The 57671-nt window shown below is 64.8% G+C and carries 50 protein-coding genes (2 of these 50 only partly in view); 40 read left to right on the top strand and 10 right to left on the bottom strand.

The window, feature by feature from the left end:
- The 5 genes from V6W80_RS22445 to V6W80_RS22465 all read right to left on the bottom strand — a co-directional run.
- On the bottom strand, positions 1 to 1145 hold the 5' portion of the coding sequence (locus V6W80_RS22445; protein ID WP_338545411.1) for a uroporphyrinogen-III C-methyltransferase. It extends 19 nt beyond the left edge of the window; only the first 1145 of its 1164 coding nucleotides appear in the window; the start codon lies at positions 1143 to 1145; its stop codon lies off the left edge, out of view.
- A 17-nt stretch (positions 1146 to 1162) separates the two neighbouring features.
- A complete protein-coding gene (locus V6W80_RS22450) occupies positions 1163 to 1921 on the bottom strand; it encodes a uroporphyrinogen-III synthase (RefSeq protein ID WP_338545412.1) in 759 nt (252 codons plus the stop codon).
- On the bottom strand, positions 1918 to 2856 hold the full coding sequence (gene hemC, locus V6W80_RS22455) for a hydroxymethylbilane synthase (RefSeq protein ID WP_017639395.1): 939 nt from the start codon (positions 2854 to 2856) through the stop codon (positions 1918 to 1920). The genes V6W80_RS22450 and hemC overlap by 4 nt, the downstream gene beginning before the upstream one ends.
- A 93-nt stretch (positions 2857 to 2949) precedes the next feature.
- Positions 2950 to 3696: a LytR/AlgR family response regulator transcription factor gene (locus tag V6W80_RS22460; protein WP_017639394.1), complete on the bottom strand. Its 747-nt coding sequence runs from the start codon at positions 3694 to 3696 to the stop codon at positions 2950 to 2952.
- A 4-nt stretch (positions 3697 to 3700) separates the two neighbouring features.
- Positions 3701 to 4777: a sensor histidine kinase gene (locus V6W80_RS22465; RefSeq protein WP_017639393.1), complete on the bottom strand. Its 1077-nt coding sequence runs from the start codon at positions 4775 to 4777 to the stop codon at positions 3701 to 3703.
- A 128-nt stretch (positions 4778 to 4905) separates the two neighbouring features.
- Between V6W80_RS22465 and argH the strand changes: the two genes are divergently transcribed.
- Together argH and V6W80_RS22475 are read left to right on the top strand one after the other, a co-directional pair.
- Positions 4906 to 6300 (top strand): argininosuccinate lyase, encoded by a 1395-nt coding sequence (argH, locus tag V6W80_RS22470; protein ID WP_017639392.1) that lies wholly within the window; start codon positions 4906 to 4908, stop codon positions 6298 to 6300.
- Between the two features lie 277 nt (positions 6301 to 6577).
- Positions 6578 to 7342 carry an endo alpha-1,4 polygalactosaminidase gene (locus V6W80_RS22475; RefSeq protein ID WP_338545413.1) on the top strand — a complete coding sequence of 255 codons (765 nt, stop codon included), beginning with the start codon at positions 6578 to 6580 and terminating at the stop codon, positions 7340 to 7342.
- Positions 7343 to 7565: 223 nt separating this feature from the next.
- On the opposite strand, the gene V6W80_RS22480 is transcribed toward V6W80_RS22475, so the two are convergent.
- The gene (locus V6W80_RS22480; protein WP_068384664.1) at positions 7566 to 8441 is read right to left on the bottom strand and encodes an NAD(P)-dependent oxidoreductase; all 876 of its coding nucleotides are present in this window, start codon (positions 8439 to 8441) and stop codon (positions 7566 to 7568) included.
- 36 nt (positions 8442 to 8477) lie between these two features.
- Positions 8478 to 9461 carry a magnesium transporter CorA family protein gene (locus V6W80_RS22485; RefSeq protein WP_160922046.1) on the bottom strand — a complete coding sequence of 328 codons (984 nt, stop codon included), beginning with the start codon at positions 9459 to 9461 and terminating at the stop codon, positions 8478 to 8480.
- A gap of 55 nt (positions 9462 to 9516) precedes the next feature.
- Between V6W80_RS22485 and V6W80_RS22490 the strand changes: the two genes are divergently transcribed.
- The gene (locus V6W80_RS22490; RefSeq protein ID WP_231355644.1) at positions 9517 to 9795 is read left to right on the top strand and encodes a hypothetical protein; all 279 of its coding nucleotides are present in this window, start codon (positions 9517 to 9519) and stop codon (positions 9793 to 9795) included.
- Here the strand turns inward: V6W80_RS22490 and rnk are convergent.
- The gene (gene rnk / locus V6W80_RS22495; RefSeq protein WP_338545414.1) at positions 9792 to 10175 is read right to left on the bottom strand and encodes a nucleoside diphosphate kinase regulator; all 384 of its coding nucleotides are present in this window, start codon (positions 10173 to 10175) and stop codon (positions 9792 to 9794) included. The two genes, V6W80_RS22490 and rnk, sit on opposite strands and share 4 nt — an antisense overlap.
- Before the next feature lie 190 nt (positions 10176 to 10365).
- Positions 10366 to 10695 (bottom strand): iron donor protein CyaY, encoded by a 330-nt coding sequence (gene cyaY, locus V6W80_RS22500; RefSeq protein WP_017639386.1) that lies wholly within the window; start codon positions 10693 to 10695, stop codon positions 10366 to 10368.
- A 169-nt stretch (positions 10696 to 10864) separates the two neighbouring features.
- Here cyaY and lptM point away from each other — a divergent pair, with 169 nt between their 5' ends.
- From lptM to V6W80_RS22585, 17 genes are all read left to right on the top strand, one after another.
- Complete coding sequence (lptM, locus tag V6W80_RS22505; protein ID WP_007161378.1) at positions 10865 to 10990, top strand: LPS translocon maturation chaperone LptM; 126 nt, start codon at positions 10865 to 10867, stop codon at positions 10988 to 10990.
- A gap of 9 nt (positions 10991 to 10999) precedes the next feature.
- Entirely contained in the window at positions 11000 to 12247 is a 1248-nt protein-coding gene (gene lysA, locus V6W80_RS22510) for a diaminopimelate decarboxylase (protein ID WP_338545415.1), read from the top strand.
- Positions 12248 to 12257: 10 nt separating this feature from the next.
- Positions 12258 to 13088 (top strand): diaminopimelate epimerase, encoded by an 831-nt coding sequence (gene dapF / locus V6W80_RS22515; protein WP_338545416.1) that lies wholly within the window; start codon positions 12258 to 12260, stop codon positions 13086 to 13088.
- Entirely contained in the window at positions 13085 to 13771 is a 687-nt protein-coding gene (locus V6W80_RS22520; protein WP_059316580.1) for a DUF484 family protein, read from the top strand. Before dapF ends, V6W80_RS22520 begins: the two co-directional genes overlap by 4 nt.
- Positions 13772 to 13786: 15 nt before the next feature.
- The gene (xerC, locus tag V6W80_RS22525; RefSeq protein ID WP_338545417.1) at positions 13787 to 14680 is read left to right on the top strand and encodes a tyrosine recombinase XerC; all 894 of its coding nucleotides are present in this window, start codon (positions 13787 to 13789) and stop codon (positions 14678 to 14680) included.
- Complete coding sequence (locus tag V6W80_RS22530; RefSeq protein ID WP_338545418.1) at positions 14677 to 15399, top strand: HAD family hydrolase; 723 nt, start codon at positions 14677 to 14679, stop codon at positions 15397 to 15399. Before xerC ends, V6W80_RS22530 begins: the two co-directional genes overlap by 4 nt.
- A gap of 959 nt (positions 15400 to 16358) precedes the next feature.
- Entirely contained in the window at positions 16359 to 17738 is a 1380-nt protein-coding gene (locus V6W80_RS22535; RefSeq protein WP_338545419.1) for a pyridine nucleotide-disulfide oxidoreductase, read from the top strand.
- A 44-nt stretch (positions 17739 to 17782) separates the two neighbouring features.
- Positions 17783 to 18955: a DegT/DnrJ/EryC1/StrS family aminotransferase gene (locus tag V6W80_RS22540; protein WP_017639379.1), complete on the top strand. Its 1173-nt coding sequence runs from the start codon at positions 17783 to 17785 to the stop codon at positions 18953 to 18955.
- 19 nt (positions 18956 to 18974) lie between these two features.
- A complete protein-coding gene (locus V6W80_RS22545) occupies positions 18975 to 20510 on the top strand; it encodes a lipopolysaccharide biosynthesis protein (protein WP_338545420.1) in 1536 nt (511 codons plus the stop codon).
- A gap of 1 nt (position 20511) precedes the next feature.
- Positions 20512 to 21447, top strand: coding sequence for a glycosyltransferase family 2 protein (locus tag V6W80_RS22550; RefSeq protein ID WP_017639377.1), 936 nt, complete (start codon positions 20512 to 20514; stop codon positions 21445 to 21447).
- A 57-nt stretch (positions 21448 to 21504) separates the two neighbouring features.
- Positions 21505 to 23718 carry a polysaccharide biosynthesis tyrosine autokinase gene (locus tag V6W80_RS22555; RefSeq protein ID WP_338545421.1) on the top strand — a complete coding sequence of 738 codons (2214 nt, stop codon included), beginning with the start codon at positions 21505 to 21507 and terminating at the stop codon, positions 23716 to 23718.
- A 39-nt stretch (positions 23719 to 23757) separates the two neighbouring features.
- Positions 23758 to 24288, top strand: a complete 531-nt coding sequence (gene rfaH, locus V6W80_RS22560) for a transcription/translation regulatory transformer protein RfaH (RefSeq protein WP_338545422.1) — start codon at positions 23758 to 23760, stop codon at positions 24286 to 24288.
- Positions 24289 to 24323: 35 nt separating this feature from the next.
- Positions 24324 to 25322 carry a glycosyltransferase gene (locus V6W80_RS22565; protein ID WP_017639374.1) on the top strand — a complete coding sequence of 333 codons (999 nt, stop codon included), beginning with the start codon at positions 24324 to 24326 and terminating at the stop codon, positions 25320 to 25322.
- Positions 25319 to 26566 carry a glycosyltransferase family 4 protein gene (locus tag V6W80_RS22570; protein WP_160922055.1) on the top strand — a complete coding sequence of 416 codons (1248 nt, stop codon included), beginning with the start codon at positions 25319 to 25321 and terminating at the stop codon, positions 26564 to 26566. The genes V6W80_RS22565 and V6W80_RS22570 overlap by 4 nt, the downstream gene beginning before the upstream one ends.
- A 30-nt stretch (positions 26567 to 26596) precedes the next feature.
- Positions 26597 to 27685, top strand: coding sequence for a glycosyltransferase family 4 protein (locus V6W80_RS22575; protein ID WP_064307772.1), 1089 nt, complete (start codon positions 26597 to 26599; stop codon positions 27683 to 27685).
- A gap of 37 nt (positions 27686 to 27722) precedes the next feature.
- Positions 27723 to 28037, top strand: a complete 315-nt coding sequence (locus tag V6W80_RS22580; RefSeq protein WP_017639371.1) for a hypothetical protein — start codon at positions 27723 to 27725, stop codon at positions 28035 to 28037.
- A gap of 45 nt (positions 28038 to 28082) precedes the next feature.
- Positions 28083 to 29282, top strand: a complete 1200-nt coding sequence (locus V6W80_RS22585) for a glycosyltransferase family 4 protein (RefSeq protein ID WP_017639370.1) — start codon at positions 28083 to 28085, stop codon at positions 29280 to 29282.
- A 3-nt stretch (positions 29283 to 29285) separates the two neighbouring features.
- On the opposite strand, the gene V6W80_RS22590 is transcribed toward V6W80_RS22585, so the two are convergent.
- A complete protein-coding gene (locus V6W80_RS22590; RefSeq protein ID WP_068384639.1) occupies positions 29286 to 30149 on the bottom strand; it encodes an isocitrate lyase/PEP mutase family protein in 864 nt (287 codons plus the stop codon).
- Positions 30150 to 30447: 298 nt separating this feature from the next.
- On the opposite strand from V6W80_RS22590, the gene V6W80_RS22595 reads away from it, so the two are divergent.
- The 20 genes from V6W80_RS22595 to V6W80_RS22690 all read left to right on the top strand — a co-directional run.
- Positions 30448 to 31656 carry a methyltransferase gene (locus V6W80_RS22595; protein WP_338545423.1) on the top strand — a complete coding sequence of 403 codons (1209 nt, stop codon included), beginning with the start codon at positions 30448 to 30450 and terminating at the stop codon, positions 31654 to 31656.
- A gap of 138 nt (positions 31657 to 31794) precedes the next feature.
- A complete protein-coding gene (locus V6W80_RS22600) occupies positions 31795 to 32007 on the top strand; it encodes a hypothetical protein (RefSeq protein ID WP_017639367.1) in 213 nt (70 codons plus the stop codon).
- Positions 32008 to 32477: 470 nt separating this feature from the next.
- Positions 32478 to 33887: an undecaprenyl-phosphate glucose phosphotransferase gene (locus V6W80_RS22605; protein ID WP_017639366.1), complete on the top strand. Its 1410-nt coding sequence runs from the start codon at positions 32478 to 32480 to the stop codon at positions 33885 to 33887.
- 156 nt (positions 33888 to 34043) lie between these two features.
- Complete coding sequence (locus tag V6W80_RS22610; RefSeq protein ID WP_017639365.1) at positions 34044 to 34481, top strand: low molecular weight protein-tyrosine-phosphatase; 438 nt, start codon at positions 34044 to 34046, stop codon at positions 34479 to 34481.
- A 15-nt stretch (positions 34482 to 34496) separates the two neighbouring features.
- Positions 34497 to 36713, top strand: a complete 2217-nt coding sequence (locus V6W80_RS22615; RefSeq protein ID WP_017639364.1) for a polysaccharide biosynthesis tyrosine autokinase — start codon at positions 34497 to 34499, stop codon at positions 36711 to 36713.
- A 201-nt stretch (positions 36714 to 36914) separates the two neighbouring features.
- Positions 36915 to 37790, top strand: coding sequence for a glycosyltransferase family 2 protein (locus V6W80_RS22620; protein WP_338545424.1), 876 nt, complete (start codon positions 36915 to 36917; stop codon positions 37788 to 37790).
- Positions 37783 to 38523 carry a WecB/TagA/CpsF family glycosyltransferase gene (locus tag V6W80_RS22625; protein ID WP_017639362.1) on the top strand — a complete coding sequence of 247 codons (741 nt, stop codon included), beginning with the start codon at positions 37783 to 37785 and terminating at the stop codon, positions 38521 to 38523. Before V6W80_RS22620 ends, V6W80_RS22625 begins: the two co-directional genes overlap by 8 nt.
- Before the next feature lie 85 nt (positions 38524 to 38608).
- Entirely contained in the window at positions 38609 to 39886 is a 1278-nt protein-coding gene (locus tag V6W80_RS22630; protein ID WP_017639361.1) for a hypothetical protein, read from the top strand.
- 55 nt (positions 39887 to 39941) lie between these two features.
- Positions 39942 to 41213 carry a flippase gene (locus tag V6W80_RS22635; RefSeq protein ID WP_064307770.1) on the top strand — a complete coding sequence of 424 codons (1272 nt, stop codon included), beginning with the start codon at positions 39942 to 39944 and terminating at the stop codon, positions 41211 to 41213.
- 57 nt (positions 41214 to 41270) lie between these two features.
- Entirely contained in the window at positions 41271 to 42305 is a 1035-nt protein-coding gene (locus tag V6W80_RS22640) for a glycoside hydrolase family 5 protein (protein ID WP_017639359.1), read from the top strand.
- A gap of 285 nt (positions 42306 to 42590) precedes the next feature.
- Positions 42591 to 43703 (top strand): polysaccharide biosynthesis/export family protein, encoded by a 1113-nt coding sequence (locus V6W80_RS22645; protein WP_017639358.1) that lies wholly within the window; start codon positions 42591 to 42593, stop codon positions 43701 to 43703.
- Between the two features lie 364 nt (positions 43704 to 44067).
- Entirely contained in the window at positions 44068 to 46791 is a 2724-nt protein-coding gene (locus V6W80_RS22650; protein WP_338547495.1) for a bifunctional glycoside hydrolase 114/ polysaccharide deacetylase family protein, read from the top strand.
- Positions 46772 to 50368: a tetratricopeptide repeat protein gene (locus V6W80_RS22655; RefSeq protein ID WP_338545425.1), complete on the top strand. Its 3597-nt coding sequence runs from the start codon at positions 46772 to 46774 to the stop codon at positions 50366 to 50368. Before V6W80_RS22650 ends, V6W80_RS22655 begins: the two co-directional genes overlap by 20 nt.
- Before the next feature lie 22 nt (positions 50369 to 50390).
- The gene (locus V6W80_RS22660; protein WP_280309873.1) at positions 50391 to 50906 is read left to right on the top strand and encodes a penicillin-binding protein activator LpoB; all 516 of its coding nucleotides are present in this window, start codon (positions 50391 to 50393) and stop codon (positions 50904 to 50906) included.
- Positions 50906 to 52279: a PelD GGDEF domain-containing protein gene (locus tag V6W80_RS22665; protein WP_280309875.1), complete on the top strand. Its 1374-nt coding sequence runs from the start codon at positions 50906 to 50908 to the stop codon at positions 52277 to 52279. The genes V6W80_RS22660 and V6W80_RS22665 overlap by 1 nt, the downstream gene beginning before the upstream one ends.
- Positions 52257 to 53246, top strand: coding sequence for a HEAT repeat domain-containing protein (locus tag V6W80_RS22670; protein ID WP_160922061.1), 990 nt, complete (start codon positions 52257 to 52259; stop codon positions 53244 to 53246). The genes V6W80_RS22665 and V6W80_RS22670 overlap by 23 nt, the downstream gene beginning before the upstream one ends.
- A complete protein-coding gene (gene pelF, locus V6W80_RS22675; RefSeq protein ID WP_257705016.1) occupies positions 53243 to 54766 on the top strand; it encodes a GT4 family glycosyltransferase PelF in 1524 nt (507 codons plus the stop codon). Before V6W80_RS22670 ends, pelF begins: the two co-directional genes overlap by 4 nt.
- Position 54767: 1 nt before the next feature.
- Positions 54768 to 56138, top strand: coding sequence for an exopolysaccharide Pel transporter PelG (pelG, locus tag V6W80_RS22680; RefSeq protein ID WP_338545427.1), 1371 nt, complete (start codon positions 54768 to 54770; stop codon positions 56136 to 56138).
- 80 nt (positions 56139 to 56218) lie between these two features.
- Positions 56219 to 56830 (top strand): hypothetical protein, encoded by a 612-nt coding sequence (locus V6W80_RS22685; RefSeq protein ID WP_312379971.1) that lies wholly within the window; start codon positions 56219 to 56221, stop codon positions 56828 to 56830.
- 103 nt (positions 56831 to 56933) lie between these two features.
- Positions 56934 to 57671, top strand: partial view of an aldehyde dehydrogenase gene (locus V6W80_RS22690; RefSeq protein ID WP_338545428.1) — the start only. Its footprint extends 756 nt past the window's final position; only the first 738 of its 1494 coding nucleotides appear in the window; its start codon is at positions 56934 to 56936; its stop codon lies beyond the right edge, outside the window.

Raw genomic sequence — 57671 nt, forward strand, 5'->3', positions numbered from 1 at the left:
GCCGCGCCGGCGGCGGCATTGTTCGGCTGGATTTGCTGACGTTGCGCGATATAGGCCTGCAGCGCGGTCAGGGCCGGCGTCAGGTCAGGCGCTTCGAAGGTGACCGGCCGCTCGGCCAGCTCCTGCAGGCGCAGCTTGACCGCACGGCTGTCGGGATTCTGGTTGTTGAAGTGGGCGGCGAGGACGTCTTCGGCCTGTTCGATGGCGAGTCGATAGACCTCCTGATTGCCGTTGAGCACGGCCCACTGCGCCTGCTCCAGTGCCAGGCTCATGGCCAGGCGCACCTGGGCCAGGGACTCCTCGGCCAGCAGCGGACGGATCGGCTGGTCGGCGGAAAAGTCGATGCGGAAATAGCTGGAGATGCGCTGGCGGAAATCCTGCCACCATTGCTGCAGGGCGTTGCTTGGCGGAACCGCGGCCTTTTCCACGCCGGGCTGGTCGGCCACCGTGGTGGAAAAGCGCGGCGGCAGGGGCTCCAGGCTCTGCACCTGGTTGCGCAGCGAGGCCAACTGGACGAACTGCCCGGTACGATCCAGATCAGGCAACTGACGCAGGGTCTGCTGGGCATTGGCCACCTGCTGGCGCGCGTTGAAGGCGGCCGGATCGTTTTGCGCCTTGAGGATGTCATCGACGCCCTGCAGCAGATTCTGGGCGCTGGGCACATCCTGCAGCGCGACCATGCGCAGGGTCGCCATGCGCAGCAGGTGCTCGGCTTCGGTCAGGCGCCAGGCCTGGCGACTCTGACCGACCACCTCCTTGAACTGCTCGGCGAGGTGCTGCTGATCGCCCTGCAGCGCGCCCAACTGACGGCGACGCTCTTCCAGCTCGTTGGCCGAAGGCAGACGCCCCAGATCGGCACTCAAGGCCTGGTTGCGCATTTCCAGCTGGCGCAGCTGGCTGCGCAGATCCTCGGCCTGGGCGGCCTGGCCCTGCTCGGCCTGCCGCACCTGCTGCAGTTGCCAGGCGCTCCAGCCACCGACACCCAGGCCACCGGCGGCTACCAGCAGGGCCAGCAGCGCCAGACCGGACGCCTTGCCCGACCCCTTGCGGCGCGCACCCGTCGGAGGGGGGGGTGGCGGCGAGGCGGGAGTCACGACTGGATCGGGAGAGACGTCGTCGGCGCGGGGGGCTTGAGTTTCGCTCACGGGAATTCCTTGTAGGGTCAATCCGGATGGTGATGGGCAAGCGCGGCGATCAAGGCGCTGGCGCTGGCGCCCTGGCACTCGATGATGCGTTCGCAGCCGCTGGCGCGAGCCAGTTCGGCCACACGGGCGCTGGGTACCAGCAGGGGATAACGGCGCACCGCGGGCCAGTCCGCACCCGCACAGGCCTGCAGATGCGCGAAACCCTGCCCACTGCTGACCATGATGGCATTCAGGCGTTCCGCTGCCAGGGTCTCTAGGACCTGCCCTGCCGGGTACTGCGGGCACTGGCGGCGATAGAGTTCGAGCACCTCGACGCGGGCGCCGCGGGCGGCGAGGGTTTCGACCAGCAGATCACGGCCGCCCTCCCCGCGCAGGAGCAGCACCTCGGGTTCCGGGCGCTGCAGGGCTTCCTGCAAGGCCGGCAGCGCCAGCAGGCCTTCGCTGTCTTCGCGCTGGGGATGATGCACCTGCAGTCCATAGTCTTCGAGCACGGCGGCAGTGGCCGCGCCCACGGCGAACCAGGCCTGCAACGGCGGTTGCGGCCAGTAGCGGTCCAGGGCGGCGAGCCCCAGGCGAGCGGCCGGCTTGCTCACCACCAGCACGGCGGCATAGCGGTCCAGATCGAGCCAGAGGGTGCGCTGCTCGGGGGTTTCCGCCAGCGGCTGGAGTTCCAGCAGCGGCAGACTGGCACTGGCGATGTCCGCCGCGGCCAGGGCGGTGGCCAGGGGTGGATTCTCCTCCGCCGGCCGGGTCAGCAGCAGTCGCCAGGCGCTCATGATGCGCCGGAGGCCCCGTAAACGGCGTCGAGAATACCCTGGGCGCCCTGGGCCAGCAGGTCCTCGGCCACGGCTACACCGAGACCAGCCGGATCGTTGACGGGACCACGGGCTTCGGCGCGTAGCAGCAGGCCGCCATCGGGCTGGCCGACCAGCCCACGCAACCAGAGCAGCTCGCCTTCCTGCACGGCATAGCAGGCGATGGGCACCTGGCAACCGCCGTTGAGGCGACGATTCAGGGCGCGTTCCGCAGCGACTCGGCGCTCGGTATCGAAATGGTGCAGGGGTTCGAGCAAGGCATGGACCTCGGCATCGTCGGTCCGGCATTCGATGCCCACGGCACCCTGGCCACCTGCGGGCAGGCTGTCTTCGACGGTCAGGGATTCACGGATGCGCTCGGCGAAGCCCAGGCGGATCAGGCCGGCGGCGGCCAGGATGATGGCGTCATAGTCGCCGGCGTCGAGCTTGGCCAGGCGGGTATTGACGTTACCGCGCAGGAAGCGGATCTCCAGGTCCGGCCGCAGGGCCAGCAACTGGGCCTGGCGTCTCAGGCTGGAGGTACCGACCACACTGCCCTGGGGCAGATCGGCGAGTCGCGCATAGCGATTGGAGACGAACGCGTCGCGCGGGTCTTCCCGCTCGCAGATGGCGTATAGCCCAAGGCCCGCGGGAAATTCCATGGGCACGTCCTTCATGGAGTGCACGGCGATGTCGGCGCTGCCGTCGAGCAGGGCGTTTTCCAGCTCCTTGACGAACAGACCCTTGCCGCCGATCTTGGCCAGCGGCGCGTCGAGCAGCTTGTCGCCGCGACTGGTCATGGGCAGCAGGCTCACCCGCAATCCCGGATGCGCCGCTTCGAGGCGGGCTTTCACATAGTCGGCTTGCCACAGTGCCAGGGCACTCTGGCGCGTGGCGATACGGATTTCGCGGAGCATGGGCATTACCGGCACGTCAGATTGCCGGCCATGATAGCAGGTCGACCGGCGCCCCTCCCCCGCTACGCGCCAGTCATCGACCCGGAAGCGACGTCAGATGCTGTGCATCAGGCGGCGCACACCGGCCACATGGCGGCGGCTGACGGTCAGGGCATCGCCGTTCATGCCCTTGAGGAACAGCTGGAAGTGGCCCAGAGGGGTGCGCTGCAGACGCTCGATGCGCTCGCGGGAGACCAGCGCATTGCGGTGGATACGTACGAAGCGCTCGCCGAATTCGTCTTCCAGAGCCTTGAGTGGTTCGTCCAGCAGGACCTCGCCACCCGAGTGTCTCAGGGTCACATATTTGTGGTCGGCGATGAAGTAAACCACGTCGTCCAGCGGAATCAGCTCGATACCCTTGCGGGTCCGGGCGCTGATATGGCTGCGCGGCCCCGGACCACCGCTGGCCGGCGGCTTGGTCAGGGCGGCGAGCTGCATCCGGTTCGGACGCTGGGCCTTGCCCAAGGCGGCAGCCAGGTCTTCCTGGCGCACCGGCTTGACCAGATAGCCAACGGCACTCACCTGGAAGGCGTCGAGCGCGTATTCATCGTGAGCGGTCACGAAGATCACCGCGGGCGGCGATTCGCGCTCGCAGAGTCGCGCGGCCACCTGCAAACCGTCCAGACCCGGCATGCGGATGTCGAGCAGGACGATGTCAGGCTTGAGGTTTTCGACCAAAGCGAGGGCTTCCTCACCGTTGGTGGCTGTTGGCTCCAGGGCGGTATAACCGTCCAGTTGCCCCACCAGACGGGCCAGACGCTCGCGCGCCAAGGGTTCGTCATCGACGATCAGGACATTCATAAGCTCAGGCTTCCCGCATGAGTCGCTCGCATGGATAGCGAAGAGACGTTGTATGCCGCTGGTCGCGGCGTTCGATTTTGAGACTCGCAGCTGGTCCGAAAAGTGCCGTTAATCGCGCCTCGATATTGCTCAAAGCTTGACGAGTACCCTTTGGCGGGCGGGGCTGCTGCTCCACCTCGGGATCGTAGGGGTTACTGATCACCAGTTCGAACACCCCTTCTCGGTAGGTGGCGAAGATGGTTACCAAACCGCCTTCGATACGCGGCGCGACGCCGTAGATCAGGGCGTTTTCCAGCAGCGGCTGCAGAGTCAATTGGGGAATCGGCAGATCCGCCGGCACTCCGTCCACGTCCCACTGCAGTTGCAGGCGATCACCCAGGCGCAGGCGTTCGATCTCCAGGTAGCGGCGCGACAGCTCCAGTTCCTGGGACCAGCGCACCTTGGTGCCGGGCTGGGCCAGGCTGGCACGGAACAGGGCCGAGAGGTCCAGCACCGCGCGCTCGGCCTTGTCCGCATCCAGGGCGATGAGACTGGCGATGCTGTTCAGGCTGTTGAACAGGAAGTGCGGACGGATGCGCGCCTGCAGGGACTCGATACGCGCGTGCAGTTCGGCCTGCTGCTGGCGGCGCCACTGGCTCTGCAGCCAGAAGTAGCGCAGCAGCAGCATGGACATGATCAGGGCGATCAGTGCATGGCGCATGTACAGCCGCACCTCGCCGGTCCGCTGCAGCGGACCGGCCAGTTGCAGCCAGTCGGCCACCAGGGTGCAGAGCAGGGTCAGGGCCACCACGATGGCGCAGCAGAAGCCGCCAGCCACCACCGGGCGATGCCGCGCGAGCCAGGGCCGCAGGCGACAGAGCAGCGCCGCCGACAGCAGCACGATCCATTGCACGAACAGCGACACCAGCGCCAGCCGGATCCAGTTGAACTGCAGGGTGAAGGGCTCCGCCAGGACCAGGACCAGGACCAGCAGCTCGGCCAGCACCACCAGCACGAGCAGGGCTTCCGGTTCGCAGAGCGCCGGGACGAAGAAGTCGTCGACCTTGACCGGCCGAGGGGTTTTGCGGCGTTCGAGTATCATGGAGCCAGTGTGGGTCAGATACCACTCGTCGGCAAGTCAGCTCCGTTGAATCGGGCCGGAACCCGCTCAGGACTGCTATCATCGGCCCCCTCTCACTTCCACCGACAAGCCCAGCAGCAGGCCGATCCATGAGCAGCGAAAAAACCAACCAGTCCTGGGGCGGACGCTTCAGCGAACCCGTCGACGCCTTCGTCGCCCGCTTCACCGCTTCGGTGGACTTCGACAAGCGCCTCTACCGCCACGACATCCTCGGCAGCCAGGCCCATGCGCGCATGCTGACCCAGGCCGGCGTGCTCAGCGAAGCCGAGCGCGACGCCATCGTCGCGGGGCTGGACGAGATCCGCCGCGAGATCGAGGCTGGCACCTTCGAGTGGCGCGTCGATCTGGAAGACGTGCACATGAACATCGAGGCGCGCCTGACCGAGCGCCTGGGCGTGGTCGGCAAGAAGCTGCACACCGGCCGCAGCCGTAATGACCAGGTGGCCACCGACATCCGCCTCTGGCTGCGCGACGAGATCGACGCCATCCTCGTCGAGCTGAATCGCCTGCAGGCCGGCCTGCTGCAACTGGCCGAGACCGAAGCCGACACCATCATGCCCGGTTTCACCCATCTGCAGACCGCCCAGCCGGTGACCTTCGGCCACCACCTGCTGGCCTGGTTCGAGATGCTTTCCCGCGACCACGAGCGCCTGGTCGACTGCCGCAAGCGCGTCAATCGCATGCCCCTGGGCAGCGCTGCCCTGGCCGGCACCACCTACCCCATCCAGCGCCAGGTCACCTGCGAGCTGCTGGGCTTCGAGGCCATCGGTGGCAACTCCCTGGATGGCGTCTCGGATCGCGACTTCGCCATCGAATTCTGCGCCGCCGCCTCCCTGGCGATGATGCACCTGTCGCGCTTTTCCGAGGAGCTGGTGCTCTGGACCAGCGCCCAGTTCCAGTTCATCGACCTGCCCGATCGCTTCTGCACCGGCTCCTCGATCATGCCGCAGAAGAAGAATCCCGACGTCCCCGAGCTGGTCCGCGGCAAGACTGGCCGGGTGTTTGGCGCCCTTACCGGCCTGCTGACCCTGATGAAGGGGCAGCCGCTGGCCTACAACAAGGACAACCAGGAAGACAAGGAACCCCTGTTCGACGCCGCCGATACCCTACGAGACTCCCTGCGTGCCTTCGCCGACATGGTCCCGGCCATCAAGCCCAAGCGCGAGATCATGCGCGAGGCAGCGCGTCGCGGCTTCTCCACCGCCACCGACCTTGCCGACTACCTAGTGCGCAAGGGCCTGCCGTTCCGCGATTGTCACGAGATCGTCGGCCATGCGGTGAAGTACGGTGTGGATAGCGGCAAGGACCTGGCCGAGATGAGCCTGGACGAACTGCGTCGCTTCAGCGATCAGATCGAGCAGGACGTCTTCGCCGTCCTGACCCTGGAAGGCTCGGTCAATGCCCGCGACCACATCGGTGGCACCGCACCGGCCCAGGTCCGCGCCGCCGTGAAGCGCGGCCGCGAGCTGCTGGCCAAGCGCTGAAAGCTGTCTTGCGCTCCCCACCGCCTCTCAGCGGTGGTTGCCCGGGAGCAGGCAAGCCGTCCATCGGACGGCTCTGCCTGACGGAGAGCCAGGCCGTATGGCCTTGGTAGCACTGTGCCCGCCTGCAATCCGTCTACGACAGGGCTCTCTGGCTGAAGGCCTTGGCAGGCCGCTAAGCGGCCGCCGACCAGCCGTCGATAGGCACGACCACCGGCACTCAGGACAGTGACCAGGCCGCCGATACTGGAGACTTGACCAGCCGTTCGAGTCAAGTCTCATGCGCCTTTCAGCCTGCTCCATCCTGCTTTGCGGAATGTTCGCCGCGGCTTCCAGCCAGGCCGCCCTGCCGCCGCCGCTGCCACAGACGCTCACCTGGCATATCCAGCTGAACGGCGTGCTGCAGAAGCCCAATCGTACCCTCTACGACATCGATCTCTATGACACCAGCAAGGCGGTGATCGCCAATCTGAAGGGCAATGGGAAGACGGTGATCTGCTATTTCAGCGCCGGCACCTGGGAAGACTGGCGGCCCGATGCCGCGCTCTATCCCAAGGCGGCCCTGGGCAAGGCATTGGACGCCTGGCCGGGCGAGCGCTGGCTGGACATCCGTCGCGCCGACGTCCGCGTGCTGCTGGCCAAGCGCCTGGACCTGGCGGTACAGAAGGGCTGCCAAGGGGTGGACCCGGACAACGTCGACGGCTACTCCAACCCCAACGGCCTCAAGCTGACCAAGGCCCAGCAGCTGGACTTCCTCAACTGGCTGGCCGACGAGGCGCACAGGCGCGGTCTGCTGGTGGGTCTGAAGAATGCCGTGGATTTGGTGCCGAGCCTCTACACCAAGTTCGACTTCGCCCTCAACGAGAGCTGCTACGACTACGCCGAGTGCAACGCCTACAGCTACTTCCGCACCCAGAAGAAGCCGGTGATGATCATCGACTACGGTCTCTACAGCACCAAGCGCTGCAGCCAGGCCAAGACCTCGGGCTACAACCTGCAGTTCTACCCGCTGTCGCTGGCGGCGCTGGGCACCGCCTGCAAGTAGCCATGGCGCGGGATCTGGGTCAGGTCGCGCGAGCCACGCCCAACGCGGCTTGGCCGACGCGCAGCGGATTTTGAGCAGGCGCTCAGAACTTGTTTACGATCTTTTGGACTAGAGCCAGACAAGGCAAAAACAGCTGAGGAAGCGCAGTTTACAAGTTGTAAATGAGCATTCCGAAGCTGTTTTAACGCCTATGGCCGACGGCCAGGAGATCGTAAACAGGTTCTCAGTCGAGGCCGGCCTTCTTGTGCGACCTCTGCCCCAGCGCGATCCAGTCCAGATCGCCCTCGCCCTGGGCGACGGCCTCCAGCAGGTTGTCCCTCAGGACGCTGGCGAAGGGTAGCGGCACCGCCTTTTCCTGCCCGGCCGCCAGGGCCAGGCCGACGTCCTTGAGCCCCAGGCTGAGTTTGAAGGCCGCGGGCGAGAACTTTCGCTCGGTCAGCAGGCGTCCGTAGTTCTGGTACACCGGGGCGGCGAACAGGGTGCTGGTGAGGATTTCCAGCAGCGCTGCCGGCTCCACGCCATAGCTGCGGGCCAGGGCGGTGCTCTCGCCCATGGTCTCGATGGCGCTGGCGATCATGAAGTTGCCAGCGATCTTCACCACGTTGGCCTGCCGCGGCTCCGCGCCCACCGGCCAGGTCTTGCGCCCCAGCACGTCGAGCAGCGGCTGGACGCGCTGGATCGCCTCGGGCTCGCCGGCCACCACGATGTTGAGCTGGCCACTGGCAGCTACGTCGGTGCGGCCGAAGACGGGTGCCGCCACATAGCCCAGGCCGGCCTCGGCATGGCGCGCGACCAGTTCGTCCACCAGGGCCACCGACAGGGTGGCCATGCTGACGTGGATCAGCCCGACCCGTGCCTGCTCAAGGGCGCCGCTGTCGAGGATCACCTCGCGGGTGGCGGCGTCATTGGCCAGGATGCTGAAGACCACCTCCACGTCGAAGGCCTCCGCCGGCGTCGCCGCCGCGCGGGCGCCCTGCTCGACCAGCACCTGGACCGGCGCCTGGGAGCGATTCCAGACCACGACCTCATGACCGGCCTTGAGCAGATTGGCGGCCATGCCCTGGCCCATGCCACCCAGGCCAATGAATCCGATACGCATAGTGTTGCCTCCTTGAAGTGCGATGGATGCCGCCGGCTATAGCCAGCGGCGAAACTTGAACCAGGCATAGGGAATCAACGCCGAGACCACCATGGCGCCCAGCGCCAGCGGATAGCCGAAGTGCCAGTCCAGCTCCGGCATGACCTTGAAGTTCATGCCGTAGACGGTGCCCACCAGGGTCGGCGGCAGGAACAGCACCGAGGCGATGGTGAACACCTTGACGATGTTGTTCTGCTCCACGCTGATCAACCCCAGGGTGGCGTCGAGCAGAAAGCCGATCTCGCCGTTCATCTTGGCCTGGTAATCGCTCAGCGAGCGGACGTCGCGCTCCAAGGTCTTGAACCAGGTCTTGGCCGTGCCGGAGATCCAGGTGGCGCCCGCCCGGCGCAGGTAGGAGACGATGCGATTGATGCCCAGCAGACTCTCGCTGAGCTGGGCCAGCAGCTGGTTGCTGCGCCCCAGCTGCTTGACGATGGATTGCAGGTCGGTCTTCGGCTGCTTGGCCTGATGGGGATCCAGGGGTTCGCGAAACACCGCCTTGGCCAGGCGATTGAGATGCGCCTGTACCGATTCGAGAATGTCGGCCACCCGGTCCACCAGGCTATCCAGCAGCGAGGCGAAGATGACATCGCTGCGACAATGCTGGCTCGCCTGCTGCTGGGCCTTGCCGAGAAAGGTCTTGAAGGCCGCCAGTTCGGCGTAGCGCACCGTCACCAGCCACTCGGGCGTCAGCACGAAATTGACCACCGAGGCCTGCGGCTGATGCTCGCTGAAGCCACTGACGACGGTGGTGGTCAGGTGCAGAGCCTGGTCGGTCTGGTAGAGTCGCGAGGATTCCTCGATCTCGGCGATCTCTTCCCGGGTGGGGATGTCCATCGCCAGTGCCTGCTCCAGATAGCGCTCCTCCGCCTCGCTGGGGTCGAGCAGATCGACCCAGAGCAAATCGTCCGGCAGCGCGTCTCCCGGCGACAGCGGCTGGGCCACCAGCTCGTTGGCGGACAGGCGATAGCAGGTGATCATCGAGAAGACTCCAGGCCAGCATCAGGGGTCGCACTGTAACAAAAGGTATCCAAACATGATTGACCACACCGATGACGAAGAATCCTTTGTCTCCTCCCATCTGATCGAAGCGGTGGAGAACCAGCTTGCCGCTGCCGAGCCGGCCTATGTCCAGGCCGTGCTCAACAAGCTGACCCTGGTCGGCTACGAACGCGAGGAAGCGGTGCTGCTGATGGCTCAGGCACTGTCCTTCGAGATCGAAGCCATGCTCGCCGCCGATCGCCCCTTCGACGGCGCCCACTACGAGCGCCTGCTACGGGCCCTGCCGGAACTGCCCGAGGTCGCGGACGACTAGGCCTCGACCGGCTCCAACGCCAGCAGCTCCACCTGCTGCTCCTTGCCGCCGGGCACCGGCCAGCTGAGGCGCTCGCCGAGGGTCGCCCCGAGCAGCGCGCTGCCGGCCGGCGCCAGCACCGAAATCCGGCCCTCCGCGTCGGCGTCCTCCGGATAGACCAGCACCACCTGATACTCCTTGCCGGTGTCGGTCTCGCGGCAGCGCACCCGCGAATTCATGGTGACCACCGCGCCGATCTCCTCGGGCGCCACCACTCGCGCCTGAGCCAGTTCCTCGTCCAGGGCCTCGGCCACGGGCCCGAACTCGGGCAGGGCGTCGAGCAGCCGTTCGAGACGGGGCAGATCGACGGCGGAAACGGTGATGGGCGATGCATGACGCATGGCGGACTCCTGGAAGACGAGACGATGCGGCCCAACCGCGCGGTGCGGCGGACCACTGGGATGACGGGCGACCGGCGCCCAGCGAGAGGCCGCACAAGGGCGACAAAAGAAAACGGCGCTCGAAAGGCGCCGTCAGGTCACGCTAGCACAGGGCTCAAGGCTCGGGTCAAGCTGCACCGACCGCAGGTCATTACAGCCCGGGCAAGGCGACGCTCTCGCCGGTCTGCTCCAGGGTCACCCGTACCAGCAGCGCGCCGAGGGTCTCGGACGAGCTGTCGCAGATCCAGTTCTGGCCGTCCCAGTCGAAGTGATAGCCACCCGAACGCGCGGCGACCCAGAGCTGCACCAGCGGGGGCTGGCGGCTGAGAATCACCTGGCTGCCGTTGTCGAACTTGATCGTCAGCACGCCGCCGGCATTTTCCAGATCGAGGTCCAGACCGCTGTCGTCATAGGCGTCTTCGACCTGACGCTGGGTCTGGTCGACGAGGTGATGGAATTGCGCTTCGCTGAGCCGGCTCATGACGATCCTCGAAAGAAGAGAAAGAATCGCCGCACGGTAGCGGGCTGCCCAGATGACGTCCAGTCGCGGCGGCTGTCGGCAGCTGCGCTTCAGCCATCCGGGCGTGTCAAAGAGTCGCTCAACCCCGTTATACTCCGGGCAATATTCGCCTGAATAAAGGTTTAGCGTCATGAAGCGCCTGTCTCTCCTCTTCATCGCCTGCGCCTGCCTGCTGGCCGGCTGCGGTCAGAAAGGCCCGCTGTACCTGCCCGACGACCAGAAAGCCGCCAAAGAACACCGCCACGACGTGTTCTAAGGAGCCACCATGGAAGTCTTCGCTGTCCGTGCAGGTGAACTGCATGCGGAAGGGGTAGCCCTGAGCGCCGTGGCGCAGGAATTCGGCACCCCCGCCTACGTCTATTCGCGAGCGCACATCGAGGGCCAGTACCGCGCCTATACCGATGCGCTGGCCGGTCTGCCGCACCTGGTCTGTTTCGCCGTCAAGGCCAACTCCAACCTCGGCGTGCTCAATGTCCTGGCCCGCCTCGGCGCCGGCTTCGACATCGTTTCCCGCGGCGAACTGGAGCGCGTCCTGGCCGCCGGTGGCGATCCGCACCGGGTGGTGTTCTCCGGGGTCGGCAAGACCCGTGACGACATGCGCCGCGCCCTGGAAGTGGGCGTGCACTGCTTCAACGTCGAATCCACCGACGAGCTGGAACGGCTGCAGCAGGTGGCCGCCGAACTGAACGTGGTCGCGCCGATCTCGCTGCGGGTCAATCCCGACGTCGACGCTGGCACCCACCCCTACATTTCCACCGGTCTCAAGGAAAACAAGTTCGGCATCGACATCGCCGACGCCGAGGCGGTCTACGCCCGCGCCGCCGAGCTGCCGAATCTGCAGATTCTCGGCGTGGACTGCCATATCGGTTCCCAGCTCACCACCCTGCCGCCCTTCCTCGACGCCCTCGACCGCCTCCTGGCGCTGATCGATCGCCTCGCCGAGCGCGGCATCGTCCTGCGCCACCTGGATCTCGGCGGCGGCCTGGGCGTGCGCTATCGCGACGAACAACCGCCCCTGGCCGGCGACTACATCCAGGCCATCCGCGAGCGCATCGCCGGGCGCAGCCTGACCCTGGTGTTCGAGCCGGGCCGCTTCATCGTCGCCAACGCCGGCGTCCTGCTGACTCGCGTGGAGTACCTCAAGCACACCACCCACAAGGATTTCGCCATCGTCGACGCGGCGATGAACGATCTCATCCGTCCGGCGCTGTACCAGGCCTGGATGGCGGTGGAGCCGGTGGTCGCGCGCCAGGGCGAAGCCCGCCGCTACGACCTGGTCGGTCCCATCTGCGAGACCGGCGACTTCCTCGCCAAGGACCGCGAGCTGGTGCTGGCCGAGGGCGATCTGCTGGCCATCCGCTCCGCTGGGGCCTATGGCTTCACCATGAGTTCCAACTACAACACCCGCGGCCGTGCGGCCGAGGTGATGGTGGATGGCGACCAGGCGCACCTGGTCCGTCGGCGCGAGACGCTGGAAGAACTCTTCGCAGGCGAGAGCCGGCTGCCGGCCTGAGGGGAGTTCCATGCAACTGCGCTTCACCAAGATGCACGGTCTGGGCAACGACTTCATGGTCCTCGACCTGATCAGCCAGCACGCCCACATCCAGCCCAAACACGTCCGTCTGTGGGGAGATAGAAATACCGGGGTTGGCTTCGACCAGTTGCTGATCGTCGAGACCCCGACCACGCCTGACGTGGACTTTCGCTATCGCATCTTCAACGCCGATGGCTCCGAGGTCGAACAGTGCGGCAATGGCGCCCGCTGCTTCGCCCGCTTCGTCTTCGACAAGCGCCTCACGGTCAAGAAGCAGATCCGCGTCGAAACCAAGAGCGGCATCATCGAATTGCACCTCAAGGGTGATGGCCAGGTGCGCGTCGACATGGGCGCACCGCGTCTGCAGGCCGCCGAGATCCCCTTCATCGCCGAGGCGGAGACCCTGAGCCATGCCGTCCAGGTCGACGGCGAGACGGTCGAGCTGGCGGTGGTCTCCATGGGCAACCCCCACGGCGTGCTGCGGGTCGCCGACGTCGACCAGGCGCCGGTGCTCACCCTCGGACCCAAGCTGGAGTGCCATCCGCGCTTTCCGCAAAAGGCCAACATCGGCTTCCTGCAGATCATCGACGCCCAGCGCGCCCGCCTGCGGGTCTGGGAGCGCGGTGTCGGCGAAACCCGCGCCTGCGGTACCGGCGCCTGCGCCGCCGCCGTGGCCGGGATTCGCCAGGGCTGGCTGACCTCTCCGGTCAGCATCGAATTGCCGGGCGGCCTGCTCAACATCGAGTGGGACGGCGTCGGCCAACCGGTGCTCATGACCGGTCCGGCCACCCGTGTCTATGAAGGCCAGGTAAGAGTATGAGCGAGACCCCCGAACTGAACCCGGACCTGGTCGCCGACTGGCTGCTGGATCACCCACACTTCTTCGCCGACCGCGAAGAGCTGCTGGCGGAAATGCGCGTCCCCCACCAGCGGGGTACCGCCATCTCTCTGGTCGAGCGTCAGCTCGGCCTGCTGCGCGATCGCAACGGCGAGATGCGTCAGCGCCTGGCCCACCTCATGGATGTGGCACGGGACAACGACCGGCTGTTCGACAAGACCCGCCGGTTGATCATCGGCCTGCTCGATGCCAACAGCCTCGAAGAGGTGATCAGCACGGTCGAAGACAGCCTGCGCCATGAATTCAAGGTGCCCTACGTCGGCCTCATCCTGTTCCACGAGCATCCCCTGCCGGTCGGCCGCAGCGTCACGCCCGGCGAGGCGCAAAAGGTCATCGGCGGCCTGCTGGGTGGCGAGAAAACCACCAGCGGCGTGTTGCGCGCCCATGAGCTGGCCTTTCTCTTCGGCGACTCCGCCAAGGAAGAGGTCGGCTCCGCCGCCGTTGCCGCGCTGTCCCACCAGGGCCTGCATGGCGTCCTGGCGATCGGCAGCCCGGACCCCCAGCACTATCGCAGCAGCCTGGGCACGCTGTTCCTGAGCCACGTGGCGGAAGTCCTGGCGCGGGTACTCCCACGCTTTCCCGTCCCCTTGCGTACGGTGCGCTGAGCCGGGGAGCGGAGCATGCAGGTCCAGCTCGACGCCTATCTCGACCATCTGCGCCTGGAACGCCAGGTTTCGCCCCACACCCTCGACGGCTACCGCCGCGATCTGCGCAAGCTGCTGACCTTCGTCGAAGCCGAGGGGCTGAGCGACTGGGGCGGCCTGGACAGTCGCCGCCTGCGCGCCCTGATCGCCCAGCTGCACCGGGCTGGCGCCTCCAGCCGCAGCCTGGCGCGATTGCTTTCAGCCTGTCGCGGCTTCTATCTCTACCTGATTCGCGAAGGTCACTGCAGCCAGGACCCGGCCCATGGGCTTTCGCCGCCCAAGGCCCAGAAGGCCCTGCCCAAGGTGCTCGACGTCGACCGCTCCATGCAGCTGCTCGACGGCGCCGTGGAAGACGACTTTCTCGCCCTGCGCGACCAGGCCCTGCTGGAACTCTTCTACAGCTCCGGGCTGCGGCTGTCCGAACTGGTGGGTCTGGACCTGGCGGATGTGGACCTGGCCCAGGGCCTGGTTCAGGTGCGCGGCAAGGGCAACAAGGAACGGGTGCTGCCCATCGGCAGCAAGGCTCGCGACGCCCTGGAGACCTGGCTCAAGGTCAGACCCCAGGCCGCCCCGCGTGACGATGCCCTGTTCATCGGCCAGCGCGGTCTGCGGCTGACGCCCCGCGCGGTGCAGCTGCGGGTGCGCGAGGCCGGCGTCCGCGAACTGGGCCAGCACCTGCATCCGCACATGCTCAGGCACAGCTTCGCCAGCCACATGCTCAGCGCCTCCGGTGATCTGCGCGCGGTGCAGGAGCTACTCGGCCACGCCGACATCGCCACCACCCAGATCTACACCCACCTGGACTTCGGCCAGCTCGCCGAGGTCTATGACAAGGCGCACCCCCGCGCCAAGCGCAAGGCCAGCCGATGACGATTCGCCTCGTGACCTTCGACCTCGACGACACCCTCTGGGAAATCGCTCCCGTCATTCATTCCGCGGAGGCCCTGCTGCGCGACTGGTTCGCCGATGCCGCTCCGCGGCTGGGCAGCGTTCCGGTGGAGCACCTCTGGGCGATCCGTGATCGCCTGCTGCAGCAGGACGCCGGGCTCAAGCACCGGGTCAGCGAGATGCGCCGCCGGGTCATCCACCAGGCACTGCTCGATGCCGGCTATGGCGAACCCGAGGCCGCCCAGCTGGCCGAAGCGGGCTTCGCGGTCTACCTGGCCGCCCGCCAGCAGGTCACCCTGTTCGACGACGTCCACCCCACCCTGGAGCAACTGGCCGATCGCTACACCCTGGGCGTGCTGACCAATGGCAATGCGGACGTCCAGACCATCGGCCTGGCCGACTACTTCCGCTTCGCCCTGAATGCCGAGCAACTGGGTGTCGGCAAGCCCGACCCCACGCCCTTTCGCGAAGCCCTGCGCCTCACCGGCATTCCCGCCGGGGCCACCGTGCACGTCGGGGACAACCCCGTGGATGATGTCGAGGGCGCCCAGCGCGCCGGTATCCGCGCGGTCTGGTTCAACCCCTTGCAGCATTCCTGGCAGGGCCCCGGCAAACCGGATGCGGAGGTCCGCAGCCTGAGCGAGCTTCCCGCCGTGCTGGAGGGATGGTCAGGCAGACCGAAAAATAGTAATACTAAATAATGAAAAGCTGAGTTTTTCGCGCTTGCCAGCCGTCTGCTTGCTCCTTCGATTCTGTTAACCAATCGTCAAAATATTCGTCACACTTGCAGCCCGCATTAGCAGTTGCTTTGCGACTCTCTTCACCAAAAACTTCGGGAGCCGACGGTTTTTTGCCAAGCACACCTCATTTGGCCGTCTATTCCCTAAGAACAACAGCAGTAATGGCCGTCTCGCTGACCAACTTCCCCTGCCGGACCTCGCGTTGACAGTCCAAACCCTTTTGACAATCATTGCCGCAGATTCGAAGTAGCGCTGGGATTGCGCGCTGAATCTGCTGCCGTACAGGTCAGGGAAGACAGCATTACCTCCCCCTCCTCTGCGTCTCGCCGATGGTTTCTCAGGTTTCTGGACGTTGCGTTGTCAGGCCTTGATATCGGTAACTAAACCCTCTGTTCATTCCGTCCAGGTGCAAACCCGTGCGGTAGCCATGTCCGAACCGGACCGGTTACCAGCCAAGACGCGGTAAACCTGTGCGGTAGCCATGCCCAGGCGCTGGACAGAGCGGGACGATCACCGTGCCAGCGAGCACCTGCAGGACTACATGGATGTCATCTGAACTGGACTTAATTCTCTTTGCTCACGCAACTTCGGTCTTGCCTGAAACGGGCAAGCGAATGGCGGTGCGGGCAAACAAGCTACCGCGGGCTTCAGGGCCCTGCGTGCTGGTTCGGATCAGTTCGAAAAGAGTGGAAAGCGCTCGCTAGACAGTCTCGAGCAAGTTGGCGAAGTCCTGGCACTGACAACCAAGCATTAGTTATCCGCACTGGCTGTCGCGGGTCCTGACCGACGTTCATCAGACGGTCATTTACTCAATAAAGATTAAAAAGCTCTGCTGCATTTTTTGCTGACTGCCGGGCACGGCGAAAGCCAGTTTCAACCACGTTAATTGCGCCCTGATGGCGCGCGGAGAGGATGCCCCGATGGCAAGGAATGATCTATCGGAAGCGACATTAGGATGTCTAATTGGCGGCGCTGGTCCGGCGGGCCTGGGATTCCTGTTCAATGCCATCAAGCGTGGCGCCCTGGAGCAGTTGGCCCAGGCGGGCACCATCATCGTCGACGCCGGGACCGAACTCGGTGCCGGCAAGCTGGGTGACTATCAGATCATCGCCAACTCGGTGAGCGACGTCTTCCTGGACTGTCTGCGCGACCCCCTGTTGGCGCCCATCCTGGCGCCGCTGCAGGCCTCGCCGACCTTTCGCCACCTCAAGTTGAATGCCCAGGAAGCGCCGGCGCTGCCCATCGTCGGCCAGCTCTTCCAGCAGGCCGCCGGCCTGATCCTGCCCTGGCTGGAACGCCAGTACGGTATCCCCACCTGGCGCCAGACCCGTATCACCGAGGTCACCTGCGAAGGTTCGAGCTATGTCGTCTGGCTGGAACAGGCCGGCGCCATCCGCCGCGTGCGCACCTCCAGCCTGGTGCTGAACCTGGGCGGCAAGCAGACCCGCTCCAGCTTCGAGGAAAGCAGCCAGGCCATGGGTCTGCAGCTGCCCCAGAGCGCCTCGATCGACAGCTCCGACAGCCTGCTGCGCCTGCAACCCGAGGCCCTGCGCCAGCGCTATCGTGCCCGTCTCAAGGATGGCGGTCCGATCTGCGTGGTGGGCGGGTCCCACAGCGCCTTTTCCGCCCTGGACAACCTGGCCAGTGCCCTGCACCACGACGGCCTGCGCGAACTGACCCTGGTCCATCGCTCGCCGATCCGACTGTTCTACGAGACCGCTGCCGAAGCCCTGGCCGCCGGCTATGACTTCGACCCGCTGCAGGACATCTGCCCCATTTCCAAGCGGGTCAACCGCTCGGGCGGGTTGCGCTACCGAGCCCACGAGATCGGTCGCCAGGTCCTGGCCGGTCAGGCCATCGGCGGTACCCCGGTCAAGGTCAAGACGCTGCACCTGGATGGCAGCGCCGAGCGCCTCGCCAGCGCCCAGACGCTGTTCGACAGCGCCGCCCTGCTGGTTCAGGGCATGGGTTACCAACCCATAGTGCCCGAGCTGCGCTGCCAGGACGGTCGTCCGCTGACCCTGCGCACCCTGCGCGGCGGTCTGGATTCCGACGCGGCCGGCAGCCCGCTGGACCAGCACGGCCAGCGCCTCAAGGGCCTGCACCTGTTCGGCCTGGGTTCGGGGTTGGCGGTCGACCCCCGACTGGGCAGCGAAGCGTCCTTTTCCGGACGCATCTATGGGGTCTGGCAGTTCCACAACGATGCCAGTCGCGAGGCCCTCGAATCGGTTCTGGAGCGGCTGGACAAGCCCGGCGTCCCCTTCCGGCCGATGGCCAGCCCCGTCGCCGAACACGCTTGACCGAACCGACACGTATCAAGGACTCGATAAGCAGGTACCGGATCATGATCAATGTGACCAAGCCCTACCTGGGCGACAAGGAACGCTTCAAGGCGTATATCGACAAGATCTACGCCAACAACTGGATCACCAATCAAGGCCCTCTGCACGCTCAGCTCGAAGAGCGCCTGCGCGATTATCTGGGTGTCAGAAACATCATCCTGGTCAACAACGGTACCCTGGCCCTGCAGGTCGCCTATCGCGCCCTGGGCCTGTCCGGCAGCGCCATCACCACGCCGTTCAGCTTCGTCGCCACCACCAGCACCCTGCACTGGGAAGGGATCCGCCCGGTCTTCGCCGACATCCACCCGGAAACCTGGAACCTGGATCCGGCCAACGTCGAAGCCGCCATCGAGCCTGACACCTCGGCCATCGTCGCCACCCACGTGTTCGGCAATCCCTGCGATGTCCGTGGCCTGCAGCAGGTCGCCAACCGCCACGGCCTCAAGGTCGTCTACGACGGCGCCCATGCCTTCGGCACCCGCTTCGAAGGCCGCTCGGTGCTGCAGTGGGGCGACATCACCACCGTCAGCTTCCACGCCACCAAGCTGTTCCACACCATCGAAGGCGGCGCGATCATCACCGAAGACGACGAGCTCGCCGAGCGCGTCCGCCGCATGATCAATTTCGGCATCGTCGATGCCGAGCGCATCGAAGGCGTGGGCATCAACGCCAAGCTCAACGAGGTATCCGCGGCCATGGGGCTGTGCATCCTCGACGAGCTGGAAGACATCCTGGCCCGCCGCGCCGTCATCGGTCAGCACTATGAGCGACGCCTGCAGGGCGCCTTCGACCTGCAGCGCCCCACCTACGGCAGCCAGCTGAACTACAGCTACTTCCCGGTGGGCCTGCGCGACGAGCCGAGTCTGCTGGACACCAAGAAGGCCCTGAACGCCGTCGGCATCAATCCGCGCCGCTACTTCTATCCGTCGCTGGAAACCCTGGACTACCTGCAGCCTCAGGCGATCAAGCCGGTCTCGCGCAAGCTGAGTCACCGCATCCTCTGCGTGCCGCTCTATCCGGACCTGCCGCAGGCGACCCAGGACCTGCTGATCGACACCCTACTGTTGGCACAACAGAAAAAGACCAGCATGGAATCCCTGCGGGCACTCATCACCCCGGCACAGCTGCTGCCGAGCTGGGATTTTCCCGGCGACTCCTCTCCTGTTCTAACTTGATCCTGGCCCGCTATCTCCCATGACCAGTCCCGCGAAAGTGTCGGTGTTGCGCAACACCCTGATCAATTATGCCGGCCAAGCCTATGCGCTGCTGATCGGCATCTTGATCCAGCCGATGTATCTCGGTCATCTGGGTGCCGAAACCTATGGTCTGATCGGCTTCTTCGCCGTGCTGCAGACCTGGCTGCAACTCCTCGACGTCGGCATTTCCGCCTCGCTGGTGCGTGACGTCGCCCATGGCCGTGGCCAGACCGGCGCGGGGCGTACCCGTGGCCAGCTGCTGCGCTCGCTGGAATTCATCTTCATCCCCCTGGCGACCCTGGCCTTCGTCGCCATCGAGCTGAACTCGGAATGGATGGCGGGCCACTGGCTCAACGTCCAGGGCCTGTCCACGGAGACCGTGGCCCACTGCATCGGCCTGATGGGGCTGATGATCGCCTTCCGCCTGCTGTCGACGCTGTACAAGAGCGGCGTCCAGGGCGTCGAGCTGCACGGCTGGCTGAATCTGGTCAACGTACTGATCGCCACGGTGCGCTATTTCGGCGGCCTGATCCTGGTGATATGGATTTCCCAGGAGCCGCTGGACTTCTTCGTGTTCCAGGCCTTCGTCGCCGTGTTCGAGATGCTGGTCTATGCGCTCAAGGCCTATCGCCTGCTGCCCAACCCCACCTGGTGGAGCGGCTTCGACTGGCAGCGGGTCAAGCCCATCGTGCCCTTCGCCCTGAGCATGTCCTTTACCTCGATCCTGTGGATCGCCCTGACCCAGCTCGACAAGCTGGTACTGTCCAAGGCGCTGCCCCTGGCCGAGTACGGCTACTTCAGCCTGGTGGCGCTGATCTCCACCGGCATCGTGACCCTGACCAATCCCCTGGTGCAGGCGCTGCTGCCGCGCATGACGGTGCTGGTGTCCCAGGACAAACCGCTCGAACTGGAACGCCTCTATCGCAACGCGGCGCGCTTCGCCTTCGCCATCCTGCTGCCGCTGGCGGCCATGGTGGCCTTCCATGGCGAGGCGCTGATCTTCGCCTGGACCGGCGACAAGGTCTCCGCCCACTGGAGCGAACCGATCCTGTTCTGGTACGCCCTGGGCTCGGCGCTGCTGGCTCTCAGTCAGTTCCAGTTCTATCTGCAGTACGCCTACGGCAAGTTGCGCCTGCACGTCTGGTACAGCCTGGTGTCCGCGGCCATTTCGGTGCCCATCGTGATCCTGGTGGTCCTGCATTACGGCGCCTACGGCGCGGCGCTGGCCTGGTTCTTCATGCGCCTGATCCCCTTCGTGATCTGGCCGATGATCGTCCACGGCCGCTTCGCGCCGAATCTGCAGCGCTACTGGAACCAGGACCTGCTGGTGGCCGTGGTGGTGACCGCCATCGGCGTGGGCCTGAGCAAGTTGCTGTACCAAGAGATTCAACCGCAGGAGCGGTTTGCCATTCTCGCCACCCTCGCCCTGAGCGGTGGCCTGACCCTGGTGCTGATGGCGCTGAGCTATGTGCTCTGTTCTCCGAAACAGACCCGCTCGCGCCTGTTTTCCCAACTCTACAAAGCAGGTATCTGACATGGACGCTCGGACCGAAGCAGAGATCATGAAGAACTGGCCGACGGATTGCAGTCGGCCGGTCGCCAGCATCGTCTGCCTGACCTTCAACCATCGCGACTACATCGGCCAGGCCATCGATGGCTTTCTGCGCCAGCAGACCGATTTTCCCTTCGAGATCATCATCAACGATGACGCTTCGACCGATGGCACCCGGGAAATCCTCCAGGACTACGAGCGCCGCTATCCCCGGCTGATCCGCCTGATCCTGCAGAAGGAAAACCAGTACAGCCAGGGCAAGCCCTATGGCATGCCGGTGTTCCAGCACGCCCGCGGCGACTACATCGCCTATTGCGAAGGCGACGACTACTGGAACGACCCGCGCAAGTTGCAGCTGCAGGTGGATTTCCTGGAGCGCAATCGGGACTACGCCCTGACCTTCCACGCCTCCTATGCCTTCAACAGCAAGGGGATCGTCAATCCGCAGCGTTTCAGTGGCCAGGATCACTACGACCGCAGCGAAACCGAGCTGAAGAAGGCCCTGCCGCTGTCCACCCTGACCGCCTGCTTCCGCAATGTCCTGCGGGAACTGCCGCCGGAGCTGGAAACCGCTGCGCTCATGGACATCGTCTGGTGGTCGCTGCTGGGTGCCCACGGCAAGGGCAAGTTCATGGACGAGATCCGCCCCGCCGCCTACCGCGTGCACGAGAACGGGATCTTTTCCATGCGCGCCAGCCAGAAGCGCCTGCAGATGGATCTCCACACCCAGTACTGCCTCGCCAACTACTACTACCGGCTGGGCGAGCGTGACCTGCATGTCTTCTTCCTGCGCCAGGTCCTGAGTCTTTCGCTGTCCTCGATTCCGCCGACCCAGAAGGTCAAGGCGCTCTTGCGGGCGGTAAGCAACATCACCCTCAACATCGGCCGACGCTTCGCCCCCAAACGCGTCACCTACTGAACGTACACAGAGCAGTTTTCCGGCTGCGCTGTATCCAGCTAAAAGGAAGGGACCCCAATGACCGTCATGCAGCGCTCTTCGTTCGAACAACACGAAGAACAACACCTGGACCTCAAGACGATGGCCCTCACGCTTCTTGATCACAAGAAGCTGATCGCGGGCATCACCGCGGGCTTTCTCGCCGTGGGCATCACCTATGCCGTGCTGTCCACCCCGCAGTACATCGCCGGGGCGATGATCCAGATCGAACCCAAGAAGAATGCGCTCACGGCGGTCGCCGAGACCGTGGTGCGCCCCAACTCGGCCTCGCCGGCCGTGGCCGAGATCGAGCTGCTGAAATCCCGCGCGGTGCTGGCCAAGACCGTGGAGAACCTGCGCCTGGACATCGAGGCCAAGCCACGCTTCTTCCCGCTGATCGGTCACTACCTGTGGCGCACCTACGAAGCCGACAAGCCGGGTCAGCTGGCGGACAGCTGGCCGCAACTGCGCGGCTTCGCCTGGGGCGGCGAAAAGATCGACGTCTTCCAATTCGATGTCCCGGACGACATGTACGGCGAGACCCTGACGGTGGTCGCCGGCAGCAACGGTCGCTATCGCCTGCTGGACAAGGACAAGCAGCCGCTGCTGGATGGCCAGGTCGGCCAGATGGCCAGCGGTAACGGCTACCGCATGCAGATCAAGACCCTGACCGCGCGCCCCGGCACCGAATTCAAGGTGACCCGCAACCGCGTCATCACCACCGCACAGCTCTATCAGAACCGCATCAAGACCAGCGAAGCGGGCAAGGAATCGGGCATCATCTATCTGTCCCTGGCGGACGAGAATCCCGACCTGGCCAAGAGCGTGCTGTCCGAGATCAGCCGCCTGTACGTGCTGCAGAACGTCGAGCGCAGCTCGGCCGAAGCGGCCCAGCGCCTGGACTTCCTGCGTGGCCAGCTGCCGGCGGTGCGCAAGGACCTGGAAAGCGCCGAAGCGGCCCTGAACAGCTATCAGACCAACAGCCGCTCCGTGGACATCAGCCTGGAAACCAAGGCGGTCCTGGACAAGATCGTCACCCTCGATACCAACATCTCCCAGCTCAAGCTCAAGCAGGCCGAATACGATCGCCTCTATACCCGCGATCACCCCAGCTACAAGACCCTGCTGAATCAGCTCGCCCAACTGGAAGTGGAAAAGCGCAGCCTGCAGCGCAAGGTGGAAGCCCTGCCCAGCACCCAGCAGGAACTGCTGCGCCTGAATCGCGACATGAAGGTCACCAACCAGACCTATCAGCTGCTGCTCAACCAGGCCCAGGAACAGGACATCATCCGCGCCGGTACCATCGGCAACGTGCGCCTGGTCGACAACGCCGACGTCAACCTCGACGAGCCGGCCACCAACCGCAAGATCGCGCTGATCCTGTCGCTGCTGCTGGGTCTGGTGACCTCCGTGGTGGTGGTCTTTGTCCGCCAGGCCTTCCAGAAGGGCATCGAGAATCCCGACACCGTCGAGCAGATCGGCCTGCCGGTCTATTCCACCCTGCCCTTCACCAAGGACCAGGAGCGCCTGAACCGTCGCCTGAAGAAAAAGACCCGTACCGGCGAACCCAATCTGCTGAGCGTGGTGCAGCCGGCCAACCTGGCGGTGGAGTCCCTGCGCAGCCTGAGATCCAGCCTGCACTTCGCCATGCTGGAAGCCAAGAACCGGGTGATCATGATTTCCAGCCCGACCCCGGGCGTCGGCAAATCCTTCGTCTCCAGCAACCTCGCCGCGGTGGTCGCCCAGTCGGGGCAGCGCGTGCTGCTGATCGACGCCGACATGCGCAAGGGCTATCTGCACCGCGTGTTCGGCCTGCAGCCGCAAGCCGGCCTGTCCGAGCTGCTGACCGGTCGCAGCAAGCTGCGTGAAGCCATCGTCCCGAGCGGTATCGCCCAACTGGACATCCTCAGCTGTGGTCAGTCCGCGCCGAATCCTTCGGAGCTGCTGATGCACGCCAACTTCTCCCGTCTGCTGGACGAAGTGGGCGGCCTCTATGACCTGGTGATCATCGATACTCCGCCGATTCTGGCGGTGACCGATGCCGCCCTGGTGGGTCGTCTCGCCGGCACCACGCTGCTGGTCACCCGTTTCGGCCAGAGCACCCTCAAGGCGGTGGAGAACTCCCGCCGCCGCTTCGCCCAGAACGGCATCACCATCAAGGGCGCCATCCTCAACGGCGTGCAGCGCAAGGCCTCGACGTCCATGGAAGACGATGGCGTCTACGGCTACTACGAATACGGCCCCCGTACCTGATACGCCGCAACCGATCGCCCCTAGAGAAGGAACTCGCCCATGACGCTCGCCCCTCCCACCGGTCACTGGTATCTGGTGCAGACCAAGCCCAATCAGGAAGTCAGGGCCGAAGAAAACCTGAGCAGACAGGGCTATGTCTGCTTCCGGCCCCAGCGCGAGCGCAAGGCGTCCGGCAGAAGTCGTGCGGTTGGCAGCGAGTCGCTGTTCCCGGGGTATCTGTTCATCCAGCTCAATGACGTGAACGACAACTGGTACCCCATCCGCTCGACGCGCGGCGTCAATCGGATCGTCAGCTTCGGCACCCAGCCGACGGCGGTGAGCGAAGGCATCATCGACGACATCCGCCAGCGACTCGCCGCCCTGGCGGAACCTGCGCCCGCCCACCAGCCCGGCGCGACCGTGCGGGTGCAGTACAGCCAGGAGCTGGAAATGGACGCGGTGTTCCTGAGTGCCGATGGCAACGAGCGGGCCATCATCCTGCTGCGCATCCTGCAACGCGAACAACGGGTCAGCGTCGCTCTTGATCAATTGTCGGCAGCGGCTCCCGTCAACCAACGGCTGCGCGCCTGACCAAGAACTGTAAGACCCTTTGGAGGAGTCTATTCATGCAATGCAAGACCACGGTCGTGACCGTCACCTACGGCAATCGCCTCGGCTATCTGGAGCAGCTGGTCACCCGCGCTCTGGCCGAACGCACCATTCACCAGGTCGTCGTGGTGAGCAATGCGGCGACGGTATCGCTGGATAGCCTCGAAACCCGCTGGCCCGGTCAGGTCAAGGTGATCGCCCTGAGCGAGAACACCGGCTCCGCCAACGGTTACGCCGTGGCCCTGGAAGCCGCTCTGGCCAGCGACACCACCCATATCTGGATGATGGACGACGACAACGCCCCCCTGGGCGATGCTCTCGACGTGCTGCACCGCCGCCTCGACGAACTCGGCGCCGTCCATGGCCGCGACAAGGTCGCCGTGCTCGGCTATCGGCCGACCCAGCAGGCCGACATCGCCCAGTGCATCCCGACCAAGATGATCACCCAGCCGCGTTCGAGCTACTTCGGCTTCCACGTGGCGCGCATTCCCTACAAGATCTGGCGCCGCCTGCCTTGGGGCCGTCCGCGCGGTGGCCAGCCGGAAGCCCTGGTCGAGCTGCCCTTCGCCCCCTATGGCGGCATGCTCGCCCACCGCAGCCTCTATGAGCGCATCGGCCTGCCCCTGCGCGAGCTGGTGCTCTATTCCGACGACACCGAGTACACCTACCGCATCACCCAGGCCGGCGGAAAGCTGTTCATGGTCACCGAGGCGGAACTCGAAGAGCTGGAGCACTCCTGGAACATCAAGGAAGGCACCAGCAACGTCTACCAGAACTACCTGCAGGCCGGCTCGGACTTCCGCGCCTACTACGCCGCGCGCAACCAGGCCTGGTTCGACAAGAACGTCTGGGCCAGCTCGCGGCCGATGTACAACCTCAACCGCTACGTCTTCCACACCCTGCTCAAGTGGTTCGCCCGTGATGACAAGAGTCGCCAGCGCCTGGCGCTGATCCGGCAGGCGGTCCAGGACGGCGAAACCGGCGCGCTGGGGATAAACCGCAGCTATCCGCTATGAAACTGCTCTTTCTCAACAGCTTCTATCCGCCCCATGTGGGCGGTGGTGCGGAGCTCATCCTGCAACGCAGCGTGGAAGGCTTCCAGCAGCGCGGCCACGACGTCGCCGTGCTGGTGACCGGTCCCGAGCAGGGTGTGCATGAGGAGACGGTGAACGACGTCCGCGTCTATCGCGCCGGGCTGAAGAACTTCTACTGGCCCCTGACCCAGCAGCGCCCCGGTCCGCTGGCGCGCTTCGGCTGGCACTTTCGCGACCAGTACAACAGCGCGATGCGGCCCCCCCTGCGCCAGGTCCTGCAACGGGAAAAGCCGGATCTGGTGGTGTGCCACAACCTGTCCGGCTGGTCGGTAGCGGCCTGGGACGAGATCCGCGCCAGCGGCGTCCCCATCGTGCAGGTGCTGCACGACATGTATCTGCTGTGCCCGAAGAACACCCTGTTCAAGAAGGGCCAGAGCTGCCAGAAACTCTGTGGCAGCTGCGCCGCCCTGCGCCGGCCCCACGCCGAGCAGTCCGCCAAGGTGGATGCCGTCGTCGGCGTCAGCCGCTATCTGCTGGACACCATCGTCAACAAGGGCTACTTCGGCGGCGTGCCGCGCCAGGTGATCCACAACGCCAGCCTGATCGCCGGCAGCAATGGCGAAACCTCGACACCCAGTCCCGAGGGCGTCGTCCGCTTCGGCTACATGGGCACCCTGTCGGAAAACAAGGGGGTGGGCTGGCTGATCGAGCAGTTCCAACGGCTGTCGCTCAACGCGACCCTGACCATCGCCGGCAAGGGCCAGCTGGACTACGAAACCCAGCTCAAGGCCATGGCCGATCCGCACAAGGTCAGCTTCGTCGGCTATCAGAAGCCCGAGGACTTCTACCGGAACATCGACGTCTTCGTGGCGCCGTCGCTGTGGGCCGAGCCCTTCGGCATGGTCGCCGTCGAGGCCTGCGCCTTCCAGAAGCCGGTCATCGCCACCCGCATGGGCGGCCTGCCGGAGATCGTCCGGGATGGTGTCAACGGCCTGCTCTGCAACGCCGACGACCGCGACTCCCTGGGCCGCGCCCTGCAATGCCTGCATGACGATGCCGAGCTGCGCCAGCGGCTGAGTCTGCTGAGCCGCACCGCGGTGGCCGATCTGCTGAGCATGGACACCATGCTCGACCAGTACCAGGCGCTCTTCGAGGACGTGCTGGGCAAGGCGCAGCACGGCGCCGCCAAGCAGCTTCACGTCCCTCACACACAGCTTTCCAACTGATCCACCCAGGTCACGGCAACGGGCAGAATCATGATCATCGTCAATTCCCGCTTCATCACCCAGGATCTTCGCGGCGTCCAGCGCTTCGCGGAATGCATCTCGCTGGAGCTGGCGAAGCTGAGATCCGACCTGCGCTTCGTCGCGCCGCCCGGCGCCGTCAGGCCCGAGGTGGCCAAACGGCTGGGCATCGAAGTCATCGGCACCCGCCAGGGCCAGCGCTGGGAGCAATGGGACCTGCCGAACTGGCTGAAGAGCCAGGGCAGTCCGCTACTGCTGTCACTGTGCAGCACGGCGCCGCTGCTCTACAGCAACCAGATCGCCACCCACCACGACATCAACTACGTGCGCTTTCCCGAGAGTTACTCGTGGAAATTCCGCACCTCGTACCGCTGCCTGATTCCCATGCTGCTCAAGCGCTCGAACGCCCTGATCACCGTGAGTGAATTCTCCCGCGACGAGATCTCGCGCTTCTATCGCTACCCGAGCGACTCGATCACGGTCGTGCCCAACGCCGTGGCCGACGCCTTCACCCTGGCGCCGCGGATCGACAGCGTCGACACCCCCTATCTGCTGGCGGTGTCCTCGCCCAGCTACCACAAGAACTTCTCACGGATGCTGGAAGCCTTCGCCGCCCTGCCGCGGGACCTCAAGGTCGAATTGCGCATCGTCGGCGACAGCCACGCCGTGTTCGGCCAGAGCGATCTGGCGACCCTGGCGGCCAGGGATCCACGGGTCAAGCTGCTCGGCCGCATCGACGATGGCGAACTGGCGCGCCAGTATCGCCAGGCCACCGCCTTCGTCTTTCCGTCGCTCTACGAGGGGTTCGGCATCCCGCCCCTGGAAGCCCAGGCCTGCGGCTGCCCGGTGATCTCGGCCAATACCGCCTCCATGCCGGAAGTGCTGCAGGACAGCGTCCTCTATTTCGACCCCTACGAGACGGCCAGCATCACCCAGGCGATGCGCACCATCCTGCAGGACGCACCGCTCAGGGAGGCGCTCCGCGCCAAGGGCTTGGCCAACATCCAGCGCTTCAACTGGCAGACCTCCGCGAGAAAGGTCTCCGACCTGCTGGACAGCGCCCTGGCGACCACCACGAAGTCCGCGGCCAGGGCCGCCTGAAACGACCCCACAACAACAATTCAGCGATCAAGAACTCATGGAAGAGACAAGCAAAGCCATGGCTGGCCAGCGCCGTTCCTCTGTACCCCTGACGCTCGACGAATCGAACGTGTCCGGACGCGTCCTTCAGGTCGCTGATTGCCACCTTCTGCGCAGCAGCTCGGACGACACCGCGGCAGAGACCGCGGAGCGCCCAGAGAACGCTGAATGTTTCGAAACGCCTGCAACAGACGCCGTCTTTGCAAAAAGCCCAACCATCAAGTTGCACGAACTCGACAGCGCTTCGGACGACATCGAGATCACCCGGCTGCCCTGGGGATATGCAGTGACCAGAAAGACCCGCACTCCATGATTCAGCACCAGCACTTGATTTCATTTCACGCTTAAGGAAGACGACATGAAAATCGCCATCGTTCACGATTGGTTGGTAACCTTTGCTGGCGCCGAACGCGTGCTCGCCGAACTGCTCGACATCTGGCCGGAGGCAGACCTGTTCAGCGTGATCGACTTCCTTTCGGACGAAGATCGGGCGCAGCTGCAGGGCAAGCAGGCGACGACCACCTTCATCCAGCGCCTGCCGCAGGCCAAGAAGCGCTATCAGACCTATCTGCCGCTGATGCCGCACGCTATCGAGCAACTCGACCTGTCCGGCTACGACCTGATCATCTCCAGCAGCCATGCGGTGGCCAAGGGCGTCCTGACCGGTCCGGACCAGCTGCACATCAGCTATGTCCACTCGCCCATCCGCTACGCCTGGGACCTGCAGCACCAGTACCTCAAGGAAGCCGGGCTCGATCGCGGCCTGAAGGGCAAGCTGGCACGCGTCATCCTGCACTATGTGCGCATCTGGGATCAGCGCACCGCCGCCGGCGTGGATGCCTTCGTCGCCAACTCCCACTTCATCGCCCGGCGCATCAGCAAGGCCTATCGCCGCGAAGCCAAGGTCATCTATCCGCCGGTCGACATCAGTCGCTTCACGCCCAGCGGCGGCAAGGACGACTTCTACCTGACGGCCTCGCGCATGGTGCCCTACAAGCGTATGCCCATGATCGTCGAAGCCTTCAGCTCGATGCCCGACAAGAAACTGGTGGTGATCGGCGCCGGCCCCGAATTCGAGAAGGCCAAGGAGGTCGCCGGTCCCAACGTCACCCTGCTGGGTTACCAGGACTTCGACTGCCTGCTCGACCACATGCGCCGAGCGCGGGCCTTCGTCTTCGCCGCCGAGGAAGACTTCGGCATCACCCCCATCGAAGCCCAGGCCTGCGGGACCCCCGTCATCGCCTATGGTCGGGGTGGCGTGCTGGAAACCGTGCGCGGCCTGGATGCGCCCCATCCCACCGGCGTCTTCTATCCGGAGCAGAGCGTCGCCTCGCTGTGCGCCGCCGTGCGCCAGTTCGAAGCCCTGGAAACGCCGATCAGCCAGCAGGCGTGCCGGCAGAATGCCGAGCGCTTCGCCACCAAGCGTTTCCGTCAGGAAATGCGTGCCTTCGTCGAAGCCCGGGTTGCCGCGCTGCATCTGCCCGCCGACCTGGATCTGGAGATCGTCACGCCCTTTCCCAGCAAGGGTCTGCAGCCGAGTTCGCTGAGCACCGCCTGATCGTTACTCCTTTACGTCCATGAATTCCCGCGCCCAGACTCGATACTCCTGCAGTGTCGAGTACTTGGTGGACAGTTCGGACGCGGACAGGTCGGACGCGGTGATGTCGCGCTGCTCTCTCAGGCAATCGTAGGTTGCCTTGATCGCCGCGAAGTAGGCGGCATGACCATTCACCACCACCCGCACCCCGGCCTTGGACAGGCGGGCGTTGTCGCGCAGCTGGGGATTGCCGTAGGTCACCAGCATCACCGGCACGCTCAGGTGCTGGGTGATCTCTTCCAGATGATCGAAGTCACGAATCCCGACCATGCAGATGCCGTCCGCGCCCGCCGCCTCATAGGCCTTGGTACGGGAGATGACCTCTGCGGTGCTCAGTTCGGTGGCGTTGGTGCGGGCAAAGATGCTCAGGGCTTCGTCGATACGGGCTTCCAGCGCCCCCTTGATCTTGCCGATGCCCTCTTCGACGCTCACCAGGTCGGTGGACTTGCGGCCATAGCCGGCCGGCAGCACGGTGTCCTCGATGGTCAGGGCAGCCACCCCGGCGCGCTCGAGTTCGGTGATGGTACGCATGACGTTCAGGGCATTGCCGTAGCCGTGATCGGCGTCGGCGATGATGGGCAGCCGGGCGACCCGGCCGATGCGTGTGGCCTGTTCGACGAATTCGCTCAGGGTGATCAGGGCGAAGTCCGGAGCGGCGAGCACCTGCAGGGAAGCCACCGACCCGCCGAGGATGCCCATTTCGAAACCGAGGTCGTTGGCGATGCGCGCCGACATGGGATCGAAGACGGACGCCGTGTGGTAGCAGCTGTCCGATTTCAGCAGGGCTCTGAACGCTAAGCGCAGCTTGTGCGGGGAGGTTGGCTTCATAGAATTTTCCTTCTGGGATAAACCGAACAGACAATGTTAGCGCGACAAGTAGTGGTCACACGACCAGATGTCCGGCTTTGAGATAAATCGATTCATCCAACTGACCCACGGTCGCCGTTCGGCCTCGCCGCTCAGGCGCCGCAAGCCACAGGTCGAAACTCGCGGAGAACGGATCAGCCCGGGTAACCCGCCGCTTGGCCAGACGCTGGAGATTTCGATACCCAAGCATGCCCGGGCAAAGTGACAATAGTGGCCAGGCTCAGCCTTTCTGCCAATCCCGTCATTGCCCAATGCCATCATGCTTGCTGCCGACTTTCTAGACCGCTTCACCGCCCTGGATCTTTTCCTGACCCGGCATCAGCACCTGTGGCGGCCCAGACCCTTCGTCGAGCGTGAGCTGCCCTGGGAGTCGAGCTGCCCGGAACTGGCCGATTGGTTGCGCGCCCGCAGCCTGGAAGCGGCGGAGGCGGCCCATAATACCCCTCAGCTCCTGGCTGCACCCGAACCCTTCCACTCCCTGGCCAAGACCTCGCTGGCGCTCACTCAGGTCCCCGAATACCAAGACGCTCCTGGCCGCAATCTGTCCGGCAGGCAAGACGTCGACGTACCGGGGCGCAAGTGGCTGCAGATCGAGGCCTTCAGCCGCAAGCTGGACTTCCAGCAACCGGTGCGGCGCTGGGTCGACTGGTGCGCGGGCAAGGGCCACCTGGCCAGGCACCTGACCTATCAGGGTGCGCCAGCGGTCTGCCTGGAGGTCGATGCGGCCCTCGTCGTGGAAGGCGCAAGGCTCAGCCACCGGGCCCGGGCCTCCGTGCACCATTATCAGGCCGATGTGCTCCAAAGGCTGGCAGGCGACCAGCTTGGCAGCCGCGACACACCCGTCGCCCTGCATGCTTGCGGCGACCTGCACACCCAGTTGCTCAGGGTGACGGCAGCGCGCGGCTGTCAGCAACTGGCCCTGGCGCCCTGTTGCTATGACCGCATCTCCGCCGAGGTGTATGGCCCCTTGTCCGCGCCGGCGAAGGCCTCGGCACTGCGGCTGGACCGGGAAGCCCTGCGTCTGGCCCTCTGTGAAACCATCACCGGCGGGCAACGGGTACGCCGGGATAGAGACCTGTCCATGGCACGACGGCTGGGCTTCGATCTGCTGCAACGCGAGGTCACGGGGCGCGATGTCTATCTCAATACGCCGCCACTGCCCAGCCACTGGCTGCGCCAGCCCTTCGCCGCCTTCGGTGAAGAGCTGGCAAGACGCAAGGATCTGCTGCTGCCGAACGGAATCGACTGGTTGCTCTGGGAAAGGCGAGGCTTCCAGCGGCTGGCGGAAGTTCGTAATCTCGAGCTGTTGCGCGGCCTGTTCCGCCGTCCCCTGGAGCTCTGGCTGGTATTGGATCAGGCGCTGTTCCTACAGGAGCAAGGTTACAGAGTGACGCTGGGGACCTTCTGTCCAGCTCACCTGACACCGCGCAACCTGCTGCTGACGGCGGAAAAACCCTACTCGGCCTAGGCTCACAGCCGCTCTATCCTGCACGTTTGTCGGAATCTGCGCGACGGAATGTAAAAAATACCTTTTGGTGATGGACTTCTCACAAAGTCTGCACAATAGTTAGGTTGCAATCTCGCAAAAAAAGCAGGAATAACAAAAATGCGCTACTACCTGCCCGTTTGGACCGGCGTCGCCGGTTGCCTCGTCTTCGCCCAAGCCCAGCTGCCCTGGCTTGCGGTGGCCTCCCTCCTCGTCAGCTGGTCCTTCTTGCTGTTCTCGCACGACAACGCAAGGAATTCAGCCTGGCATTCCAAGATCTCCACCCTCCCCGTCAATTCCCCCTTGAGCTTTCAGTCCCATCATCGCCATTGAGGCGTGCTCCAGGCCAGGGACTGGCCTACACCCGACCTGACGGGTCTGGCTGTCTCATTGTTTGGTGAAGCAGCGCACAAATCCCGTATCCCGCATTAAAGTCCGACGGAACGTTTTCCTCCTTTCTGCTGCCCGGACAAACCGCTCATCGCACCCTGCGACGAGAGAAGTGTGCCGGCCGTCCGCCCGCACTGTGACGCACTCCCTCCTTCTTTACATCCCCTCTCCTGCCGCACCTCGTCTGGCGTGCTATTTGCCCTGATTTGGGCTTGCTCGACAGCGCCTCCCCGCCTTTCTACCGTGTGAACCTCTTAATCAGTGCCGAGTCCTAACGTCGCTACAGCCATCATGGCATTTAGCGATCGGTGGCCAGTCATCGGTCCTAGAGCGCCATAGTGAACATTTCAGACGCTGGTAGCTGCCTCGCCCAGTTGAAAGTTCGTGCACGGTATACGCACAAGGATGGAACCATGAATTTGAAAGAACGCGGCATTTTGCATACGAATTCCTCGGCAATCTCGCTCGCACACCGCCTGCTCGACCTCGCCGTGATCACGCTGAGCGCCTACGTGGCAGGTACCTGGGCGTCGGAAACCGGCATGCGTCCCGAGCATTGGGTCGTCATCTTCCTGTCCTTGCTGATCTTCCATTTCCTCACCGAGCTGAACCACGTCTATGGTTCCTGGCGCGGTGAACGCATCACCGATGAACTGCTCAAGATCGCCACCTACTGGGTGCTGACCTTCGCGACCGTGTTCATGGTCGATTACTTCTTCTTCGACCAGTCCTACCTCTCGCCTGGCGTGATGCAGGGCTGGCTGGGCCTGACGCTGGGTACGCTGTGCGGCTATCGCGTGCTGCTGCGCTCGATCATGCACTCCCTGCGCAAGGCCGGCATCAACACCCGCAATGTCGCCATCGCCGGCAACGGCATGGTCGCCCAGCGCCTGGCGCACACCATCAGCACCGCGCCCTGGATGGGCCTGCGCATCGCCGGGTTCTACAGCGACAACCAGGACACCGGTGAAGAAGGCGTGCCCAGCCCAGTGCTGAATGGCGGTCTCGACCGGCTCATGCAGGACGTCCGCTCCGGCCAGGTCGACAAGGTCTACATCACGCTCGGCATGGCCGATCAGAGCAAGATCAATTGGCTGGTCCAGGAGCTGAGCGACACCACGGCGTCCGTCTACATCATCCCGGACATCTTCATGTTCCACCTGCTGCATGCCCGCAGCGAAAGCCTCGATGGCCTGCCCAGCATCAGCATCTTCGATACCCCGATGGATGGCGCCAGCCACATCGTCAAGCGGATCGAGGACATCGTGCTGTCTTCCATCATCCTGGCCATGATCTCCCTGCCCATGCTGGCCATCGCCATCGGCATCAAGATCACCTCGCCCGGTCCGATCTTCTTCAAGCAGAAGCGCTACGGCATGGATGGCAAGCCGATCGAAGTGTGGAAATTCCGCAGCATGAAGGTCATGGAAAATGGCGCCAAGGTCACCCAGGCGACCAAGAATGACACCCGCATCACCCCGTTTGGTGCATTTTTACGACGTACGTCTCTCGATGAATTGCCTCAATTCATTAATGTACTCCGCGGCGAAATGTCCATCGTCGGTCCCCGCCCCCATGCCGTCGCTCACAACGAGCAATACCGCAAGCTGGTGCAGGGCTACATGCTCCGCCACAAGATGAAGCCCGGCATTACCGGTTGGGCTCAGGTCAATGGCTGGCGCGGCGAGACCGATACCCTGGACAAGATGCAGAAGCGGGTCGAGTTCGATCTGGACTATATCCACCACTGGTCTTTCTGGTGGGACGTCAAGATCATCTTCCTCACGCTGTTCAAAGGCTTCATCAATAAGAACGCATACTGAGACCGGCCGGGGCCATTGGCCCGCCCCTCAGCACGACGATCTGGAGCCTGGACTCCCGACCCTAATTACATCGGCAGCAAGCGATCCCTGGAGACAGGCATCGCTGGCTATCTGCCGTCGATACCTGTTGTCCGGACAACAGGAAGGTTTTGAAGAATGATCAAGTCGATATTGGTTGTATGCGAAGGGAACATCTGCCGCAGCCCGGTCGCAGAAGCACTACTGGCCAAGGCGCTGGAAGGCCGTGACGTCCAGGTCGGTTCCGCTGGCATCAGGGCACTGGTTGGCCATGGCATCGAGAAGAACGCACAAGAGGTACTACGGCAAAACGGCATAGATTTCACCACCCACCAAGCTCGCCAAGCGGATGCAGAGATGCTGCGCAAGGCGGATTTGATTTTGACCATGGAAGAGTTTCACTCACGCTCCGTCGAAAGTATTGCTCCTGAAGTCAGGGGTAAGGTTTTTCTGATCGGGAAATGGTTGAGCAATCAAGAAGTACCAGACCCTTATCGCCTTTCTAAAGAGATGTTTCAAAATGTCCACATACTTTTGACGCGCTGTGTAAACAGTTGGCTTCCATACATCAAATAGGGAAGAAGGAATTTCATGACCACGATGCCTCGCTTTACTCCCGAAGTTAAGAATGAGTCGGATATCAACTTTTCCGCACTCTTCGGTATGTTGATCGATTACAAATGGCAACTCCTGTCGGTAATCGGTATTTTCGCCGCGCTCGGTATTGGCTACGCCATCCTGGCCACGCCCATGTATTCGTCCAACGCCATGATCCAGATCGAAATGGAGAAGAAGGGCGTTACCCGACTGACCGATCAGACCAGCGGCATGCCGCCGCCCATGCCCGAGGCGGTGACCGAGATCGAGCTGCTCAAGTCGCGCTCCGTGATCGGCAAGGCGATCGAGAACCTCAAGTTGGATATCGAGGTCAAGCCGCGCTATTTCCCGCTGATTGGCAACTTCGTCGCGCGTCGTTTCGAGCCGCAGAATGAGACCGACGTGGCCTCGCCCCTGCTGGGTCTGAACAGCTTTGCCTGGGGCGGTGAGAAACTGGTCCTCGACCAGCTGGAAGTGCCTGACAGCAACCTCGACAAGCCGATGAAGCTGAAGGTCGAGGACAACCAGAATTTCACCGTCTTCAATGCCGATGACGAAGTGGTGCTGCACGGTGGCCTCGGCCAGCCGGTGAGCAATGCGGGCTACCAGATCAAGGTCGCCACGCTGCAGGCTCGCCCGGGCACCGAATTCACCATCATGAAGAAGCGTTTCTCCAAGACCATCCAGGAATACCAGGGTCGCATCGTCGCCGGTGAGCGCGGCAAGATGTCGGGCATCATCGGTGTCGGCCTGCAGGATGCGGATCCGCTGAAGGCCCAGGCCATCGTCCAGGAAGTCGCGGACATCTATGTTCAGCAGAACATCGATCGCAACGCCGCCGAGTCCACCCAGAGCCTGGAATTCCTGCGCGCCCAGATCCCGGTCGTGAAATCCGATCTGGAAAAGGCCCAATCCGCGCTGAACTACTACCAGACCAACAAGAAGTCGGTCGATATCGACAGCGAGACCAAGGGCGTCCTGGAGCAGACCGTTGCGCTGGACAACCAGATCTCCGAGCTGAACCTCAAGCGCACCGAGATGGATCGCAAGTTCACCCGCCAGCACCCGGCCTACCAGGCGCTGATGAGCCAGCTGGGTCAGCTGCAAGCTGAGCGTGCCAAGCTGCAGAAGCGCGTCGAAGTACTGCCGGAAACCCAGCAGGAACTGCTGCGCCTGAACCGCGACATCGAAGTGACCGGCCAGACCTATGCGCTGATGCTGAACAAGGCTCAGGAGCTGGAAGTCATTCGCGCCGGTACCGTGGGTAGCGTGCGCATCATCGACAACGCCAACGCCAACGTCGATGACCCGTCCGCCCCCAACAAGCCGCTGATCATCGCCGTCGCCATCATCCTGGGCGGCATCGTCGGCCTGGCCATCGTCTACACCCGTCACACCCTGCGTCGCGGTGTCGAGACGCCGGAAGCCATCGAGCAGATCGGTCTGCCGGTCTACGCCTCGATCCCCTACAGCAAGAATCAGGCGGACACCACCAAGGTACTGGGCACCAAGCAGCCGGGCGAATCCTCGCTGACCGCTCTCACCCATCCGACCGATCTGAGCACCGAGGCGCTGCGCAGCCTGCGTACCAGCCTGCACTTCGCCATGATCGAGGCCAAGAACAACATCCTGATGATCTCCGGTCCCAGCCCGGGCGTCGGCAAGTCCTTCGTGTCCTCGAACCTGGCCGCGGTGATCGCCGAGTCCGGCCAACGCGTGCTGCTGATCGACGGCGACATGCGCAAGGGCTATCTGCACAAGCTGATGAACACCAAGCAGCAGGACGGTCTGTCCGATCTGCTCAGTGGTCGTATCGCCCTGAACGATGCCATCAAGAAGACCGAAGTCGGCAGCCTGGATTTCGTCTCCTGCGGCCAGTTCCCGCCGAATCCGTCGGAACTGCTGATGAGCCTCCGCTTCACCACCGTGCTGAAGAAATTCAGCGAGCTGTACGACATCGTGATCATCGACACCCCGCCGATCCTGGCGGTGACCGAGGCCGGCATCATCGGCAGTCACGCCGGTACCAGCCTGATCGTCGCACGTTTCGGCGTGAACAGTGTCAAGGAGCTTGAGGCGACCAAGCGCCGCTTCGACCTCAACGGCATTCCGCTCAAGGGCGTGATCTTCAACGCCGTGGAGCGCAAGGCCAGTAACTACGGCTCCTATGGCAATTACCACTACTCCTACGAGCAGAACGCCAAGAGCTGATGCACTACCCCGGCTGGACGGCCTGATCGCCGTCCAGCCGATCCCTTCAGGGATCGCGGCAGTATTCGTACAGGCGCATCGAACAAGAAACTACCTCACACAGCGATTTCGAAGGGTTTCCTCCTGAACCCGGCCACGCTTGGCAGCCTTGCATCTCGACGCTGTACCGGATTGATGATTCTGAAGAATAGGAACACGCCAATGAACGTAGTCATGGTGCTCAACTACAAGGCCCCCAACGAAACCATCAGTTGCGTGGAGAGCATCCTCAAGCACTGCCCGTCCATCGATCACGCGGTGGTGGTGGACAACGATTCCCAGGACGGCTCCATCGACGTCCTGCAACGCTGGCAGGCCGACAACGCCCTGAGCCAGGTCACCGTGCTCGCCAGCCCGCGCAACGACGGCTATGCCGGCGGCAACAACTACGGCATGCGCTGGGCGCTGGAGAATCTGGCGGTCAAGCATTTCTGGGTCGTCAACAACGACGCCTACGTCAAGGACGATGCCTTCGCCCCGCTGCTGGCCGAGCTGCAGCGCGCGCCCAAGACCATCGTCGGCTCGGTGATCCTGAGCTCCCAGACCGGGCGCCTGGAATGCTATGGCGGCGGCATCCTCTATCCACTGCTGGGCAAGTCCAAGCTGCTGGGCAAGGACATCGACGTCAGCGAGATTTCCCAGCTGGACCGTGAACCCGATTACATCATGGGTTGCAGCATGGCCTTCTGCGCCAGCCTGCTGACCGAGATCGGCTTCATGGACGAAGCCTATTTCATGTATTCCGAGGAAGTGGACTGGCAGCACCAGGCCAAACGCAAGGGCGTCGTGCTCAAGGTCTCACGCGAGAGCCAGCTCTATCACTACGGCTCCATGAGCTCGGGCGGTCGCAGCGCCTTCTATCACTACTTCCGTAATCGTGCGGCGACCCGCTTCAATCGTAAATTCCATGGCACTCCCTATGCGCTGGTGTCCGCCGTGCTCCTGTCCGGCATCACCGTGCTCAAGGAATTCAAGAATCCGAAATTGGCCTGGTCCGGCGTCAAGGGTGCCTTCAAGGGAGCGACGATGCATGTCTAACCTAAGCAACCAAGCCTTCGGTATCGACTTCTTCACCGGTACCAAGGACGAGCTGATGAGCTCGATCAGCCAGGACATCCATCGTCCCTACAGCTACATCGTCACGCCGAACATCGACCATGTCGTGCAGCTGCAGAGCAATCCGGACATGCGCGAGTCCTATCAGCGCGCCGGCAAACGCATCTGCGACAGCCGGATCCTGATGCCCATCCTCAAGTCGCTGGGCGTCGCCGTGCCCGAGGTCATCACCGGCAGCGATCTCACCCTGAGCATCCTGCGCAAGGCCAACGACGAGCGCCTGTCGGTGGTGCTGATCGGTTCGAGCGAGAATGACGTGGGCAAGCTGCGCCGGATGTATCCGCACATCCAGCTGGCGCACTACAACCCGCCGATGGGTTTCATCAACGATCCGCTGGAGACGCAGAAATGTGTCGACTTCGTGATGCAGAACCCTTCCGAGTTCATCCTCTATGCCGTCGGAGCGCCGCGCCAGGAAAAGCTCGCACGGCAGATCGACAGCAGCAAGCGTACCGGCGTCGGCCTGTGCATTGGCGCCTCCATCCTGTTCGCCGTCGGCACCGTCAAGCGTGCCCCGCGCTGGATGCAGAAGGCCAAGCTGGAATGGCTGCACCGGATGTGTTCGGAGCCCAAGCGGCTGGCCAAGCGTTACGTGCACGATGCCCTGAGCATCCTGCCCATCTATCTCAAGGAACGCAGCAGTCGCCGCACCTGAGGCGCTGCCCCCGCAGCATTCTCAGCCGCAAGGAAGATGACCACCGGACAAGCAGTCCGGTGGTCCCGTCTGGATGGGTAGGTCTATGAGCATTCTCCGTAAAAGTACCGTTTCCTTCGTTCTCCTGATCCCGTTGCTGATCCTGCACCTGGACGTGTTCGGCGAAAGCCCGCACAACCCGGTCGGCATCCTCTATCTGAACGAGTTGTATCTGGCCATCTGCATGGCCTTCACCTTCTTCTACCTGCTGACCAGCATTGGCACCCAGCAGCGCGAATTCAAGATCCTGATGACCTACGCCGTCTATTCGTCGGTGGTGTTCATCGGGTTGCCGGCGATCTTTTCCTTTCTGTTCTACGGTCAGCCGATCTTCTACGGCCTGATCGAAGAGCGGCGGATCCTGTTCAGCTTCGGTTTCGCCACCCTGATGTTCCTCGGGCGCAACATGAGCGCCTCGCAATTCGAGAAAGCCCTGCTGATCACGGCGCTGCTGGCAGCGGCCATGGCCTGGATGTTCAAGTTCGGCGCGCTGCCGGATCTGCGTGACAAGCAGTCCTCCTTCGACCGTCCGGACCGTTCTTCCATCGGCGCTCCGGCCCTGTGCCTGGCCTACTTCTACTGCATCCAGACGTGGAACAAGGGCATCTCGCCGATCGACGGCTCGGCGCGCAGCAAGACCGTGCACATCGTGCTGGCCATGTTCTTCCTGCTGACCCTGGTGTTCGGCACCCAGACCCGGCAGCTCATCGTGCTGGCACTCTGCTTCACCGTGTTCTGCCTGAAGAGCAAGTCGATCGTCTGGATCTGCGTCTCCGCCCTGCTGCTGTCGCCCTTCTTCATCTTCCCGGATCTGATGAAGGTGCTGGGGCTGAATCTGGACTTCTACGCTCAGTCGGTGGAAGACGGCCCCACCGATGGCGTGCGCGAGCAGACCATCGGTTACATCTTCTCCCACCTCAGCCAGAACCACTGGCTGCCCAGCGGCTCGCTGTCGCTGATGTGGAACAACGGCTTCATCCCCTACTTCGGCGAGTATTTCTTCCTGTCCGACGTAGGCGTGTTCGGCACCGTGTTCCGCTTTGGCTTCCTGGCCTTCATCATCATCCCGGTGTCGCTGTTCCTCTACTATCGCTGGGCGAAGATGCTGCACCCCGATACCGGTTTCGTGGTGACCGCCACCCTGGCCCAGCTGGTGATCTGGCCGCTGGCCGGTTTCTTCGAGTATCTCCAGGCCACCATCTGCTACCTGATGGTGATCCAGGCGCTACGCGCCCTGCATCACTACAGCTCCGCACCCGTCCAGGAGACCTACGTCAGCAGCCCCTACCCGCGTCCGAGCAGCCAGCTGGCTCGTTCGGTCTGATCCCTCGTGCCGCCCGGCGTCCGCCGGGCGGCCCCAAGGAGTTTTCACCCCCACGATGTCGATGATCAAAAACAGCACCTGGAACATCCTGGGTGTCGTCATTCCCAGTGCCATCGCGCTGCCCACCATGGGCGTGCTGTCGCGTCTGCTCGGTGTCGAGCAGTTCGGCCTGTTCACCCTGGCCTTCGCCATCGTCGGCTATGCCACCCTGTTCGATGCCGGCCTGTCGCGTGCGGTGATCCGCGCCGTCGCCATGCACCACGGCGACAAGGGGCTCAATCGACTGGTCATGGGCACGGCCACCGGCGCCGTCATCGGTCTGAGCCTGCTGGCGACGCTGCTGCTGTGGTTCGGCGCGGGCAAGGTGGTGAGTCTGCTGCACGTCTCGCCCGAGCATTTCGACAATGCCGTGGCCGGCTTTCGCTGGCTGAGCCTGTGCGTACCACCCTTCCTGCTGGCGACGGTCTGGTTCGCCTACCTGGAGGGCAACGAGCGCTTTGGGGAATTCAACATCCTGCGGACCTTCTCCAACAGTCTGCTGGCGATCGCGCCGCTGATCGCGGTGCTGATCGAACCGAGCTTTTCCGCCACCGTGATCGGCCTGGTGCTGGCCCGGGTGGTGTCCATGGCGCTGGCCTACTGGCCGCTGCACAAGGACTTCCCGGAAGGCATCCGCACCTTCAAGGTCGAGGTGTTCAAGGAACTGCTGAAATTCGGCAGCTGGATGACGGTGAGCAACATCATCAGTCCGCTGATGGTCTATTTCGACCGCTTCGTGCTGTCGCACATGGTCGGCGCCAGCCGGGTGTCCTTCTACACCGCTCCTGCCGAGGCCGTGTCGCGGATGCTGATCATCCCCAATGCCGTGGCCCGGGTGGTGTTCCCACTCCTGAGCAAGAGCGGCGAAGACGCCGCGCGCCAGGCCAACAAGGCGTTCTGGGGTCTGCTGCTGATCAGCCTGGCGATGGTGTTGCCGATCCTGGTGCTGGCGCCCTGGATCATGACGGTGTGGATGGGTCCGGAGTACGGCGGCGATGCCGCGCAGATCCTGCGTATTCTGGTGGTAGGCTTCATCTTCAACGCCCTGGCGCAGATTCCCTTCGCCAAGATTCAGGCCCGGGGCCATTCGCGGACCACCGCGATGATCCATCTCGCCGAGCTGTTGCCCTATCTGGGCCTGCTGGTGGTGTGCATCCAGCATTTTTCCATCATGGGCGCCGCCATTGCCTGGACCATCCGGGTAACCGTGGACTACCTGGCGCTGGAATACTTCGCTCGGCGCACGCCGCCGCTGCAACCCACACCCGTCTATCAGCAGAGTTCCTGAGGGCGCTCTGCTTAGACGAACGTCCGCAATACACGAGAGGTGCTGTCCGTGTCACGAGTGAAACGTCGTATCGGTGGTGGCCTGCTGGCCACCGTATTACTGTCCGCGGCGCTTTATGGCCAGGCGCAGGCAGCGCCGGCGACAGCCAAGGTGGATCTGATCGGCATCAACATGTCGGCCGCCGGCTTCGCGGGTCAGGTCCTGCCCGGCGTGGAAGGCACCAACTACTTTTATCCCACCGAGGATTACTTCCGCCGCTACGCGGCCAAGGGCTTCCGCTTCATCCGCTTCCCCTTCCTCTGGGAACGGGTGCAGCCCCAGCTGGGCGGTGAGCTGGACCAGGCCCAGGTCGCCCTGCTGCAGCGCACTCTGGATTTCGCCGACAAGTACGGCATCCGGGTGATCCTGGACATGCACAACTACGCGCGCTATCGCGGTCAGCTGATCGGCTCGCCGCAGGTGCCCTATGCCAGCTATGCCGATGCCTGGAAGCGCCTGGCCACCACCTTCCAGAAGCATCCGGCGCTGTACGGTTACGACGTCATGAACGAACCCCATGACACCCAAGGCCTCTGGCCCCAGGCCGCGCAGACGGCGGTGGACAGCATCCGCAGCGTCGACATGAAGACGCCGATCTTCATCGCCGGTGACAGCTGGTCCAGCGCCCAGCGCTGGCCCCAGGCGAACGGCGATCTGCTGATCAAGGATCCGGCGGACAACCTGATCTACGAAGCCCACATCTACTTCGACGAGGACTCCAGCGGCAACTATGCCTCCGGCACCAAGGGTGTCCATCCCATGATCGGCGTGGAAAGAACCCGGCCCTTCATCGAGTGGCTGAAAAAGCACAATTTGCGCGGCTTCATTGGCGAATATGGGATACCTGCACACCCACAGTGGCTGGAAGCCATGGACAATCTGCTGAGCTATCTGGGCGAGCAGTGCGTACCTAGCGCCTATTGGGCGGCCGGTCCGGGCTGGGGCGACTATCCCCTGGCCATCGAACCGAAGAACGGCGTGGAAAAGCCCCAGACGGCGCTGCTGGAAAAACACCTGAACCGGCATGACTGCCAGGTCATAGGACCTCGTTGAGGGAGATGTGACAGATTTCGAACGGCGTCACCTTTTTCCGCTCCGGGGGCGCTGAACTCGATGGCTAAAGGCCAGTCCTAGACCAGCAGACTCAGGTGCTCGTATAACTAAAAGCTGAGACCTCGAGTTCTCTCGCACGCTGGGCAGGCTAGCCGCATGGAAACCGGTCCACTGTCGAGAAGTGCCTCGTCTCGCGAAGGAACACCATGAATAACCGGCTCGTTGCTTCTACCTTCCGATTTATTCCTCTTGCTCACACTCAATCAGCAATCAAGGACGAATGACATGAAAACCAAATTTACCGCTCTGGCCTTGCTGTCTGGCATCGTCCTGCAGGGTTGTGCCTACTCCCCGGGTCAGTACCTGGACCAGGACGACCTCAAGAGCGATCCAAGCATCCAGGGCACCAAGGTCCAGCTGATCCCGATCACCAGCTCGCTGCTGATGAGTCAGGATTCCGCGGCCCTGACCAAGGCTCCCGACCTCAAGCCCCTGCTGGACTACAAGCCGCAGGCTTACCGCGTCGGTGCGAGCGACCTGCTCTACATCACCGTCTGGGATCACCCCGAACTGACCGCTCCGTCCGGCGCCCAGCAGCAGCTGGAAGCCAACGGTCGCCTGGTACGTCCGGATGGCACCCTCTTCTATCCCTACGTCGGCACCGTGCGCGCCGCCGGCAAGACCCTGGAAGAGATCCGTACCGACATTTCCCGTCGTCTGGCCACCTTCATCGACAATCCCCAGGTCGACGTCAGCGTGCTGAAGTTCGGTAGCCAGAAGGTCACCATCTCCGGCGCCGTGAACAAGGGCGATGCCATTCCTCTGACCACCAAGCCCATCACCCTGGTGGAAGCCCTGGGCCAGGTTGGCGTGGCCAACACCGGTGGTGCCGACCTGACCGGCGTGACCCTGGTGCGCGACGGCAAGGAATACCGCCTGGATACCGACAGCCTGAACCGCAAGGATTCCAAGCTGTACGGCATCTACCTCAAGGACGGTGACAGCATCCACCTGCCCTACAACGACGCCCGCAAGGTCTACGTGGTCGGTGAAGTCCGCACGCCGTCCGCGGTCAGCTACAAGATCACCAACCTGAACCTGATGGAAGCCCTGAGCCAGGCCGGTGGCATCCAGCAGGAAACCGCCAACGCCGATGCCGTCTACGTCATCCGTGGCCCGGAAGACCTGAAGGCTCCGGGTGCCACCGCCCAGGTCTTCCACCTGGCGGCCAAGAACCCCACCGCCTACGTGCTGGCGCAGAATTTCCATCTGCAGCCGCAGGACGTGGTCTTCGTCGGCCCGGCCGGTATCACCCGTTGGAATCGCTTCGTCAGCCAACTGCTGGGCTCCACCAACGTCCTCTCCTCCAGCGCCAGCCTGAACAGCAGCTTCAAGTAACAGCGCTCGCTTGCCGTCATGCCGGTTACCGCCGCGCATGACGGCAATTCTCCTGACATTCGGCTATACCCCCTCCTGCCTTCCTGCGCTACACCTCTCCCCATCGCCACACTTGAAAGCCGCTGCCTAGACGCGCTTGCCTGGCGGCCATCAATTATTTCGATACCTATTAACCTGATAATTGCTGCCGCTCGGCTTGGCACGGGCAGTTTTTCGTCACGCTTTTGCGTAATGTAGCTAACCTGATACCGAAGTTGGGTACGTTTAAGGACTGGGTGTGGCGTCAGGCAAGGCAACAAGGGCAGGGTCCCGCTTCGGTGGGTGGCGCAAGCTGACGGTCTGGCTGCTGGGCTATCTGTCCTTCATGGGCACGGCCCTGGCCGCGCCCGCCAGCGTGGCCTTCTGGTACGCGGAAAAACCGCCGCTGGCCGAACTCGCCCAGTTCGACTGGGTGGTGCTCGAACCCGGCCATGCCAGTGCTGCCGATGTCCGCGCCCTGCGCGACGGCGGTGCCCAGCCCTTCGCCTATCTGTCCATCGGCGAATTCGCCGGCGACGCGGCGGCGCTGGAGAAGGCCGGCCTCAGCGCGGGGGCCAGCCCGGTGGCCAACAAGGCCTGGGGCAGCCAGGTGATGAATCTGGCCACGCCGGTCTGGCGGGCCCATCTGCTCGAACGCGCCGCCCAACTGGCCAAGGCCGGTTACACCGGACTGTTCCTCGATACCCTCGACAGCTTCCAGCTGGTGGCCGAAGACCAGCGCGAAACCCAGCGCCTGGCGCTGAAGAGCCTGCTGGCCGAACTACACCGTCGTCAGCCATCGCTCAAACTGTTTTTCAATCGCGGCTTCGAGGTGCAACCCGAGCTGCCCGGCGTGGCTGCCGCCATGGCGGTGGAGTCCATCTATGCGGGCTGGGATGCCGGCAAGAAAACCTATCGACCGGTCAGCGCCGGAGATCGCGAATGGCTGAAGCCGCGGATCGAGGCGGCGCGCAGTGCCGGCATCCCGGTCATCGCCATCGAATACCTGCCGCCGGAACAGCGTGACGAAGCCCGGCGCCTGGCCAAGCGGCTGCGCGACGAAGGCTATGTGCCCTATATCACCACCCCCGATCTCAATACCCTGGGCATCAGCTCGGTGGCCCTGCAGCCGCGGCGGTTGGCGCTGCTCTACGATGGCCGCGAAGGCGCCTTGCGCCAGTCGGCCGTGCACCGCTTCCTGGGCAGTGCCCTGGAGTACCAGGGCTATCGGCTGGACTATTTCGATGCCTCCAAACCGCTGCCCACGGCCTGGCCTGGCGCGCTCTACGCCGGGGTGGTGGTGTGGATGACCAGCGGTCCGCCACCCAATTCGCGAGCCTTCAGCGACTGGATCGGCCAGCGCCTGGATGAAAAGACGCCCTTGCTGATCCTCGGCGGCCTGCCGCTGGACAACGAGGCCCTGCTCAAGCGACTGGGCCTTGGCGTCAGTCGCAAGCCACTGCCCGACAACCTGACCCTCAAGGTGGCGGACCCCGCCCTCGCCGGCAACTTCGAGGCGCCGGTCAAGTTGCGCACCCGTGGCCTGCCGGCCGTGCAGACGTTGCCAGGCGGGCCGACGCCGGTGGTCAGCCTCACGGGCCAGGATGGCAGCTTCGTGCCCATGGGTGTGGCCCCCTGGGGCGGCTTCGTCTTAAGCCCCTACGTCATGGAGGACGGCCCCGAGGCCAGTCGCTGGATCATCGACCCCTTCGCCTTCACGGCGAAGAGCCTGCAGCTGCCGCCCCTGCCGGTACCCGATCCGACCACGGAAAACGGTCGGCGCATCGCCACCGTGCATATCGACGGCGACGCCTTCGTGTCCAAGGCCGAAGTACCCGGCGCACCCTATGCCGGCCAGGTGGTCCTGGAACAGTTCATCCAGCCGCATCCCTTTCTGACCTCGGCGTCGATCATCGAGGGCGAGGTCGGGCCCAAGGGCCGCTATCCGGAGCTGACCGCGCAGCTGGAGCCCATCGCCCGCCGGCTGTTCGCCGATCCCAAGGTGGAGGTGGCCACCCATACCTTCAGCCATCCATTCTTCTGGCAACCAGCGGTGGCCGAGCAGAGCGAGAACTTCGAAGCCCAGTACGGCTACATGATGCAGATTCCCGGCTACGACAAGGTGGATTTCACCCGGGAGATCGTGGGTTCGACCCGCTATATCAATGAGCGCCTGACCACCCCGCAAAAGCCGGTGAAGATGGTGTTCTGGTCCGGTGACGCCCAGCCCGATGCGGCCACCCTCAAGCTCGCCTACGACAACGGCCTGCTCAACGTGAATGGCGGCAACTCCCATATCACCCGTTCACAACCCTCGGTGAGTGGCCTCTATCCCTTCATCCGCCCCACTCCCGGCGGCCTGCAGTTCTACGCGCCCATCATCAACGAGAACGTCTACACCAATCTCTGGCGCGGCCCTTACTACGGCTTTCGCGACCTGCTCTATACCTTCGAGCGAACCGAGCACCCCCGCCGTCTGCGTGGGCTGCATCTCTACTATCACTTCTACTCGGGCACCAAGCAGGCCTCGCTCAAGGTCATGGAGGAGATCTACCAGGGCATGGCCGCCGAGCGTCCCCTGTCGCTGTGGATGAGCGATTACCTGAGCCGACTGCACGGCTTCTATACCGCCAGTCTCGCCCGCGAAGACGACGGCAGCTGGTCGATCAAGGCCCTCGATGGCTTGCGCACCCTGCGCCTGGATCCGCGCCTGGGCTGGCCAGATCTGCAGCGCTCCAAGGGCATCGCCGGGGTGCGCGACCTGCCGCAGGGGCGTTATGTCCACCTGGCCGGCGAGAGCGCCGAGCTGGTGCTGCGCGACAGTCGCGATCCCACCCCCGCCCTCGAAGAGGCCAACATTCCGCTGCAGCAATGGGAGTACCTGTCGCCGAGCCGTATCCGTTTCGCCTTCGCCGGGCAGTTTCCGCTGGAGCTGACCTTGAGAGCGGCTTCGGCCTGCGAGGTGCGGGTCGGGCGCGAGCGCTACAAGGGCCAGCCGGGACAGGCCGGGCTCTGGACGTTCAAACTTCCGCTAACACGAGTGAGTGACGGTGAGATCGTCTGCGGCTAAGAAAACCCGGCTCCTGAATGGTTGGACGCTGCTGGGGGTCGCGCTCCTCACCGCCCTGGTACTGGTGCTGACCTTTCACGGCAAGCAGGTGTTCCTGCCGGGCGAAGAGCCGGCCGACCAGGTGTCCATCAGCTACGCCCAGGTGCTGCTCAAGGCGACCCCGGACGATACCGGGCTGCGCATGAAGCTGATCGACCAGTTGATCGCCCTGGGGCGCATCGACGAGGCGCGGCGTCAGCTGCAACTGCTGCCGGAGCCCTTGGCGTCGACGCCCTTCTATGCCCTGGAACTGGACATCCTGCAGGCGGAAGCCCAGCCGCAGGGCCTGGCCGATGCCGACCGCGAACGCCTGGCGCAACGGCTGAGCGCCCTCGACGTGGCGACCCTGAGCATGCCCCAGCTGCAACGGGTGGCCGAGCGCGCCCTGCAACTGGCCGATCCAGCCACCGCGGCAGAGCGTTTCGTCGAACTGGCGCGCCGCGATCCACCCCGACGCCAGCAATGGCTGGAACAGGCGGCGCGCTGGAGTCTGGCGAGCGGTCGTCAGCAGGAAGCCGCCCGCCTCTATCTGCGCCTGGCCGATCTCGCCGACTCGGCCGAGCAGCGCCAGGGCTACCGGCACCAGGCCTTCGATGCCTGGCTGGCCGCCGGCCAGGGCGCCGAAGCCGCCGCCCTGCTGGAACAGGAACTGCCCCGGCTGCAGCACGATGCCCGTGGTCTGGCCTGGCTGCAGGCCGGAGTCGCCGCGGCCCAGGGCAGCGGACGCCTGGATCTGGCCCAGCGCCTGATCGAACGCTGGCGCGAGTGGCAACCGGACGATCCGGCCGCCCTGGAGGCCGCCTACCGGCTGGCCCTGGCGCGCGGTGACACCGAACGCGCCTGGGAGGAAGGTCATCAACTGCTGGCGCTGCGTCCTGACGATGAGCCACTGCTCGCGGAGCTCGCCCAGTTGGGTGAATGGACCGGACAGGTGGACGAGGCACTCGACCTCTGGCTGCGCCTGCTCGCCCGCCACGATGACCCCGCCCGTCGCGATCATGCCTGGAAGCTGGCCGCCCGGGCCTTTCGCTTCGATGCCGTGGTCGAACTGCTCGGTCGGGTGTCCCACGAGCGCCAGCTGGACAAGACCGAACTGGATGCCCTGATCTTCGCCTACGAGTCCCTGGGTGATCCCGAGGCGGAAGAACGCTGGCTGCGCGGCTACATCAAGCGCCAACCGAAGCAGCGCCTGGTGTGGGAACGGTTGCAACAGTTGCTGGCCCGCACCGAGCAGGGCGAGGCCGAAGCCGAAGGCTGGGCCGCCTTCGGCAAGCGCTTCCCGCTGACCACCGAGGAGTACCTGGCCTGGGCCGACACCCTGTGGACCCTGTTCAAGCCCGAAGAGGCCTGGGCGGTACTCGAACGGGTCCCGGCCAAGCAGCGCCAGCGCGACGACTACTGGCGGCAGCGCGCGGAACTGGCCTGGGAACTGGAGCGCGACGCGGACGCCCAGGTGGCCTTCGAACGCCTGGCCACCAGCAGCAAGGGGCTGACGGCCAACGACGAGGATCGGCTGCTGGAGTTGTACCGGCGCACGGCACCGCGCAAGGCGCTGGCGCTGCTGGAACAGAGCTGGGAGAAGCGCAAGGACCAGCGGCGCCTGACCGAAGCCCTGCAATGGGCCGAGCAACTCAAGGATGCCACCGCACTGGAGCGGCTGCTGGCCAGCGCCGCCCGCGAACCGGCATCGGCCGACAATCCCGCCGTCTGGCTGGCGCGGTCGGGGCTGGACTTCCAGCGTGGTCGCGTCGTCCAGGCCGAAGAAGGCTATCGAAAGGCCTTGCAGCGCTTCCCGGACGACGACCGCTTCCGCGAGCGGCTGCTGTGGCTGCTCATCGACCAGAATCGCCAGACCGAGCTGGCGACGCTGCTGCGCGACTGGAAGGGCCGGGCCCGCGACAGCGACGTGCTCTGGCTACCCTTCGGCAGCGGCCTGGTGCTGCTGGGCCAGGCGGAAGAGGCGCTCGGCTGGTATCGCCGCTACCTGGACGCCCACCCCCAGGACTGGCTGGTGCAGGCCGCCTACGCCGATGCCCTGGACGCCGCCGGTCACCAGGACGCGGCGCTGCGACTGCGCAAGGCGGTCACGCCGCACCTGGCCAACGACGAGGTGCCGGCCACCCCCGAGCGCTATGCCACCTACCTGCGGCTGCTCGCCAGCCTGCGCGGCCCCCAGGCGGCGCTGGCCCAGGCGCGCGCCTGGCAGGACGGCTCGCCGAGCATGCTGCAGCTCTGGTTCGACCAGTGGCTCGACGCCCTCAGTCAGAACAACGACGACGGCCTCAAGAGCGAATGGCTGGCCTGGGCCAAGAGCCGTGGCCTGAAGGTGCGCCAGTACGAGCAGTTGCAGGAGGTCCTGCGCCGGCAGAATCGCGGCGAGCTGGAGAAGTTGCTGGCGGCCGGCGATCTGGATCCGGCCCAGCGCGTCGAGGTGCTGCAGCGCCTCGGCCATGCCGGTGACGCCCAGGCCGCAGCCCTGACGGCGGCCGGCGACGAGCCGCCGGAGGTCATCCAGCGACAGTTGCTGCGCCAGGCCACCGAGCAGGCCGAACGCACCCCCAACGGCGTCCAGGCCGGCTGGGAGCGCCGTGACTATGGCGGTCTGATCGAGCAGGGCACCGAGGTACGCGCCGCCCGGCGACTCAGCGATGACGTCTACGCCGATGTCCAGTTCAAGCAGAATCGCGTGGAAAGCGACGGCCTCAAGTCCGATGCCCTGGGCAACGAGCACCAGATGCTGCTCAAAGTGCTGAAGAATCTGGCCGACGGCGGTCTGGAAACCACCGTGGACGCCAGTCAGCGGTCGGACAGCAATCGCCTGGGCCTCGGCGTCGCCCGCACCTGGCGTATTGATGGCAACACCGAGATCGAAGCGGCCCTGGACTGGCACCGACAACCCGACGAAAGCGGCTATCTGCGCGCCCTGGGCCGGCGCGACAGCGTCAGCCTGGCCGGTCGCCACAACCTCACGCCACGCGACCAGCTGAGCTGGCGGGCGGCGCACAATCGCTATTCCAGTCGCGACGGCGATGCCCTGGGCAGCGGCTTCGCCTTCAACCTGGAGCTGAGCCATATGATCTTCTTCGAAGGCCCGACTTGGCAGGTGCGCAGCGGCATCACCTACCAGCAGAACAAGGCGCGCAGCACCCTGCCCGCCAGCGTCACCCGTTATTTGCAGCCCCTGGCCGGCAGTGGCGAGAACGGCGAGGTCACCGTGGCCGACCTGGAGGCCCTGGGCGGCACCCAGCTCTTGCAGGATCGCTATGGCCAGCTCTATGTCGGCAGCAGCTGGCGGCGTGGCATTCCCGGTTCGCTCAACCGCACCCATCCCCAGTACAGCTGGTTGGTGGATACCCTGGTCGGCTGGCAGTGGACCGAGCGCGAATTCAACTACGGTTTGAATGTCGGCCTGGGCATGGCAGTGCTCGGCGACGACGAACTGGCGTTCACCGCCGGCTACCAGTCCGCGCCCCAGGGCAGCGGCGGTCAGGCCGGCAGCACCCTGGGCATTCAATACAGCAATCGAATCGGTCGCTAGGCCGTTTCAAGGGAGAGACCTCATGAACATCACGCGTCTGCTCGTCGCCAGTGTCGCCACCGTGCTCCTGGCCGGCTGCTCGAGCTTTACCCGTCCCAGCGGCGAGGCCCTGCCCAAGGATGCGCGCTGGGGCCTGGTGCCCCTGGCCAACTATGCCCAGGCGCCCATGGCCGGCGACCGGGCGGCGCAGATCCTGGTCAGCGTGCTCGGCGAGCGCGGCATCCGCCCGCAGGTCTACGACGACAGCCAGGGCGGCAATCCCAGCGACGACGAGAAGGCCCGCCAGCGCGCGGCCCTGGACTGGGCGCGGCAGCAGAATCTGCAATATGTGCTCACCGGCAGCGTGGACGAGTGGCAGTACAAGAACGGTCTGGACGGCGAGCCGGCGGTGGGCGTGACCCTGCAGGTGGTCGAGCCGGCCAGCGGCCGGGTGGTCTGGAGCAACAGCGGCGCCCGTTCCGGCTGGTCGCGCGAGAGCCTGGCGGCCACCGCGCAAAAGGTCCTGCGCGGCACCGCGCAAGAGCTGCAGTTGCGCTGATGGCCCTGCAATCCGTCCACAAGGACTACACCCTGGCGCCCCGCGCCAGTGGCCGCCTGTCCTGGCTGGAGACCCTGCTGGTCACGGCGGCCGCCCTGGGCCTGGGCTTCTGGCTGGTACCGGAAGACCCCCTGATGGTCGGCCTGGCCTTTCCCTGGGTGGTGTTCGCACCCATCCTCATGGGGGTGCGCTATGGCTTCATGCGCGGCCTGGTAAGTGCCGGCTTGCTAGTGGTGGCGCTGCTCTATCTGCATCGCCAGGGCTATCCGGCCTACGAAGAGATCCCGCCGTCCTTTATCGTCGGCGTGCTGCTCAGCGCCATGCTGGTGGGCGAATTCCGCGATCTCTGGGATCGCCGCCTGGAACGCCTGGACCTAGCCAACGACTATCGCCAGCTGCGTCTGGACGAATTCACCCGCGCCCACCACCTCCTGCGCATCTCCCACGATCGCCTGGAACAGCGCGTCGCCGGCAACGACCTCAGCCTGCGCAGCTCGCTGCTGGACCTGCGGCGCCAGCTGCGCGAGGTGCCCCGCGAGCAGGATGCCCTGCAGGCCCTCGCCGAGCCCATCGTCGGCCTGTTGACCCAGTACGGTTCGCTGCGCGTGGCGGGCCTCTACCGGGTCGACGCCAATGGCCGGGTGGATCGTCGCGCCCTCGCCAGCCAGGGCGAGATGCCTGGCATCGATCCCGACGACCTGCTGGTGCGCCTGACCCTGGAGCGCGGCGAGACCCTGAGCATCCGCCAGGCGCTGCTGGAGCGCGGCGAGACCCAGCATTCGGCGCTGCAGGCCTGCGTGCCGCTGCTGGATACCGAGGAGCGCCTGCTGGCGGTGCTGGCCATCGAGCAGATGCCGTTCTTTTCCTTCAACGAGCGCACCCTCAATCTGCTGACCATCCTCGCTGGCCACATCGCCGACCTGCTCGGCAGCGATCCCCAGGCGCTGGCCCTGGCCGACGATGACGCCCAGCAATTCTCCCAGCACCTCAAGCGCTCGCTGCGCGATGCCCAGCAGCACGCCCTGCCCGCCTGCCTGTTCTGCTTCGAGATGACCGAGGCCGACGGTGGCGAGCGCGCCCTGGCGCTGCTGGAAGGCAGCCGCCGCGGTCTCGACCTGCAACTGCGCCTGACCAATCAGGCCGGCCACCCCTGCCTGCTGGTGCTCTTGCCGCTGACCTCCTCCGACGGCCTGGAAGGCTACCGCCGCCGGCTGCGTCAGCTGCTGGCCGAGCGCCATGGCCAGGACAGCACCCTGGAAAGCCTGGGCGTGCGCAGCCACGAGCACGAGCTGCTGCCCAAGACCCGCGCCCAGGAGCTGCGCGTCTTCCTGTTCAACGAGTGTGGTCTGCATGAACAGCAAGTGGCTGTTTAGCGGCGCCTTCGCCTTCGAGGCCAGCAGCTGGGCGCTGCTGTTCGCCAACCTGCCGGTGGCGGCGGCGGCCCTGGCCTTCGCCACCGCTCATGCCGCCGGCAGCGCCCTGCTGGCGGGCGGTGCCTGGCTGTTGCTGCCGCGACGCTACCAGCGGCCACTGCCCTGGAGTCCGCTGTTTCTGTTTGCCCTGGCCTTCTTCATTCCGCTGCTGGGCGCAGTCGGGGTGATCGCCGCGGTGTTTCCGGCACTCTATCTGCCGCGCAAGCACCGCGAGATCGCCTGGGAGGCGCGCAGCGTGCCCAATCTGCCGTTCCGCCCACTGGAGCGGCGCGAGGAGATGCTGTTCAGCGACGGCGGCCTGCAGGACGTGTTGCGCCATGCGCCCAGCACCGACAAGCGCCTGACCGCGCTCTTCGCCACCCGGCGCATGCCCGGACGCGATGCCATCCCCATCCTCAAGCTGGCCCTGCGCGATCCGGCCGACGACGTCCGGCTGCTCGCCTATTCGATGCTCGACCAGCAGGAAAGCCAGATCAACCAGCGCATCGAGACCCAGCTCGGCGAACTGGCCAGCACGGCTGCGGAGCGCCAGCCGGCGCTGCACGGCACCCTGGCCCGTGGCTACTGGGAGCTGGCCTACCTGGGCCTGGCCCAGGGCAGCGTCCTGCGCCACGTGCTGGGTCAGGCGCGGGAACACATCGAACTGGCCCTGGCCGGTGAGGAAAACGAAGAATTGCGCATCCTCGCCGGGCGCATCGCCCTGGAACAGGGCGAGCCGGAACGGGCCCTGGAATTCTTCCAGGCCGCCGAAGCGGCGGGCGTACCCCTGGCCCAACTGGCGCCCTTCCGCGCCGAAATCGCCTTTCTGCGCCGCGATTACGCGGTCATCCCGGCACTGCTCGACAGCCTGCCGGCGGATCTGAAGAAGCGGCCGCCGTTCGCCGCCCTGGTGAAGTACTGGTTATGAAAGACGCCCCTGCCGCGACCGTCACGCCTGATGTCTGCCTGCTCTTGGAGGGGACCTGGCCCTATGTCCGCGGCGGAGTGTCGAGCTGGGTCAACCAGCTGATCCTCGGCCTGCCGGAGCTGACCTTCTCGGTGTTCTTCATCGGTGGCCAGCGCGAGAACTACGAGAAGCGCCACTACGCCATCCCGCCCAACGTGGTGCACATCGAGGAGCACTTCCTCGCCGGCTCCTGGGTGCCCAAGGCAGCGCCCATCAGCCCGCGGCGCCAGGCGCCGGTGCAGCTGCTGCGCGACCTGCACGCCTTCCTGCACCACCCCGACGAACCCAGCGCCGCCCAGGGCGATGCCCTGGTGGACGCCTTCGCCGAAGGCAAGGTGACCCTGGACGACTTCATGTACAGCCGCGCCAGCTGGGAAGCCATCACCGAGGGCTACGAGCGCTATTGCACCGACCCTTCATTCGTCGACTACCTCTGGACCTTGCGCGCCATGCAGGCGCCGCTGCTGATGCTGGCCGAGGCCGCGCGGCGCCTGCCGCGACCGCGGATGATCCACTCCATCTCCACCGGCTATGCCGGCATGCTCGGCGCCATCCTGCAGCGCCGTTGGGGCTGCAACTTCCTGCTCAGCGAGCACGGCATCTACACCAAGGAGCGCAAGATCGACCTGGCCCAGGCCAAGTGGATCGCCGAAGGCCCGGACGAGGCCCTGCGCACCGGGCTGGACGTGGACGTCAGCTATATTCGCCGGCTGTGGATCCGCTTCTTCGAGCGCATCGGTCTGCTCACCTACAAGGCCGCCGATCCGATCATCTCGCTCTATGACGGCAACCGCCGCCGGCAGATCCAGGACGGCGCAGATCCCGCACGCTGCCGGGTGATCCCCAACGGCATCAGCCTCACCCAGTGGCAGGACGCCCTGGAGCGGCGCCCCGAAGGCGTGCCGCCGGTGGTGGGGCTGCTGGGTCGGGTGGTGCCGATCAAGGACGTCAAGACCTTCATCCGTGCCATGCGCGGGGTGATCAGCGCCATGCCCGAGGCCGAGGCCTGGGTGGTCGGTCCCGAGGACGAAGACGAGGAATACGCCGCCGAATGCCACAGCCTGGTCACCAGCCTGGGCCTGGAGGGCAAGGTGAAATTCCTTGGCTTCCAGAAGATCGGTGACATCCTGCCCAAGCTCGGCCTCATGGTGCTGACCTCCATCAGCGAGGCCCAGCCGCTGGTGATCCTCGAAGGCTGGGCCGCCGGCGTGCCGGTGGTGAGCAGCGACGTGGGTTCCTGCCGCGAGCTGATCGAGGGTTCGCTCCCCGAGGACCGCGCCCTGGGCACCGGCGGCAGCGTGGTCGCCATCGCCGATCCCCAGGCCACCGCCCGCGCCATCCTCGCCCTGCTGCGCAATCCCGGTCGCTGGCAGGCCGCGCAGCGCACCGGGCTGGCCCGGGTCAATCGCTACTACACCGAGCCGCTGATGCTGGAACGCTATCGCGAGCTCTACCAGGACGCCATCGGGAGGGTCGTCTGACATGGCCGGCATCGGCTTCGAACTGCGCAAGATCCTCGCGCGCGACTCCTACACCGCCACCCTGCGCGCCTATGTCTACGCCGGCCTGATCAGTTCGGGCCCCTGGGTACTGTCGATCATCAGCGTCATGCTGATCGGCGTGCTGGCCACCGGCATCGTCACCCCCAGCGTGCTGATCCGCCAGTTCCTGGTCACGGTGACCTACCTCATGGCCAGTTCGCTGATCCTCACTGGCGGTCTGCAGCTGTATTTCACCCGCTTCGTCTCGGATCGACTGTTCGAAGAGAAGCAGACCAGCATCCTGCCCAACCTGGTGGGCATCCTGCTGCTGGTGACCCTGGTGGCCGGCGGCCTGGGCTTCCTGCTCCTGGCCACCCTGTTCGACCAGCCCTTCGCCTACCGGCTGCTGGTGCTGGCCAACTTCGTCACCCTCTGCGATCTCTGGCTGGTGATCATCTTCCTGTCCGGGATGAAGGCCTACAACCGCATCCTGGTGGTGATGACCCTGGGCTACGCCATCATGATCGCCGCCGCCTTCGTGCTGCGCTTCCTGGGCATGGACGGCCTGCTGATGGCCCTGCTGCTGGGTCACGCCGCGCTGCTGTTCATGTTTCTCTACGACATCATCCGCGAGTACCCGGCCGATCGCCTGGTGGCCTTCGACTTCCTCGACCGCAAGCAGATCTTCATAAGCCTGCTGGTCACCGGGCTGTTCTACAACCTGGGCATCTGGGTCGACAAATTCGTCTTCTGGTTCAATCCGCTGACCTCCGATGCCGTCATCGGTCCCCTGCGCGCCTCCATCCTCTACGACCTGCCGATCTTTCTCGCCTACCTGGCCATCATCCCCGGCATGGCGGTGTTCCTGGTGCGCATCGAGACCGACTTCGCCGAGTGGTACGAGCGGGTGTTCAACGCCGTGCGCGGCGGCGAGACCCTGCAGCACATCAGCCAGCTCAAGGAGCAGATGATCCTGGCCATCCGCCAGGGCCTGCTGGAGATCTGCAAGGTCCAGGGCCTGACCCTGGTGCTGGTGTTCCTCCTGGCGCCCCAGCTGCTGGCCTGGCTCGGCATGTCGCACTACTACCTGCCGCTGTTCTACATCGACGTGGTGGGGGTGAGCATCCAGGTGGTGTTCATGGCGCTGCTCAACGTCTTCTTCTACCTGGACCGGCGCGACACCGTGCTGATGCTCTGCACCCTGTTTCTCGGCCTCAACCTGGCGCTGACCCTGCTCAGCATCGAGCTGGGTCCGAGCTTCTTCGGCTATGGCTTCACCGCCTCCCTGGCCTGTTGCGTGCTGCTGGGTCTGCACCGCTTGGACCGGGTGCTGGACGACCTGGAATACGACACCTTCATGCTCCGGCACTAAAGGCCGTCGGCACCGGACGAACGGTGTGACCCGCCTCCTCTGGAGGCGTCCAACACAGCTCATCCCTGCAGGACCCTGCCATGAATACCGCCGCCTTGCGCCTCGTGATCCAGACCACCCAGGTGCGCGCTCGGGACAGTGGCGAGGCCAGCCGCACCTTTGCCGATCAGGCGGCACGTACCGCCAGCGCCGACGCCACCCGCGGCCCGGCCCTGGAGCGCTTCGCCAGCGCCTATGTCGACAAGGTGCCCGATGCCCTTGAAGCCCTGCTGCTGCAGGCGCGGGCGGTGGCCTTCGAGGCGCCCCTGACCGGGGTGCTGGAACGCGCCCTGGCCGGCTTCGCCCCGGCGGCGCTGGCCCAGGCACCCTCCGCCAGCCTGGCGCTGCTCGCGGCCGCCTATCGCCTCCATCGCCTGCTCGAAGGCCTCCAGGCACGCCTCGCCGCCTGGTGGGGCGCCGCCAGCGCGCCGGCCACGCCCAGCCTGGGCAATCTCATCGCCCACCAGGTGCTGGGCCAGCTCACCGTCGCAGCCCTGGAAGACGCCGTGGACGGCTGGCTGGATGACCTGGACGCCAGCGTCGAGGCGCCGCTCACCCAGCAGTGCTTTCAGCCGCGGCAACGGCGTGGCGCCCTGACCACGGCCCGCCCGGCCCTGACCCTGAGTCGCCAACGCCAGCGCAGCGTTCGATAAAACGCACGTTTCCACGCTTTTGGCGGCCGACTGTCAAATATATTGATAACCCTTCCGGGCCGGTTTAGGGTGGCTGCTCACCGCCATTAGCGAGGAGTCACCCATGAGCTTGCCCAGCCGCGCCGAGTGGGAGCAGCGCTTCCAAGGTCTCACCCTGGAAGGTCGCGCCTTCATCGACGGCGCCTATGTCGACGCCACCGCCGGCGCTACCTTCGACTGCCTGAGTCCGGTGGACGGACGTTTCCTCGCCAAGGTCGCCAGCTGTGACGCCGCCGATGCCGATCGCGCCGTGGCCGCCGCCCGCGCCGCCTTCCAGAAGGGTACCTGGGCGCACCTGGCGCCGGCCCAGCGCAAGCGCGTGCTGATCCGCTTCGCCGACCTGCTGCTGGCCAACGCCGAAGAGCTGGCGCTGCTGGAAACCCTGGACATGGGCAAGCCCATCGCCGACGCCCTCACCATCGACGTGCCGGCCTCGGCCAATGCCATCCGCTGGAGCGCCGAGGCCATCGACAAGCTCTACGACGAGGTCGCCCCCACGCCCCATGACCAGCTCGGCCTGGTCACCCGCGAGCCGGTCGGCGTGGTCGCCGCCGTGGTGCCCTGGAATTTCCCGCTGATGATGGCCTGCTGGAAACTCGGCCCGGCGCTGGCCACCGGCAACTCGGTGGTGCTCAAGCCCTCGGAGAAGTCGCCGCTGACCGCCATCCGCGTCGCCCAGTTGGCCCAGCAGGCGGGCATCCCGGCCGGGGTGTTCAACGTGCTGCCGGGTTACGGCCATACCGTCGGTAAGGCCCTGGGCCTGCATGCGGACGTCGACACCATCGTCTTCACCGGTTCCACC

Source organism: Pseudomonas benzopyrenica, assembly GCF_036884265.1.
Taxonomy (GTDB): Bacteria; Pseudomonadota; Gammaproteobacteria; order Pseudomonadales; family Pseudomonadaceae; genus Chryseomonas; species Chryseomonas benzopyrenica.

What these genes read in the sequence shown, in the direction of transcription:
- V6W80_RS22450 (WP_338545412.1), bottom strand. Translation starts at nt 1,921, where the DNA reads ATGAGCGCCTGGCGACTGCTGCTGACCCGGCCGGCGGAGGAGAATCCA.
- hemC (WP_017639395.1), bottom strand. Translation starts at nt 2,856, where the DNA reads ATGCTCCGCGAAATCCGTATCGCCACGCGCCAGAGTGCCCTGGCACTG.
- V6W80_RS22460 (WP_017639394.1), bottom strand. Translation starts at nt 3,696, where the DNA reads ATGAATGTCCTGATCGTCGATGACGAACCCTTGGCGCGCGAGCGTCTG.
- V6W80_RS22465 (WP_017639393.1), bottom strand. Translation starts at nt 4,777, where the DNA reads ATGATACTCGAACGCCGCAAAACCCCTCGGCCGGTCAAGGTCGACGAC.
- argH (WP_017639392.1), top strand. Translation starts at nt 4,906, where the DNA reads ATGAGCAGCGAAAAAACCAACCAGTCCTGGGGCGGACGCTTCAGCGAA.
- V6W80_RS22475 (WP_338545413.1), top strand. Translation starts at nt 6,578, where the DNA reads ATGCGCCTTTCAGCCTGCTCCATCCTGCTTTGCGGAATGTTCGCCGCG.
- V6W80_RS22480 (WP_068384664.1), bottom strand. Translation starts at nt 8,441, where the DNA reads ATGCGTATCGGATTCATTGGCCTGGGTGGCATGGGCCAGGGCATGGCC.
- V6W80_RS22485 (WP_160922046.1), bottom strand. Translation starts at nt 9,461, where the DNA reads ATGATCACCTGCTATCGCCTGTCCGCCAACGAGCTGGTGGCCCAGCCG.
- V6W80_RS22490 (WP_231355644.1), top strand. Translation starts at nt 9,517, where the DNA reads ATGATTGACCACACCGATGACGAAGAATCCTTTGTCTCCTCCCATCTG.
- rnk (WP_338545414.1), bottom strand. Translation starts at nt 10,175, where the DNA reads ATGCGTCATGCATCGCCCATCACCGTTTCCGCCGTCGATCTGCCCCGT.
- cyaY (WP_017639386.1), bottom strand. Translation starts at nt 10,695, where the DNA reads ATGAGCCGGCTCAGCGAAGCGCAATTCCATCACCTCGTCGACCAGACC.
- lptM (WP_007161378.1), top strand. Translation starts at nt 10,865, where the DNA reads ATGAAGCGCCTGTCTCTCCTCTTCATCGCCTGCGCCTGCCTGCTGGCC.
- lysA (WP_338545415.1), top strand. Translation starts at nt 11,000, where the DNA reads ATGGAAGTCTTCGCTGTCCGTGCAGGTGAACTGCATGCGGAAGGGGTA.
- dapF (WP_338545416.1), top strand. Translation starts at nt 12,258, where the DNA reads ATGCAACTGCGCTTCACCAAGATGCACGGTCTGGGCAACGACTTCATG.
- V6W80_RS22520 (WP_059316580.1), top strand. Translation starts at nt 13,085, where the DNA reads ATGAGCGAGACCCCCGAACTGAACCCGGACCTGGTCGCCGACTGGCTG.
- xerC (WP_338545417.1), top strand. Translation starts at nt 13,787, where the DNA reads ATGCAGGTCCAGCTCGACGCCTATCTCGACCATCTGCGCCTGGAACGC.
- V6W80_RS22530 (WP_338545418.1), top strand. Translation starts at nt 14,677, where the DNA reads ATGACGATTCGCCTCGTGACCTTCGACCTCGACGACACCCTCTGGGAA.
- V6W80_RS22535 (WP_338545419.1), top strand. Translation starts at nt 16,359, where the DNA reads ATGGCAAGGAATGATCTATCGGAAGCGACATTAGGATGTCTAATTGGC.
- V6W80_RS22540 (WP_017639379.1), top strand. Translation starts at nt 17,783, where the DNA reads ATGATCAATGTGACCAAGCCCTACCTGGGCGACAAGGAACGCTTCAAG.
- V6W80_RS22545 (WP_338545420.1), top strand. Translation starts at nt 18,975, where the DNA reads ATGACCAGTCCCGCGAAAGTGTCGGTGTTGCGCAACACCCTGATCAAT.
- V6W80_RS22550 (WP_017639377.1), top strand. Translation starts at nt 20,512, where the DNA reads ATGGACGCTCGGACCGAAGCAGAGATCATGAAGAACTGGCCGACGGAT.
- V6W80_RS22555 (WP_338545421.1), top strand. Translation starts at nt 21,505, where the DNA reads ATGACCGTCATGCAGCGCTCTTCGTTCGAACAACACGAAGAACAACAC.
- rfaH (WP_338545422.1), top strand. Translation starts at nt 23,758, where the DNA reads ATGACGCTCGCCCCTCCCACCGGTCACTGGTATCTGGTGCAGACCAAG.
- V6W80_RS22565 (WP_017639374.1), top strand. Translation starts at nt 24,324, where the DNA reads ATGCAATGCAAGACCACGGTCGTGACCGTCACCTACGGCAATCGCCTC.
- V6W80_RS22570 (WP_160922055.1), top strand. Translation starts at nt 25,319, where the DNA reads ATGAAACTGCTCTTTCTCAACAGCTTCTATCCGCCCCATGTGGGCGGT.
- V6W80_RS22575 (WP_064307772.1), top strand. Translation starts at nt 26,597, where the DNA reads ATGATCATCGTCAATTCCCGCTTCATCACCCAGGATCTTCGCGGCGTC.
- V6W80_RS22580 (WP_017639371.1), top strand. Translation starts at nt 27,723, where the DNA reads ATGGAAGAGACAAGCAAAGCCATGGCTGGCCAGCGCCGTTCCTCTGTA.
- V6W80_RS22585 (WP_017639370.1), top strand. Translation starts at nt 28,083, where the DNA reads ATGAAAATCGCCATCGTTCACGATTGGTTGGTAACCTTTGCTGGCGCC.
- V6W80_RS22590 (WP_068384639.1), bottom strand. Translation starts at nt 30,149, where the DNA reads ATGAAGCCAACCTCCCCGCACAAGCTGCGCTTAGCGTTCAGAGCCCTG.
- V6W80_RS22595 (WP_338545423.1), top strand. Translation starts at nt 30,448, where the DNA reads ATGCTTGCTGCCGACTTTCTAGACCGCTTCACCGCCCTGGATCTTTTC.
- V6W80_RS22600 (WP_017639367.1), top strand. Translation starts at nt 31,795, where the DNA reads ATGCGCTACTACCTGCCCGTTTGGACCGGCGTCGCCGGTTGCCTCGTC.
- V6W80_RS22605 (WP_017639366.1), top strand. Translation starts at nt 32,478, where the DNA reads ATGAATTTGAAAGAACGCGGCATTTTGCATACGAATTCCTCGGCAATC.
- V6W80_RS22610 (WP_017639365.1), top strand. Translation starts at nt 34,044, where the DNA reads ATGATCAAGTCGATATTGGTTGTATGCGAAGGGAACATCTGCCGCAGC.
- V6W80_RS22615 (WP_017639364.1), top strand. Translation starts at nt 34,497, where the DNA reads ATGACCACGATGCCTCGCTTTACTCCCGAAGTTAAGAATGAGTCGGAT.
- V6W80_RS22620 (WP_338545424.1), top strand. Translation starts at nt 36,915, where the DNA reads ATGAACGTAGTCATGGTGCTCAACTACAAGGCCCCCAACGAAACCATC.
- V6W80_RS22625 (WP_017639362.1), top strand. Translation starts at nt 37,783, where the DNA reads ATGTCTAACCTAAGCAACCAAGCCTTCGGTATCGACTTCTTCACCGGT.
- V6W80_RS22630 (WP_017639361.1), top strand. Translation starts at nt 38,609, where the DNA reads ATGAGCATTCTCCGTAAAAGTACCGTTTCCTTCGTTCTCCTGATCCCG.
- V6W80_RS22635 (WP_064307770.1), top strand. Translation starts at nt 39,942, where the DNA reads ATGTCGATGATCAAAAACAGCACCTGGAACATCCTGGGTGTCGTCATT.
- V6W80_RS22645 (WP_017639358.1), top strand. Translation starts at nt 42,591, where the DNA reads ATGAAAACCAAATTTACCGCTCTGGCCTTGCTGTCTGGCATCGTCCTG.
- V6W80_RS22650 (WP_338547495.1), top strand. Translation starts at nt 44,068, where the DNA reads ATGGGCACGGCCCTGGCCGCGCCCGCCAGCGTGGCCTTCTGGTACGCG.
- V6W80_RS22660 (WP_280309873.1), top strand. Translation starts at nt 50,391, where the DNA reads ATGAACATCACGCGTCTGCTCGTCGCCAGTGTCGCCACCGTGCTCCTG.
- V6W80_RS22665 (WP_280309875.1), top strand. Translation starts at nt 50,906, where the DNA reads ATGGCCCTGCAATCCGTCCACAAGGACTACACCCTGGCGCCCCGCGCC.
- V6W80_RS22670 (WP_160922061.1), top strand. Translation starts at nt 52,257, where the DNA reads ATGAACAGCAAGTGGCTGTTTAGCGGCGCCTTCGCCTTCGAGGCCAGC.
- pelF (WP_257705016.1), top strand. Translation starts at nt 53,243, where the DNA reads ATGAAAGACGCCCCTGCCGCGACCGTCACGCCTGATGTCTGCCTGCTC.
- pelG (WP_338545427.1), top strand. Translation starts at nt 54,768, where the DNA reads ATGGCCGGCATCGGCTTCGAACTGCGCAAGATCCTCGCGCGCGACTCC.
- V6W80_RS22685 (WP_312379971.1), top strand. Translation starts at nt 56,219, where the DNA reads ATGAATACCGCCGCCTTGCGCCTCGTGATCCAGACCACCCAGGTGCGC.